The organism is Aeromicrobium sp. P5_D10 (genome assembly GCF_054049535.1).
The window spans coordinates 114,702-171,561 of the sequence record NZ_JBFUME010000008.1; the positions used below are offsets into that span (position 1 = coordinate 114,702).

General features: G+C 65.0%; 49 protein-coding genes, 2 tRNA genes and 1 other RNA gene (2 of these 52 only partly in view). 29 read left to right on the top strand and 23 right to left on the bottom strand.

The window, feature by feature from the left end; genetic code table 11:
• The 3 genes from ACXJKC_RS15950 to ACXJKC_RS15960 form a co-directional block, all read left to right on the top strand.
• Positions 1-2,512, top strand: partial view of an SdrD B-like domain-containing protein gene (locus tag ACXJKC_RS15950; protein WP_456697727.1) — the 3' portion only. 1,877 nt of this gene lie to the left of the window's left edge; only the last 2,512 of its 4,389 coding nucleotides appear in the window; its start codon lies off the left edge, out of view; its stop codon occupies positions 2,510-2,512.
• Between the two features lie 93 nt (positions 2,513-2,605).
• Positions 2,606-2,953, top strand: coding sequence for a YciI family protein (locus ACXJKC_RS15955; protein WP_456697728.1), 348 nt, complete (start codon positions 2,606-2,608; stop codon positions 2,951-2,953).
• Positions 2,950-4,176: an RNA polymerase sigma factor gene (locus ACXJKC_RS15960; protein ID WP_456697729.1), complete on the top strand. Its 1,227-nt coding sequence runs from the start codon at positions 2,950-2,952 to the stop codon at positions 4,174-4,176. The genes ACXJKC_RS15955 and ACXJKC_RS15960 overlap by 4 nt, the downstream gene beginning before the upstream one ends.
• Here ACXJKC_RS15960 and ACXJKC_RS15965 read toward each other — a convergent pair.
• Entirely contained in the window at positions 4,169-7,591 is a 3,423-nt protein-coding gene (locus ACXJKC_RS15965) for a bifunctional proline dehydrogenase/L-glutamate gamma-semialdehyde dehydrogenase (RefSeq protein ID WP_456697730.1), read from the bottom strand. The genes ACXJKC_RS15960 and ACXJKC_RS15965 overlap by 8 nt on opposite strands.
• Before the next feature lie 119 nt (positions 7,592-7,710).
• On the opposite strand from ACXJKC_RS15965, the gene ACXJKC_RS15970 reads away from it, so the two are divergent.
• Complete coding sequence (locus ACXJKC_RS15970) at positions 7,711-8,619, top strand: LysR substrate-binding domain-containing protein (protein WP_456697731.1); 909 nt, start codon at positions 7,711-7,713, stop codon at positions 8,617-8,619.
• On the opposite strand, the gene ctlX is transcribed toward ACXJKC_RS15970, so the two are convergent.
• The 3 genes from ctlX to ddaH are packed head-to-tail and all read right to left on the bottom strand — an operon-like array spanning position 8,594 to position 11,446.
• The gene (gene ctlX, locus ACXJKC_RS15975) at positions 8,594-9,574 is read right to left on the bottom strand and encodes a citrulline utilization hydrolase CtlX (RefSeq protein WP_456697732.1); all 981 of its coding nucleotides are present in this window, start codon (positions 9,572-9,574) and stop codon (positions 8,594-8,596) included. The genes ACXJKC_RS15970 and ctlX overlap by 26 nt on opposite strands.
• Positions 9,567-10,604: an ornithine cyclodeaminase gene (locus ACXJKC_RS15980; RefSeq protein WP_456697733.1), complete on the bottom strand. Its 1,038-nt coding sequence runs from the start codon at positions 10,602-10,604 to the stop codon at positions 9,567-9,569. Before ACXJKC_RS15980 ends, ctlX begins: the two co-directional genes overlap by 8 nt.
• The gene (gene ddaH, locus ACXJKC_RS15985) at positions 10,601-11,446 is read right to left on the bottom strand and encodes a dimethylargininase (RefSeq protein WP_456697734.1); all 846 of its coding nucleotides are present in this window, start codon (positions 11,444-11,446) and stop codon (positions 10,601-10,603) included. Before ddaH ends, ACXJKC_RS15980 begins: the two co-directional genes overlap by 4 nt.
• 139 nt (positions 11,447-11,585) lie before the next feature.
• Between ddaH and ACXJKC_RS15990 the strand changes: the two genes are divergently transcribed.
• Entirely contained in the window at positions 11,586-12,023 is a 438-nt protein-coding gene (locus ACXJKC_RS15990; RefSeq protein WP_456697735.1) for an Lrp/AsnC family transcriptional regulator, read from the top strand.
• Between the two features lie 30 nt (positions 12,024-12,053).
• Here the strand turns inward: ACXJKC_RS15990 and ACXJKC_RS15995 are convergent, their stop codons facing one another.
• The 3 genes from ACXJKC_RS15995 to ACXJKC_RS16005 are packed head-to-tail and all read right to left on the bottom strand — an operon-like array spanning position 12,054 to position 14,073.
• Positions 12,054-12,581, bottom strand: a complete 528-nt coding sequence (locus ACXJKC_RS15995) for a universal stress protein (RefSeq protein WP_456697736.1) — start codon at positions 12,579-12,581, stop codon at positions 12,054-12,056.
• Between the two features lie 47 nt (positions 12,582-12,628).
• Positions 12,629-13,882 carry an NAD(P)/FAD-dependent oxidoreductase gene (locus ACXJKC_RS16000; RefSeq protein WP_456697737.1) on the bottom strand — a complete coding sequence of 418 codons (1,254 nt, stop codon included), beginning with the start codon at positions 13,880-13,882 and terminating at the stop codon, positions 12,629-12,631.
• A complete protein-coding gene (locus ACXJKC_RS16005) occupies positions 13,879-14,073 on the bottom strand; it encodes a ferredoxin (protein WP_456697738.1) in 195 nt (64 codons plus the stop codon). Before ACXJKC_RS16005 ends, ACXJKC_RS16000 begins: the two co-directional genes overlap by 4 nt.
• 101 nt (positions 14,074-14,174) lie before the next feature.
• Here ACXJKC_RS16005 and ACXJKC_RS16010 point away from each other — a divergent pair, with 101 nt between their 5' ends.
• Positions 14,175-15,131, top strand: a complete 957-nt coding sequence (locus ACXJKC_RS16010; RefSeq protein WP_456697739.1) for a DMT family transporter — start codon at positions 14,175-14,177, stop codon at positions 15,129-15,131.
• On the opposite strand, the gene ACXJKC_RS16015 is transcribed toward ACXJKC_RS16010, so the two are convergent.
• Positions 15,099-15,932, bottom strand: a complete 834-nt coding sequence (locus tag ACXJKC_RS16015) for a mycofactocin-coupled SDR family oxidoreductase (RefSeq protein WP_456697740.1) — start codon at positions 15,930-15,932, stop codon at positions 15,099-15,101. The two genes, ACXJKC_RS16010 and ACXJKC_RS16015, sit on opposite strands and share 33 nt — an antisense overlap.
• 188 nt (positions 15,933-16,120) lie before the next feature.
• On the opposite strand from ACXJKC_RS16015, the gene ACXJKC_RS16020 reads away from it, so the two are divergent.
• From ACXJKC_RS16020 to ACXJKC_RS16060, 9 genes are all read left to right on the top strand, one after another.
• Positions 16,121-17,896: an NAD(P)-binding domain-containing protein gene (locus ACXJKC_RS16020; RefSeq protein WP_456697741.1), complete on the top strand. Its 1,776-nt coding sequence runs from the start codon at positions 16,121-16,123 to the stop codon at positions 17,894-17,896.
• A gap of 129 nt (positions 17,897-18,025) precedes the next feature.
• Positions 18,026-19,183 (top strand): substrate-binding domain-containing protein, encoded by a 1,158-nt coding sequence (locus tag ACXJKC_RS16025; RefSeq protein ID WP_456697742.1) that lies wholly within the window; start codon positions 18,026-18,028, stop codon positions 19,181-19,183.
• Between the two features lie 79 nt (positions 19,184-19,262).
• A complete protein-coding gene (locus tag ACXJKC_RS16030) occupies positions 19,263-20,051 on the top strand; it encodes an ATP-binding cassette domain-containing protein (RefSeq protein WP_456697743.1) in 789 nt (262 codons plus the stop codon).
• A gap of 8 nt (positions 20,052-20,059) precedes the next feature.
• Positions 20,060-21,238, top strand: a complete 1,179-nt coding sequence (locus ACXJKC_RS16035; protein WP_456697744.1) for a sugar ABC transporter permease — start codon at positions 20,060-20,062, stop codon at positions 21,236-21,238.
• Positions 21,239-21,282: 44 nt separating this feature from the next.
• Positions 21,283-23,910: an acetoacetate--CoA ligase gene (locus ACXJKC_RS16040; RefSeq protein WP_456697745.1), complete on the top strand. Its 2,628-nt coding sequence runs from the start codon at positions 21,283-21,285 to the stop codon at positions 23,908-23,910.
• 380 nt (positions 23,911-24,290) lie between these two features.
• Positions 24,291-25,241, top strand: coding sequence for a diguanylate cyclase (locus ACXJKC_RS16045; RefSeq protein ID WP_456697746.1), 951 nt, complete (start codon positions 24,291-24,293; stop codon positions 25,239-25,241).
• A gap of 62 nt (positions 25,242-25,303) precedes the next feature.
• A complete protein-coding gene (locus ACXJKC_RS16050; protein WP_456697747.1) occupies positions 25,304-25,477 on the top strand; it encodes a CsbD family protein in 174 nt (57 codons plus the stop codon).
• A gap of 143 nt (positions 25,478-25,620) precedes the next feature.
• Complete coding sequence (locus ACXJKC_RS16055) at positions 25,621-26,076, top strand: GyrI-like domain-containing protein (RefSeq protein ID WP_456697748.1); 456 nt, start codon at positions 25,621-25,623, stop codon at positions 26,074-26,076.
• Positions 26,073-26,945 carry an AraC family transcriptional regulator gene (locus ACXJKC_RS16060; RefSeq protein WP_456697749.1) on the top strand — a complete coding sequence of 291 codons (873 nt, stop codon included), beginning with the start codon at positions 26,073-26,075 and terminating at the stop codon, positions 26,943-26,945. Before ACXJKC_RS16055 ends, ACXJKC_RS16060 begins: the two co-directional genes overlap by 4 nt.
• Here the strand turns inward: ACXJKC_RS16060 and ACXJKC_RS16065 are convergent.
• Positions 26,934-27,785: an alpha/beta hydrolase family protein gene (locus tag ACXJKC_RS16065; protein ID WP_456697750.1), complete on the bottom strand. Its 852-nt coding sequence runs from the start codon at positions 27,783-27,785 to the stop codon at positions 26,934-26,936. The two genes, ACXJKC_RS16060 and ACXJKC_RS16065, sit on opposite strands and share 12 nt — an antisense overlap.
• Before the next feature lie 119 nt (positions 27,786-27,904).
• On the opposite strand from ACXJKC_RS16065, the gene ACXJKC_RS16070 reads away from it, so the two are divergent.
• Positions 27,905-29,395, top strand: a complete 1,491-nt coding sequence (locus ACXJKC_RS16070) for a potassium/proton antiporter (protein ID WP_456697751.1) — start codon at positions 27,905-27,907, stop codon at positions 29,393-29,395.
• A gap of 1 nt (position 29,396) precedes the next feature.
• Here the strand turns inward: ACXJKC_RS16070 and ACXJKC_RS16075 are convergent, their stop codons facing one another.
• Positions 29,397-29,903: a LytR C-terminal domain-containing protein gene (locus ACXJKC_RS16075; protein ID WP_456697752.1), complete on the bottom strand. Its 507-nt coding sequence runs from the start codon at positions 29,901-29,903 to the stop codon at positions 29,397-29,399.
• Positions 29,900-30,202 carry a type II toxin-antitoxin system VapB family antitoxin gene (locus tag ACXJKC_RS16080; RefSeq protein WP_456697753.1) on the bottom strand — a complete coding sequence of 101 codons (303 nt, stop codon included), beginning with the start codon at positions 30,200-30,202 and terminating at the stop codon, positions 29,900-29,902. Before ACXJKC_RS16080 ends, ACXJKC_RS16075 begins: the two co-directional genes overlap by 4 nt.
• 267 nt (positions 30,203-30,469) lie before the next feature.
• On the opposite strand from ACXJKC_RS16080, the gene ACXJKC_RS16085 reads away from it, so the two are divergent.
• Positions 30,470-31,303: a phosphatase PAP2 family protein gene (locus ACXJKC_RS16085; protein ID WP_456697754.1), complete on the top strand. Its 834-nt coding sequence runs from the start codon at positions 30,470-30,472 to the stop codon at positions 31,301-31,303.
• Here ACXJKC_RS16085 and ACXJKC_RS16090 read toward each other — a convergent pair.
• On the bottom strand, positions 31,292-32,686 hold the full coding sequence (locus ACXJKC_RS16090; RefSeq protein ID WP_456697755.1) for an acyl-CoA synthetase: 1,395 nt from the start codon (positions 32,684-32,686) through the stop codon (positions 31,292-31,294). The two genes, ACXJKC_RS16085 and ACXJKC_RS16090, sit on opposite strands and share 12 nt — an antisense overlap.
• A 91-nt stretch (positions 32,687-32,777) precedes the next feature.
• Here ACXJKC_RS16090 and ACXJKC_RS16095 point away from each other — a divergent pair, with 91 nt between their 5' ends.
• Positions 32,778-33,215, top strand: coding sequence for a nitroreductase family deazaflavin-dependent oxidoreductase (locus ACXJKC_RS16095; RefSeq protein WP_456697756.1), 438 nt, complete (start codon positions 32,778-32,780; stop codon positions 33,213-33,215).
• 4 nt (positions 33,216-33,219) lie between these two features.
• Here the strand turns inward: ACXJKC_RS16095 and ACXJKC_RS16100 are convergent, their stop codons facing one another.
• Together ACXJKC_RS16100 and ACXJKC_RS16105 are read right to left on the bottom strand one after the other, a co-directional pair.
• Complete coding sequence (locus ACXJKC_RS16100) at positions 33,220-33,591, bottom strand: glyoxalase superfamily protein (protein WP_456697757.1); 372 nt, start codon at positions 33,589-33,591, stop codon at positions 33,220-33,222.
• Between the two features lie 155 nt (positions 33,592-33,746).
• Positions 33,747-33,834 (bottom strand) — tRNA-Ser (locus tag ACXJKC_RS16105).
• Between the two features lie 84 nt (positions 33,835-33,918).
• Between ACXJKC_RS16105 and ffs the strand changes: the two genes are divergently transcribed.
• An RNA gene (gene ffs / locus ACXJKC_RS16110) (signal recognition particle sRNA small type) lies at positions 33,919-34,015 on the top strand.
• A gap of 30 nt (positions 34,016-34,045) precedes the next feature.
• Here ffs and ACXJKC_RS16115 read toward each other — a convergent pair.
• Positions 34,046-35,467 carry an MFS transporter gene (locus tag ACXJKC_RS16115; RefSeq protein ID WP_456697758.1) on the bottom strand — a complete coding sequence of 474 codons (1,422 nt, stop codon included), beginning with the start codon at positions 35,465-35,467 and terminating at the stop codon, positions 34,046-34,048.
• A 64-nt stretch (positions 35,468-35,531) separates the two neighbouring features.
• Between ACXJKC_RS16115 and ACXJKC_RS16120 the strand changes: the two genes are divergently transcribed.
• Entirely contained in the window at positions 35,532-36,197 is a 666-nt protein-coding gene (locus ACXJKC_RS16120; protein ID WP_456697759.1) for a TetR family transcriptional regulator, read from the top strand.
• Positions 36,198-36,252: 55 nt separating this feature from the next.
• On the opposite strand, the gene ACXJKC_RS16125 is transcribed toward ACXJKC_RS16120, so the two are convergent.
• The 3 genes from ACXJKC_RS16125 to ACXJKC_RS16135 all read right to left on the bottom strand — a co-directional run bounded on the left by ACXJKC_RS16125 (position 36,253) and on the right by ACXJKC_RS16135 (position 40,040).
• Entirely contained in the window at positions 36,253-37,398 is a 1,146-nt protein-coding gene (locus tag ACXJKC_RS16125) for an acyl-CoA dehydrogenase family protein (protein WP_456697760.1), read from the bottom strand.
• Between the two features lies 1 nt (position 37,399).
• The gene (locus tag ACXJKC_RS16130; protein WP_456697761.1) at positions 37,400-38,578 is read right to left on the bottom strand and encodes an acyl-CoA dehydrogenase family protein; all 1,179 of its coding nucleotides are present in this window, start codon (positions 38,576-38,578) and stop codon (positions 37,400-37,402) included.
• A 157-nt stretch (positions 38,579-38,735) separates the two neighbouring features.
• The gene (locus tag ACXJKC_RS16135; RefSeq protein ID WP_456697762.1) at positions 38,736-40,040 is read right to left on the bottom strand and encodes a threonine/serine ThrE exporter family protein; all 1,305 of its coding nucleotides are present in this window, start codon (positions 40,038-40,040) and stop codon (positions 38,736-38,738) included.
• A 98-nt stretch (positions 40,041-40,138) separates the two neighbouring features.
• On the opposite strand from ACXJKC_RS16135, the gene ACXJKC_RS16140 reads away from it, so the two are divergent.
• The 6 genes from ACXJKC_RS16140 to ACXJKC_RS16165 all read left to right on the top strand — a co-directional run bounded on the left by ACXJKC_RS16140 (position 40,139) and on the right by ACXJKC_RS16165 (position 48,921).
• Positions 40,139-41,116 (top strand): alpha/beta hydrolase, encoded by a 978-nt coding sequence (locus ACXJKC_RS16140; protein ID WP_456697763.1) that lies wholly within the window; start codon positions 40,139-40,141, stop codon positions 41,114-41,116.
• Between the two features lie 41 nt (positions 41,117-41,157).
• A complete protein-coding gene (locus ACXJKC_RS16145; protein ID WP_456697764.1) occupies positions 41,158-43,122 on the top strand; it encodes a DNA polymerase III subunit gamma and tau in 1,965 nt (654 codons plus the stop codon).
• Positions 43,100-45,754, top strand: a complete 2,655-nt coding sequence (locus ACXJKC_RS16150; RefSeq protein WP_456697765.1) for a chorismate-binding protein — start codon at positions 43,100-43,102, stop codon at positions 45,752-45,754. The genes ACXJKC_RS16145 and ACXJKC_RS16150 overlap by 23 nt, the downstream gene beginning before the upstream one ends.
• A gap of 122 nt (positions 45,755-45,876) precedes the next feature.
• Positions 45,877-46,491, top strand: a complete 615-nt coding sequence (gene recR, locus ACXJKC_RS16155) for a recombination mediator RecR (RefSeq protein WP_456697766.1) — start codon at positions 45,877-45,879, stop codon at positions 46,489-46,491.
• Positions 46,492-46,606: 115 nt separating this feature from the next.
• Positions 46,607-47,902 (top strand): aspartate kinase, encoded by a 1,296-nt coding sequence (locus ACXJKC_RS16160; protein WP_456697767.1) that lies wholly within the window; start codon positions 46,607-46,609, stop codon positions 47,900-47,902.
• Positions 47,899-48,921: an aspartate-semialdehyde dehydrogenase gene (locus tag ACXJKC_RS16165; protein ID WP_456697768.1), complete on the top strand. Its 1,023-nt coding sequence runs from the start codon at positions 47,899-47,901 to the stop codon at positions 48,919-48,921. The genes ACXJKC_RS16160 and ACXJKC_RS16165 overlap by 4 nt, the downstream gene beginning before the upstream one ends.
• A 13-nt stretch (positions 48,922-48,934) precedes the next feature.
• Here ACXJKC_RS16165 and ACXJKC_RS16170 read toward each other — a convergent pair whose 3' ends face one another.
• The 3 genes from ACXJKC_RS16170 to ACXJKC_RS16180 form a co-directional block, all read right to left on the bottom strand.
• Entirely contained in the window at positions 48,935-49,690 is a 756-nt protein-coding gene (locus ACXJKC_RS16170; protein WP_456697769.1) for a hypothetical protein, read from the bottom strand.
• A gap of 104 nt (positions 49,691-49,794) precedes the next feature.
• Positions 49,795-49,868 (bottom strand) — tRNA-Pro (locus ACXJKC_RS16175).
• Positions 49,869-49,875: 7 nt separating this feature from the next.
• The gene (locus tag ACXJKC_RS16180; RefSeq protein ID WP_456697770.1) at positions 49,876-50,790 is read right to left on the bottom strand and encodes a metallophosphoesterase; all 915 of its coding nucleotides are present in this window, start codon (positions 50,788-50,790) and stop codon (positions 49,876-49,878) included.
• 39 nt (positions 50,791-50,829) lie between these two features.
• Between ACXJKC_RS16180 and ACXJKC_RS16185 the strand changes: the two genes are divergently transcribed.
• The gene (locus ACXJKC_RS16185) at positions 50,830-51,291 is read left to right on the top strand and encodes a GatB/YqeY domain-containing protein (RefSeq protein WP_456697771.1); all 462 of its coding nucleotides are present in this window, start codon (positions 50,830-50,832) and stop codon (positions 51,289-51,291) included.
• A gap of 73 nt (positions 51,292-51,364) precedes the next feature.
• Here ACXJKC_RS16185 and ACXJKC_RS16190 read toward each other — a convergent pair whose 3' ends face one another.
• On the bottom strand, positions 51,365-53,200 hold the full coding sequence (locus tag ACXJKC_RS16190) for a phosphoenolpyruvate carboxykinase (GTP) (protein WP_456697772.1): 1,836 nt from the start codon (positions 53,198-53,200) through the stop codon (positions 51,365-51,367).
• A 136-nt stretch (positions 53,201-53,336) separates the two neighbouring features.
• On the opposite strand from ACXJKC_RS16190, the gene ACXJKC_RS16195 reads away from it, so the two are divergent.
• Together ACXJKC_RS16195 and ACXJKC_RS16200 are read left to right on the top strand one after the other, a co-directional pair.
• Positions 53,337-53,681: an ArsR/SmtB family transcription factor gene (locus ACXJKC_RS16195; protein ID WP_456697773.1), complete on the top strand. Its 345-nt coding sequence runs from the start codon at positions 53,337-53,339 to the stop codon at positions 53,679-53,681.
• A gap of 119 nt (positions 53,682-53,800) precedes the next feature.
• A complete protein-coding gene (locus ACXJKC_RS16200) occupies positions 53,801-55,471 on the top strand; it encodes a SulP family inorganic anion transporter (protein ID WP_456697774.1) in 1,671 nt (556 codons plus the stop codon).
• On the opposite strand, the gene ACXJKC_RS16205 is transcribed toward ACXJKC_RS16200, so the two are convergent.
• Positions 55,468-56,860 carry the 3' portion of a transglycosylase domain-containing protein gene (locus ACXJKC_RS16205; protein WP_456697775.1) on the bottom strand. 794 nt of this gene lie beyond the right edge of the window, so only the last 1,393 of its 2,187 coding nucleotides appear in the window; the start codon falls outside the window, past its right edge; its stop codon occupies positions 55,468-55,470. The genes ACXJKC_RS16200 and ACXJKC_RS16205 overlap by 4 nt on opposite strands.

A 56,860-nucleotide genomic window follows, 5' to 3' on the forward strand; every position in this document is an offset into this window, starting at 1 on the left:
AGCCGCCTGGATCTCCTCGTTCAACTACGCGGGAACCTGGCAGACGGACCTCGACGATCTCGAGAACCTGAAGATCGAGTACGGCTATACGCCGACACCCGGCAGCGGCGCGAACTCGTCCTGCACAACCGGTACCTGGTCGGCCACCCCGGCCGGCGTTCCGGGCGCCACCTCGCAGAATGGTCTCTGGAGCGGCGTCAACCGCGTTCGGATCTCGTTCAGCACGAAGGCCTCCACCACCGCGACGAACTTCGATGTCAACGCCTCGATCGCGCTGCAGGCTCTCGTGTCGGCCGGCCCCACCGGAACCGTGCTGCCCAACTGGGCCAGCGAGCGGACGTCCCGCGGTGTCAAGACGCTCGAAGAGATCGTGGACGACGAGACGGCTAGCCCCGGGTTGTCGACGTACACGCCAGCGGCGCACACCGGTGGATCGGGCGACCGGCTCATCCTCGGAGCAGTCACCGCGCGCATCCGCAAGTACGTCAAGAACCGGACGACGGACGATTTCACCGACACTGCGGTGCCGCAGTACTCCGCCGGCGCTGAGATCGACTACCGGCTCAACCCGTCGTTGACCGCTGACGTGAGCGCCGGGGTCAAGGCCCCGGTCATCGTCGAGGACTGCTTGCCGAAGTACCAGGCATTCGTCTCCTCACGGCGGGCCAATGGTGACGCGCTCAGCCCTGCGCTGGTGCAGGACGGTGCCCCGGCAGGTTCGGAGCTGGCGTGCCCGGCAGGTCAGACCTACATCAAGTGGGACCTCGGTGAGCAGACCGTCAACGAGACGGTCGACCCGATCATCTACACCGTCGAGATCCTGCAGACCGTCCGCAACGGCAACTACACCAACACGACGGTCGTCAGCACGCCTGGAGATCCGTCCCGGCTGTCGGCTCGCACCGACACCGCGCAGATCCAGATCGTGACCCCCACCGGAGTCAAGATCTCCAAGCAGGTCGACAAGCCGTTGATCGAGATCAACCCCGAAGCGGTCGCGACACCGCGGACTCTGAAGTGGACGGTCGACTTCGCGAACGTCGATTCCTCCGACAACGTCTCCGACGTCGACGTCATCGACGTGCTGCCGGCCAGTGGCCTGTTCGGCAGCGACTTCACCGGCACACTGCGGTTCGACACCGCGACGGTTGCTGCCGGTGACGACGTCGAGATTCAGTACACCAAGCGGGCACCGACAGACCTCAAGGTCGACCCGGACGACGCGTCCAACGGTGCAGCCGGCGCTACCACGTGGTGCTCCGCAGCGACCGGTGGAACTGTGGAGTCCGGTAACGGCACGGCCGCTGACTGCCCTGCCACGGCCGCCGAGGTGACGGGTCTGCGCTTCCTGCGCGCCGGTGACTTCGAGCCGACCGACGTCCTGACGGTCGACATCGCGATGACGCCGATCGGCAACGCCGGCGGCGACGTCTACGAGAACCGCACGGCAGGACGCGCCGCAGGCGTGACCCAGCCGGTTGGTCCGGCGATCCGGCGGGCGCAGGTCATCGAGTCCGCGGTCGGGAACTATGTCTGGGAGGACTTGGACTCCGACGGCATCCAGGACGACGACGAGCCGGGTGTTGCCGGGTTCCCGGTCAAGCTGGTGGGTGAGGATCTCGACGGCAATCCCGTCAGCCTGACCACCGCGACCAATGAGAACGGCGCCTACTCGTTCAAGGGCCTGGCTTCAGGCACCTACCGGGTGACCTTCGACCCGAACGGGCTGACGTCCAACACGACGTTCACCCAGCAGAACGCCGGTGACGACGACACCGTCGACTCCGACGGCGACGTTGCGACAGGTCAGACCGCCGAGTTCGCGCTAGCGCCCGACTCCGCCGATCCGTCGTGGGACCAGGGCCTAGTCATCGACCGCAACGTCGACATCACGGTCGACAAGCGACTCGTCAGCCAGTCTGAGCCGGACTCGGAGAACCGGGCGACGGTGACGTACGAGGTCGAGGTGGCCAATGCCGGCACGGCCGAGGGCGTCTACGACCTCTCGGACAAGTTGAAGTTCGGTGGCAGCATCGTGATCGACGAGGTGTCGGCCTCGAACACCGATCCCGGTGACATCGTCGTCAATCCCGACTTCGACGGCGTCGACGACACGAAACTCGTTGAGGCGCAGAAGCTCCCGGGCGGCAAGAGTCACGTGTACCAAGTCGTGGTCGAAGCCACCGTCAACACCGCGATCACGGCCGAGCAGCGCAACTGCACGCTCACCGAGACCGAGGAAGGCACCGGCTACCTCAACGAGGCCCAGCTGGTCGTCGACGGTGTCACCCAGACAGACGTCGCCTGCGGGACGCCCGACAAGCCCAAGGACTCCGATGTCGGCAACGGCAATGAGGACGACGGCAAGACCAAGAACGACGACGAGGGCCTGCTTCCCAACACGGGAGGTCCGGCACTGTGGTTGCTGACCCTGGGCGGCCTAGTGCTCCTCGCGGGAGTGGTCTTCGTCGCGGCCTCGCGTCGCGGAAGGGTTGCTGTGCGGCGGCACTGACAGCTGAATCAGTACCGGCGCATCGCCGACCTCCAGGGGGGATGACAGGGTGAAAGGCAGCCACCGGGCCGCCGCAGATGAGAGGACACGACCATGACTCAGTACATGATTTCGGTTAACCACACCGGTCCCTACCCAGACCCGACGACGCCTGAGTCGCAGGCGATGTTCGAAGCCACCGGCAAGTTCAACGACAAGCTCATGGAGACCGGCAAGTGGGTTTTCGGGGGCGGTCTCCAGCCTCTGGAGACGTCGACGGCCATCGACGGCCGCGGCGACGAGGCCATCGTGACGGACGGGGTCTTCGCTGAAAGCAAGGAGTACCTCGGGGGCTTTTGGGTTGTCGAGGCCGCCGATCTGGACGAGGCGCTCAAGCTCGCGGCCGAAGGATCCAAGGCCTGCGGTCAGGCAGTCGTCGTGCGTCCGTTCCAAGGCGAATGACGACGGTGCCGGAACTCTCCGCCGAGATCGAGCAGATCTATCGCGAGGAGTACGGCCAGATAGTGGCCTCGCTCGCCCGGCGCTTCGGCGATCTCGACATCGCCGAAGACGCCGCGGGCGAGGCACTTCTCATCGCGGTCCAGAAGTGGCCGAGCGATGGTGTCCCGCCCAATCCCGGCGCGTGGCTGACCAGCACTGCGGTGCATCGGGCCATCGACCGTATCCGCCGGGAGTCCCTGCGTGATTCCAAGCATCAGGCGGCGCTCATGATCACCGATGACACCCCAGCCGATCCCACGGGCCCGGTCGAGGACGACCGTCTCCGTCTGATGTTCACGTGCTGCCATCCCGCACTCGCGGCCGAAGCGCGGGTCGCGCTGACCTTGCGCCTGCTCGGCGGCCTGACGGTCGACGAGATCGCCCGGGCGTTCCTGGTCCCGGAGACCACGATGGCCCGACGCATCACCCGCGCGAAGGCCAAGATCAAGGCCGCGAACATCCCCTTCCGGGTCCCTGACCGCACCGATATCACCGACCGGCTCGGCGGAGTGCTCGCGGTCATCTACCTGGTCTTCAACGAGGGTTATCTCGCCGGCGCAGGCGATGATCCGATCCGGGCCGACCTGACCGATGAGGCCATTCGGCTCGGACGGTTGATGCGCCGGCTTCTGCCCGACGAGGGCGAAGTGGCCGGCTTGCTCGCGCTGATGCTGCTGACCGATGCCCGTCGCGATGCCCGGATCGCCGGAGGCGAGTTGGTGACGCTCGACGAGCAGGATCGCGGCTCCTGGGATCGGGAGCTCATCGCCGAGGGCCATGCTCTGGTGCGGGAGTGTCTGACGCGGGTCGCCTCCGGCGGTCCGGGCCCCGGTCGATACCAGCTCATGGCCGCGATCAGCGCGGTCCACACCGACACCCTCGACGCCCGCTACACCGACTGGGATCAGATCGTCCAACTGTACGACCAGTTGTACGAGGTCATGCCCACCCCGATCGTGACGATGAACCGCGCCATCGCGATCGCCGAGATCGACGGCCCACAGGTCGCCCTGGCGATCGTCGACAGACTCGGACTGGACGGCTATCACGCCTGGCACGCGACTCGTGCGGACCTGCTGCGCCGCTTGGGCAGGAGCGACGAAGCAGGAACCGCGTACCGAGCCGCCATCGCGGCGACGGACAATCCGGCCGAGAAGGCCTACCTGAACCGCCGGCTCAGATGATCTGGTCGGTCAGGTGGTTGAGCGTGCCGAAGCGATGGGCCGTGATGCTGATGGCTTGTTCCTTCAAGAAGGGCAACAGCTCGACTCGTCCAGACTCCGTCGGGATGTGGTCGTAGATCGCGAGATCGGGACGTCCGCCGGTCTGCTCGCACAAGACGCTCAGGCTGCCGCCCACGAGTCGCACCCGGCCTTCCGGGAGCGTCGATGCCGCAGCCTGCCACGAGGTGTCGTCCTCGATTGCGATCCGCACACCGAGTGATGCCAAAGCCTTCCGCACCGCCTCGGGCAACTCATTCGCCGACGAGAGGTGCAGATCCGATCCGGCCAGCAGGCCCGCGCCGACGACTCGCAGCGCGTCGACGAGTCGGCCATCGGGGGCGACACGCACATGCACCGGTGTCGGGACATACCGGAAGATATTGCGCTCGACGGTGAGCTGCGAGACGTCTCGCGAGGTCCCGAATTCATCACTCCACGCCGCCGCATCGCTCATGAAGGAGCGCTCCAGGAAGCCGAGCTCCGTATCGGGAAGCCGCACCTCATTGGCGACGGCGAGCAGCCTTTCCGCCGCCGAACCGAGGGACGTCTGTGAGGTCGCCTCGACGCGCTCCCAGGTACCAAGACCCAACAGGTAGTTGGGTCCGCCGGCCTTCGTGCCGGCGCCCACGGACGACTTCTTCCAGCCGCCGAACGGCTGCCTCTGCACGATGGCGCCGGTCGTCCCGCGGTTGATGTACAGGTTTCCGGCCTGGACACGGTCGAGCCAGATGTCGATCTCGTCGGCGTCCAGGGAGTGCAGACCGGCCGTCAGGCCGTAGTCGACGTCATTTTGGATGTCGATGGCCTCTTCCAGCGACGAAGCGGTCATGATGCCGAGGACGGGTCCGAAGAACTCGACCAAGTGCACGGTCGAGCCGCGCTGGACGCCCTCACGTACGCCGGGTGTCCACAACTGGCCGGCGTCGTCGAGTCGGCGTGGTTCGATCAGCCAGGACTGGCCAGGCTCGAGTGTCGTCAAGGCGTCGAGCAGCTTGCCCTGGGCCGGTTCGATCAGCGGCCCCATCTGCGTCGTGGCATCCTCAGGTGCGCCGACGGCGAGCGATGTCACGGCATCCACGAGCTGATGGCGGAAGCGGCGCGATGTGGCGACCGATCCGACCAGGATCACCAGGGATGCGGCAGAGCACTTCTGACCCGCGTGGCCGAATGCCGACTGTGCGACGTCTTTCGCGGCGAGGTCGAGGTCGGCCGACGACGTGACGATGATGGCGTTCTTGCCACTGGTCTCGGCCAGCAGCGGAAGGTCGGGCCGGAACGAGCGGAACAGTTCGGCGGTTTCGTAGCCACCGGTCAGGATGACCCGGTTGACCCGAGGATCGGAGATGAGCTCCCGTCCCAGGTCGCGCTCTTCGAGGTGCACCAAATGCAGGACGTCGCGGGGAACGCCCGCCTCCCACAGCGCCTCGACCATGACCGATCCGCAGCGCGCGGCCTGCTTGGCCGGCTTGATGATGACCGCTGATCCAGCCGCCAGGGCAGCCAGTGTGGAACCGGCCGGAATCGCGACCGGGAAGTTCCACGGCGGTGTGACGACAGTGACGGCCGACGGGACATAGCGGGCACCGTCGACGGAGTCGAGCTGCCGGGCCAGGTTGCCGTAGTAGCGCGCGAAGTCGATCGCCTCGGAGATCTCCGGATCCGACTGGTCGAGAGTCTTGCCGGCCTCGGACGCCATGACCTCGGCGAGATCTGCCCGTCGCTCTTCCAACCGCTGTGCCGCCCGGTCGAGGATGTCAGCGCGCTGTCCGCCGCTCAGCTTGCCCCACGCCAGGCCGTGCTCGGCGGCAGAGGCGATGACGGTCTCGAGCTGCTGGGAGGTCGAGATCGAGTGGTCTTCGACGGTCTTCTGCCCGAGCTCGGAGCCAGGCACCCGGCCGAGGATCTCTTTGCCCCAGCGGCGGTTGGCCGGCAGTGACGAGTCGGTGTCTGGAGTGTTGAAGAACCCAGTGCCCGGTGGCACTGGTTCCGGGGCGAGAAGTCGGTTCTGGGTTCGGCGCGGCGCCGGAACCTGGTCGTCGAGATCGGCGAGCGAGGCCAGGAAGCGGTCCTGCTCACGCTTGAACAAGGTCTCGTCGGTGTGCAGATCGAAGACCGCCGACATGAAGTTGTCGTGACTGGCGCCTTCTTCGAGGCGTCGGATCAGGTAAGCGATCGCGACGTCGAACTCACGCGGGTGCACGACGGGCGTGTACAGCAGGAGACCGCCCACCTCTTTGCGGATGACCTCGGCCTGTCCCTGTGCCATCCCGAGCAGCATCTCGATCTCCATGCCGTCTCGCACCCCTCGCCGTCCGGCCAGCAGCCAGGCGTACGCCAGATCGAACAGGTTGTGGCCGGCCACACCGATCCGCACGTTCTCGATGTGCTCGGGCTGCAGCGCGTAGTTCAGCACTCGCTTGTAGTTGGTGTCGGTCTCCTGCTTGGACGACCAGGTCGCGAGCGGCCAGCCGTGCACCGCGGCCTCGACCCGTTCCATCGGCAGATTGGCACCCTTGACGATGCGCACCTTGATCCCGGCACCGCCGCGGGCCCGTCGCTCGGCCGCCCAGTTCTGCAGCCGCATCATCGCGTCGAGAGCGTCGGGCAGATAGGCCTGCAACACGATGCCCGCCTCGAGATGTTCGAGATCGGGCCGGTCGAGGATCCGGGTGAACACCGCGATCGTCATGTCGAGATCGCGGTACTCCTCCATGTCGAGGTTGATGAAGGTCGACGAAGCGGCGGCAGCGGCCTGCTCGAACAACGGGGCGAGGTTCTCGGTGACATGCTCGACCGCCTCGTCGAAGGCCCACGGCGAATGCGGTGCGACGGTGGCCGACACCTTGATCGAGACGTAGTCGACGTCGGCGCGCGCCAAAAGCTCATGCGTGCCCTTCAGGCGTCGAGCGGCTTCGCGCTGACCGAGGACTGCTTCGCCCAGCAGGTTGATGTTGAGCTTGACGCCCCGGCGGCGGATCTTGGCGATCGCGCGACCGAGCTTGGCGTCGGTGGCATCCACGATCAGGTGGCCGACCATCGACCGCAGAGCCCGGCGGACCACGGGGATGACCAGGCCCGGAGCGACCCGTCCGGCCCAGGCGCCGAGACGGACCGCGGTCCGCAGATGCCAGGGCAGGAAGGCCGGAACGTTCTTGGCGAGCACCGCGAAGTTGCGGGCGGCGACGCGGGCGTCCTCGGGACGGATCACGCCGTCGATGAACCCCACGGTGAAGGGCAGGCCCTGCGGATCCTTGAGCACCCCGGCGAGCTGTGCCCCCGCCTTGTCGGCGGGCACCTTGGCCGATTCGTCCAACCAGTGTCGGACCAGCGCGACTGTTTCGTCTGCGAGGTCGTCGTGGGCTGGTGAGTGTGGCATGGCTGGCACCTTCGTGGAAGAAGCGAACGGGTTACTCCACCAGTTTGCGTCCGCAACTAGGTAAGGTAAAGCGATGATTACTGACCAATACCCGCCACCTTTGCTTACCGGTGGTACGCATGCTTGAAGTGCGCCGACTGCGTCTCCTGCGGGAGCTCAAGATCCGCGGGACGCTGGCCAATGTCGCGGCCGCCTTGCACCAGAGTCCCTCGTCGGTGTCGCAGCAGTTGTCCCAACTCGAGCAGGAAGTCGGCGTCGAGTTGCTGCGCAAGGTCGGCCGTACGGTCCAGCTCACGCCTCAGGCCGAGATCCTCGTCGAGCACACGACCGCGGTGCTCGAACGGCTCGAACAGGCCGAGTCCGACCTGGCCGCCTCTCTGGCCGAGGCGACCGGAACGATCCGCATGGCGGTGTTCCAGTCGGCGGCACTCGCTCTGATGCCGAGGACACTGACGATGCTGTCGGCGGAGCATCCGCTGTTGCGGGTCACGATGACGCAGCGTGAGCCGGAGTCGGCCCTCCGCGACACCTGGGCCCGCGATTTCGATCTCGTGATCGCCGAGCAGTACCCGGGTCACGCGGCGCCCTGGCACCCCGAACTCGACTCGATCGATCTGACCACCGACGAGATCAGATTGGCCGTGCCGCCGCTCGGCCAGCCGCTCGCCTCGATCCAGACAATCGCGGATGCCGCACAGGCCCCCTGGGTCATGGAACCGGGCGGAGTCGCGTCCCGGCACTTCGCCGAGCAGGCCTGCAGGCTGGCCGGCTTCGAGCCGGACGTCCGCTACGAGACCGCCGACTTGCAGGCGCAGATCCGGTTGATCGAGTCGGGCAACGCCGTCGCGCTGCTGCCCGATCTGCTCTGGCTCGGCGGCGTGCCCTCGGTGACCTTGCGAGATCTGGAAGGCGCGCCGCACCGGACGATCTTCACCTCGGCGCGGCGCGCATCGGCAAGTCAGCCCGGCGTTCTCGCCTGCCGCGAAGCACTCGGCCGAGTCGTCAGCGAGCACCGCCCGCGTCGATAGCGAGCGACTGCAGGTGGATGCCCGCAATCATGCACCGGATCGATCCGCCGGCCAGTTCGATCGTCGGTGCGGGCACCGCAAGGATCGTGGCGTGCTCGGAGATCGCATCGCGCTGCGCGTCGGTCAGGCTCGCATAGGCGCGGGCCGACATCACCAGGTAGCGACCGTCGTCGCCCTGGACTTCGATCGCATTGCCGGCGAAGTCATCGATCTGGCGGTGGGAGAGCGGCACGATGGCGTGGCCGGAGTCGCGCAGCTGCCATTCGACCGCGCGACGTTCGGCGTCGTCGGGGATCGTCTCGAGGCCTACGAGAGCCATCGATGTGCCGACCGACATCATGACATTGGTGTGATAGATCGGGATTCCGCGCTGATCCGTCGTGGTGAAGACCGACGGCCGGTAGCCCAGGTCGCGGCACACCTGGCTGACCGCCTGATCGTGCGCACGGTGCGATCGGGAGATGTACGCCGCTCGGTGGACGTGGTCGAGCACCATGGCGCCGGTGCCTTCGAGATACATCTCCTCGTCCTCGAGGACCGAGTAGTCGTGGATCGCGGTGACCCGGAACTGGCTCCGGAGCATCGCCACGACATCGGATCGTCGCTCGCCTCGCCGGTTGGGTGAGTACATCGGATAGAGCGCGACCCGCCCGTCGGCATGTGTCGAGAACCAGTTGTTCGGAAACACGCTGTCGGGCAGCTCGGCGCCGGTGTCGTCGAACAGGTGCACCGCCACGCCGACCGAGCGCAGACGTTCCGCGAGCTGCGTGACCTCGTCGTACGCCGAACGGGCGATCGATTCGGGTGTGCCTTGCGGTTCCTTGGACTGGAACGCGTTGTCGGCGATCGTGAGCGGATTGGGCTGGAATCTGTGCGGTCGCACCATGACGACCGATGAGGGGGCTTGAGGCGGAATTGCGGTGCCGTCCACGGGAGACAGCAGCGCGCTAGACACGGGCCACCTCATGCGCGGTGGCGAAACCGAACAGATCCTTCGGATCGGCCGGCTCGGCGATCAGGTCGATCAACGTGAAGTGCTCGGTGTCGCTGACTGCTTCGGCGACGTAGCGCAAGGCGCTGAAGTCCTCGATCGCGAAGCCGACCGAGTCGAAGACCGTGATGTCGTCACGGCTCTGTCGACCGGGCCGGGATCCGTCGATGACCTGCCAGAGTTCCGTGACGGCGAAGTCAGCCGACTGGTGCTGGATCTCACCTTCGATACGGGTCTGCGGGGTGTATTCGACGAAGACCCGGGCGCGCGGCAGGATGCTCGGCTCGAGTTCGGTCTTGCCGGGGCAGTCGCCGCCGATCGCGTTGACGTGCACTCCTGCGGTGATCATGGAGTCGGTCAGCACGGTCGCATTCGTCTTGTCGGCGGTGCACGTCGTGATGATGTCGGCGCCGGTGACAGCGTCGATGCCGCTCTCGGCGCGGTAGACCTCGAAGCCCAATCGCTCACCGTTGCGGACGATCTTGTCGAGCGCGAGCGGGTCGGTGTCCCACACCCGGAGCCGGTTGATGCCGAGTGCGGCGCGGAATCCCAGAGCCTGGAATTCGGCCTGCGAACCCGTCCCGATCATCGCCATGACCGACGAGTCGGGGCGCGCGAGATGGCGGGCCGCCATCGCGGAGGTCGCCGCCGTGCGCAGGGCAGTCAGCACCGTCATCTCGGCGATGAACGTCGGATAGCCGTTGTGGACGTTCGCGAGCATCCCGAATGCCGTCACGGTCTGGAAGCCGCGGGCAGGATTGCTCGGGTGGCCGTTGACGTATTTGAAACCGTACGTCTGGCCATCGCTGGTGGGCATCAGTTCGACGACACCCTCAGGCGAATGCGCCGCCACGCGCGGCGTCTTGTCGAAGTCGCCCCAACGGGCGAAGTCGCGCTCGATCGCGGTGATCAGCTCGGCGATGATGGTCTCGGCACCGGTGGCCGAGACCCAACGGACCATGTGGGGGACGTCGACGAATCGCACCGTGGTCATGCGCGGAGCTCCAATGTGCAGCACTTGGCGCTTCCGCCGGCTTTGATCAGTTCGCTCATGTCGACGCCGACGGGATTGAAGCCGTGCGCGCGGAGCTGCTCGTGCAGCCCGGTCGCCCGGTCTGACAGCATCACGTTCAGGCCGTCGGACATCGCATTGAGGCCGAATACCGCCGCATCCGCCTCGGTCGCGAGGATCGCGTCGGGGAACAGCTGCCGGAGCGCGGCATTGCTGGCGGCGCTGAACGCGCCGGGGAAGTAGGCCACGGTCTCGGCATCGAGCACTGTGAGCGCCGTGTCGAGGTGGTAGAAGCGAGAGTCGACCAGCTCCAACGTGATCACCGGGACGCCGAAGAATGCACTGATCTCGGCATGCGCCGGGCGCGAGGTGCGAAAGCCCGTGCCGGCGAGCATGACATCGCCGATCGTCAGGACATCGCCCTCACCCTCGTTCTGAAGGGTCGCTTGGACGGTAGGTGCGAAGCCGGCCGACTCGAACCACGTGCGGTAGGCCGCGCCCTCGGGGCGTCGCTGCTCATGGGTGAAATTCGGTGCCATGGCCCGTCCATCGAACACGATGCCGCCATTTGCCGCGAAGACCATGTCGGGCAGTCCCTCGACGGGCTCGATCAGGTCGACTCGGTGGCCGAGACTCAGATAGGTCTCCCGCAGGATCGACCATTGGTCGTGCGCACGGGCGATGTCGACGCCGGTGGTGGGGTCCATCCACGGATTGATCGAGTACGACACCTCGAAGTACTCCGGAGGGCACATTAAGAGGTGTTTTGTGCTCGCGGTCCGGTCGAGGATCCGGCTTGGGGAAGGGGACAATGTTGTCGTCATGCGAGCTCCTTGGGTTTCGAAACCAACGTATGACGCGATACATTCGCAAACAATCGCGATCTGTTGCTTAGAATGCGATCATTCGTTGCACACAACCGGCACGTATTAACGAATGACGAAATATCGACTGGAGGGCCATATGGACCGGGTCAATCGCGAGATCATCGGGCATCTGCTGGCCGACGGTCGGGCGACCTATCAGCAGATCGGCGCACAGGTGGGACTCTCCGCCCCGGCGGTCAAACGACGAGTCGACCAGATGCTCGCCCGCAAGCAGATTTCGGGATTCACAGTGCTGATCGATCCGGCGTCGCTGGGGTGGGACACCGAGGCCTACGTCGAGCTGTCGTACCGCGGCAATGTCTCGACCGACCGTCTGAAGCGTGACCTGGAAGCGATCCCCGAAGTTGTCGGCGTGTGGACGATAACCGGCGACGCCGACGCATTGGTGCACGTCATGGCGTCGAACATGGCCGAGATCGAACGGACGGTCGAGCGCATGCGCGAGTTCGACAACGTCGATCGCACCCGCAGCGTCATCGTGATGTCGCGGGTGCTCGACCGGCCTCGCGCATGACGCCCGACCTCTAGGCAGCCGGGCGCAGCTTCACTGGGGTGTGAGGATCTCCCGGCGTGCGCGTGCGCGTGCGACGTCGGTCGACGGGATGACCAATGTCGGACGGCTCGCATGGTGCAGGACATTGGCCGCAGTGCTGCCCATGATGGTCGCGCGCAGACCGCGCCGCCCGCGTGAGCCGATCACGATGAGCGAGGCATTGAGGTCGTCGGCCACCGCCACGATGGCCTCCGACGCGGTGCCCATGATGGACGAGACGCGTGGCTCGGCCGCGAGACCGGCCTCGACGGCGATCTTGGCTCCGACGGCCGCTATCTGGGCAGATGCGTCGTGGGTCGCTGCATCGAGGCTCTTCAGCTCTTCCAGCGCGGGGTGCCCTTCCAGGTGGGCTGCGACGCTCTCAAGCGGCTGGCGCGCGTAGAGAATGACGGTCGCAGCGCCCGGAAAGAGACGAGCTGCCTGGTCGATGGCGGCCCGCGAATCAGCGGATCCGTCGTACGCGATCAGGATGGGCGACTGGTTGTCGAGGTCTGGGTTGTTCAATGACGTGTTGGTCATATCGATGTCCTTTGTTTCGATGGTGAATTGGTGGTGGTCTGGTTGGATCATTCGGGCGGTGGCCAGGCGCCGCGAGCAGCGATGTGGCGGCGGTAACCGGCAAGGCGTCGGGCTTCGTCGACCCCCACGGCGCCGACCATGACGCCACCGCGACCGAAGCCGACCACGAACTTGCCTTCGCTCGGCTTCCCGGCGAGAACCGCCGACTCAGTGCCCAGATGGGGCAGACCGATCGACAGGATCTTCACGTCGTACTGGTCGGACCAGAATGACGGCACTCCTGCGTAAGGATCTGGTTCGGCATCGGTCCTGGCGCCGAGGTGGTGCAGCAGCGTCTTGCCCGCGGCACGTGCCTGGTCGACGGCATTGCTCCAGTGCTCGATGCGCATGAGCCGGTCGTCGAACAGTCCGTGCGGCCAGCGGACGACATCGCCGGCTGCGACGACACCGGGGATGACGCTGCCGTGATCGTCGAGGACGCGAAGTGAGGCATCGGCCCTCACCCCGGCATCGAGCATGACTCCGGAACCGGCCAGCCAACTGATGTGGGGGATCGTGCCGAGACCGACGACCGCGAGATCTGCCGGCAACTCGGTCCCGTCTGCCAGGCCGACGGCTTCGAGGGCGCCGTTGACGGTGAGGAGCCTTTCCACGGCGACTCCCATCTGCAGTTCGACGCCGCGTTCACGATGCAGATCGGCACAGAATCGGCCGACGTCGCGGCCGGTGGCGTTGAGCAAGGGCAATGCGGCCGCATCCGTCAGAGTGACCTCCAGGCCGGCGGCCCGGGCGGACGCGGCGACTTCGGTGCCGATGAATCCGGCGCCGATCACCACGACCCGATCCGGTCGACGTTCCAGCGCGTGGCACAGTGCCGTGGCGTCATCGAGGGTGCGCAGCGTATGCGCACCCCGAGGATTCGGTTCGGTGCTGGTTCGCAGTTCACGGGCCCTGGCGCCGGTCGCGATGACGAGACCGTCGAACGTCAGCTCGAGACCGCTGTCGAGGGTCACGTGTCGTTCGACCAGGTCGACTCCGACAGCACGTCGGCCCAGCAGCCAGCGAGCCTTGAGGTCATCGGAGAACGGCAGCCGATTCTCGGCGGGTTGGAGCAGACCTTTCAATGCCGCCTTCGACAGAGGGGGACGGTCGTAGGGCGGGTGTACTTCGTCGCCGACGATGACGATCTCGCCGCTGAACCCTCCGTTCCGCAGAGTCTCGGCTGTGCGCAGGCCGGCCAGCGACGCGCCGACCACGACGACCCGACCGCGGGACAGTTGCGCCGTCTGTTCAAGGGTCATGGCCGCGAGGTCAACGTGATGGCGCTGACCGGGCAGCTGGCCACGGCGTCCTCGACGGCCGGACGCAACGACTCGTCGGGATTCGCATCGAACTGCAAGTACCCGTTGTCGTCGAGATCGAATACCTCCGGTGCCATCAGGACGCATAGCCCATTGCTCTGGCACCTGTTGAAATCGACGTCGACCTGCATGGAACACTCCTGACCTTCGGGGCGGAAAAGCCACCGACTTAGCTTGTTAGATACCCTACAGGGGTATAGTATGTTGTCAACATGATGTCGGGGTGCCAGGGATGAAGAACACGGAGACGACCCCGTTCAGATTGATCGGCGCGCTGCTGCTGCTCGGCGGCCTGTGGGGGAGTTCATTCCCGCTGGTCAAGATCGCCGCCCCGGCCCTCGGCCCGGTCGGCGTCACGCATGTGCGGCTCGCGATCGGAGCTGTCGTCTTGGGTCTTCTGGCCGTGACCAGTCACGGAGCGTGGCGCCTGATTCGTCGTCGTTTCGGTGCATTTCTCGTCTTGGCGGCGCTCAATGTCGCGGGTCCGCTGACATTGGTGGCGGTGGCGATCGTCGGGCTCAATGCGTCGATGGCCGCGATCCTCAACGCCACGACGCCGATGTTCACCGTCGCGGTCATGGCCATCTGGTTCGGCCGGCGCATCACTTGGCGTCACGTCGCAGGTGTGGCGGTGGGCATCTTGGGTGTTGCCGCCTTGTTCGGAGGCGCTCCGATAGCTCTCGACGGGCGCGGATTGGGATCGGCCGCGGCCTCCGTCGCAGCTGCCGTGCTCTACGCGCTGGGCGGCGTCTATGCGCGGCAGGGCTTTCCCGACGATCCGCCTCTGTCGGTGGCACTCGGCCAGCAGATCGCTGCGACGGTCCTGATGCTCCCTGCCTCGATCGCCGCTCTCGTGCTGTCGCCGCCGACGGCGCCGATCACCACGGACGTCGTCTTGGCGGTGCTGGTCGTCGGCGCAGGTGCAACGGCAGGGGGATATCTGCTCCATTTCTGGATCATTCGGGCTGCCGGACCGTTGGCAGCATCGACCGTGACATTCATCGTTCCCTTGGCAGGCACGACTTTGGGTGTGGTGTGGCTGGGCGAGCCGATGAGCGGCGGACTCGTGCTCGGCCTCGTGGCGATACTGGCCGGAGTCGGTTTCCTGACCGGGCAAGGCCCGCGAGCACGCAAAAGCGAGTCCGCCCGCCCCCGGTCACACGAGCAGTCCTCCGCCATCGATCGGTAGCGCGACGCCGGTGATGTACCGCGCCTCCTCGGAGGCCAGGAACAAGACCGCATTGCTGATGTCGATCGACTCGATCCACGGAATCGGCAGCGCGATGGTATCTCCCGACGCCCGGGCGAAATCCTCCTTCGTGGGGTGCTCGAGATGGGGGTTGAACAGGTCGTACATGCCCTGGTGCTGAACCATCGGGGTGTCGACCTGTGACGGGTTGACGGCGTTGACTCGGATGTTGTGTTCGGCGAGTTCCACGGCGAGCGTCTTCATGAGTCCCACGACCCCGTGCTTGGCCGACACGTAGTGCCCGATCCCGGCATTGGCCTGCAGGCCGGCAAGCGATGAGGTCAGGATGATCGATCCGCCCTCACCCTGACGGATCAGGTGTGGAATTGCTGCCTTGGCGGTGCGCCACACGCCGCTGAGGTTGATGTCGATCATCTCGCCCCAGGTGTCTTCGGACATTTCGTGGCCGGATCCGAACGACAGGATTCCGGCGTTGGCCGACACGATGTCGACCCGGCCAAACTTGTCGACGCCGTCGTCCAGAGCGGCTTTGAGCGAGTCGAAATTACGCACATCCGCGTGAGCGAAATGGATCCTCCGTCCGGTGGCTTCGACCAGGCGAACCGTCTCGGCCATGTCATCGGCCGAAGCCATCGGATAGTCCGCCGTTGCAATGGTTTTCAGGGTGTCGATCGCGATGATGTCGGCCCCTTCCTCGGCCAGGCGCACCGCGTGACTGCGCCCTTGCCCGCGGGCCGCTCCGGTGATGAATGCGACCTTGCCTGCTACTCGTCCGGCCATGGTGACTCTCCTCGTGATGGGGGTTAGCCGGGGAGGTTACCTCACGAGGCGGGGCCGAAATCAAGCCCGGGGGAGGACTCGGGATCGGATCCATGAATGGCTATTTACAACTCGGTGAGACGTGTGCCACACTCCTACTGCACGACCGAGCGATCGCTCGGTCGGAGGTGAAGTGAAGGAGACTGGCCGTGACTTTGGACGTGGCGACTGAAGGTTCCGTCGACAATGCGGAGGCCGTTTTCGGTCAGTGGCTCGACGCGTTTTCCAGTGCGATGGAGTCGCGGTCCGTCGATCGTGTGCTCAGCGCCGTCACGGACGACTGCTACTGGCGCGATCTGCTGGCGCTGACGTGGGACCTGGGAACATTCCACGGACGCGATGCGATCGCCGGGCTGCTGCAGGGGTCGTTGGACGCCGCAGCGACCACGAGCTTCAGCCTCGACGAAGGACACGCTCCCCGCGCCGTGCTGGGTGACGGCAGCGTCACGATCGAGGGGTTCTTCCTCTTCGAGACTCCCACGGCCTGGTGCCGTGGAGTGGCCAAGCTCGTCGACATCAACGGAGTCTGGCTCGCGGCCTCGGTCATGACCGGTGTCGAAGACGTCAAGGGCCACGAACGTGCCATCGGCGCGCGCCGTCCCACCGGACCGCGGCATCTGGCCGACGCGAGCTCGAAGCGCAACTGGAAAGACCGCCGCAACGAGAGCATCACATACGCAGATCGCGAACCCGATGTCGTCATCATCGGCGCCGGCCAGGGCGGCCTCGCGGTCGCCGCGAACCTGGGCCTGATGGGCGTCGACGCGCTGATCCTGGAAAAGAGCGGGCGAGTCGGAGACGGTTGGCGCAAGCGCTACCACTCGCTGGTCCTGCACGACCCGGTCTGGGCCGATCACCTGCCGTACCTGCCGTTCCCGAGCTCGTGGCCGATCTTCTCGGCCAAGGACAAGATCGCCGACTGGTTCGAGTTCTATGCCGAAATCATGGAACTCAACGTGTGGACCAACGCCGAGATGTACGACAGCTCGTACGACGAGCAGTCCGGTGTCTGGACGCTGAAAGTCCATACCGCCGAGGGCCTGCGGACCCTCCACCCCAAGGACGTCATCTTGGCGACCGGCGCTGCTGCCGAGGTCAATCTGCCTGAGATCGCCGGACGGGACTCATTCGGCGGGATCTCCTATCACTCGAGCGCCCACGTGTCGGGCGCCGACTGGACCGGCAAGAAGGCCATCGTGGTCGGGGCGGGCAACAGCGCGCACGACATCGTCCAGGATCTTTACGAGGCCGGCGCCGACGTCACGATGGTGCAGCGTTCCTCGACCCACATCATCAGCCAGGAGCACGGGATCCCGGCGATCTTCGGAGCGAACTTCACCGAGACCGGACCGCCGACCGAGTACGCCGATCTGTTGGCCTGCTCGACTCCCTGGCCGCAGGTTCTGGAATTCGCGGTCGAGGGTACCCGTCAGACCGCGATCAAAGATGCCGAGCTGCTCGCATCGCTGGAAGCTGTCGGCTTCCAGCTCAACGACGGCCCGGATGGCACGGGCCTGTTGGGCTTCGCGCTGCAGAAGGGCGGCGGCTACTACATCGACGTCGGCTGTTCCCGACTCATCGCCGAGCAGAAGGTCAAGCTTGCCGCAGGTGCCGGCCTGGCCGAGTTCACCGCGACGGGCATCAAGCTCGACGACGGCCGTGAACTCGAAGCCGACGTCGTGGTGCTCGCGACCGGCTACAAGAACATGCGCGAAACCAGCCGCCGGCTGTTCGGCGATGGTGTCGCCGACCGTTGCCCCGACGTCTTGGGGATCGGGGAGGACGGCGAGATCGGTGGCCTCTACCGGCGCACCGGTGTGCCGGGCTTCTGGTTCATGGCCGGTCCCCTGGCCTGGGTCCGCATCTATTCCAAGCATCTCGCGCTGCAAATCGTGGCGTTGCAGAAGGGAGTCATTGCCCGCTGAATCTGACGGCGAAGCACTGCCACCGGATCTCGGCCGTCACCGGCAGGGACTTGTCCGTCATCCCGTGAGAGCCCGAGCTCTCACTCCCAGTTCGCGCCACCTGGCCGGACAGTTGACAAAGGAGAAGTGATGTCACGCAACACCAACAAGCTGCGCACGATGCTGAAGGTCGTGGCGCTGGGCTGCACCGCCAGTGTGGCGTTGTCTGCCTGCGGGGGAAGTAGTTCAGACGGCGGCAACGGCGACAAGGGCAATGACTCAGGCAAGAAGCTGGTCTACTTCATGGCCCCCAACACGACACCGACTCGCTACATCCAGCAGGACGGCCCGGATTTCAAGAAGGCCATCCAGAAGCTCGACAGCAATATCGAGGTCAAGTTCGTCAACGCCGGCGGCGATTCGGCGACCCAGCTGTCGCAGGCCAATGCGGCGATCGCGGCCGGGGCCAAGGCACTCGTCGTCGTGGCGGCCGATCCCAACACCAGCGCGAGCCTGCTGACGGCCGCGGCTCAGGCCAAGGTCCCGGTCATCGGCTACGAGAACTCCCCGCTCAACGGCCCGATGTTCTCCCAGGTCATCTTCGACCCGGTCATCGTCGGCAAGCTGCAGGCCGACTACTTCGTCTCGCAGCTCGATGCCGGGGCATTCGGACCCAAGCCGGTCAAGTTGGCCCGCCAGTACGGCAACAAGGGCGACGTCTACACGACCGACATGCTGAAGGGACAAGACGGCGTTCTCAAGCCGTTGATCGATGACGGCTCGATCGATGTCGTATGCGAGGACTACATCAAGAACTGGGATCCGGCCAACGCCCAGACCGCAGCCGACCAGTGCCTGACCAAGACGCAGAACAAGGTCGGCGCCTTCCTCGGCTTCTATGACGGCAACGCCTCGGGCATCATCGCCGCGCTGAAGAGCAAGAACGCCAAGGTGCCCGTCTACGGTGGCCAGAACCCCGAGCTCAGCGGTCTGCAGTACATGCTGACCGGCGACCAGCAGGACAACGTCCTCAAGGCATTCTCGGTCGAGGCAGAAGCCGCCGCCAAGATCACGCTGGCGGCCATCAACGGCGAGGAGCCGCCGGCCGACCTGGTCAAGGACGTCGTCGACAACGGCGGCGCGAAGGTGCCCACCGCCAAGCTGGCGTCCGAGCACATCCACCTGGAAGAGGGCAAGGATCCGGGCGAGGCGGTTCAGAAGGCGGTCGATCTCGGCATGTTCACCTGGGCCCAGATCTGCACCGGCCCGGCCAAGGGCACGGCCACCTGTAAAGAGAAGGTCGGCTGACCTTCCGCGTCATCGATCTACCCGTGATCTGGGGGCGGTGGCCACACCGGCCGCCGCCCCCACCAACGAAGGAATCACCATGCCAGAAAGCCGGAATGCCGTAGGCGCCGCGACGCAGGTCGCGACGATGCCGCCATTGCTCGAACTGACTTCCGTCTCCAAGTACTTCGGAGGCGTCCGCGCCCTCAACGAGGTCGACCTCACGCTGCACGCCGGTGAGGTCGTCGCGTTGGTCGGCGACAATGGCGCCGGCAAGTCGACCCTGGTCAAGATCATGGCCGGCGTCGAGCGGCCCGACGAAGGAACTGTCCACGTCGACGGCCAAGCGGTGAAGCTCGACAGCCCCCGTGCAGCCGCGAGTGCCGGCATCCACACGGTTTACCAAGACCTCTCCCTGTGCGACAACCTCGACGCGGTCAAGAACCTGTACCTGGGTCAGGAAGTCACGACAGGTCTGTGGCGGGGACGCGCGTTGCGCCGTTCCGTCATGGAGAAGCACGCCCGCGAGCTGCTGGAAGGTATGTCGGTCAAACTGCGTTCATACACGACGCCGGTCGGCGGCATGTCCGGCGGACAGCGCCAGGGCATCGCGATCTGTCGTGCGCTGGTGTCCGATCCCCGCCTGGTCATGCTGGACGAACCGACCGCCGCCTTGGGAATCACCCAGCGCTCCGAGGTTCTCGACCTGATCTTGCGGCTCAAGGAGCAGCAGCGCGGGGTCCTGGTCATCTCGCACGACTTGAAGGACGTCCAGCACGTCGCCGACCGTGTGGTCGTGCTGCGGCTCGGCACCAAGGTCGCCGAATTCGAGCGAGGCAAGTACACCGCGACGGATCTCGTCTCGGCCATCACGGGTGCACACGAATGAGGGGCACGATGAGCAAGACACCACCTGCGGACAAAGCAGAACGGTCGACTCCTTGGGGAGCCCGGCTGATCGGCGGCTTCGACGAGCGGTTCCGCAGCGTCCCGGTGCTGGGTGTCCTGGCATTGATCTGGCTGTTCTTCTACACCCAGAACTCGGCCTTCCTCAGCTCGCAGAACATCACGAACCTCGCCCTGCAGATCGTGACGACCGCGATCCTGGCGCTCGGCATCGTGTTCGTCCTGCTGGTCGGCGAGATCGACCTGTCTTCCGCAGTCCTGTCGGGAGTCGCCGCGACGATCGCGGCGAACCTCGCGGTCAACCACGGGTGGAACCTGTATGCGGCCCTTGCCCTCGCCCTTCTGGTCGGTGTCCTCGCGATGCTGATCCAGGCGGCGATCGTGGTCTTCGGGGTGCCCTCGCTGATCGTGACCCTCGGCGGCATGGTGGTCTTCCAAGGACTGCTGCTCGTCGTGCTGCCCCCGGAGTTCACCGTGAGCGTCGGCGGCACGGAGTACGCCAAGATCGCCAGCTCGCACCTGCCGACCAGCATCAGCTTCATCCTCACATTCGCCCTGTGGGCGGCGTTCGCGATCACTCGCTGGCGCAACGGCGGTTCGGCTCGTCCGGCCGCAACTCTCGCTCCGATCGTGCTGTGCGGGGTCGCGCTGTTCGGCGGTGTCGCAGTATTGACTCAGGCCAACGGGCTGCCGTTGCCGGTGCTGATCCTCGCGGTGATGCTCGTCGGTGCCTCCTATCTGACGACGCGGACCCAGTACGGTGTCCGGCTGTACGCGGTCGGCGGTAACCGTGAAGCTGCCCAGCGCGCGGGCATCCCGGTCGCCAGAATGGTGATCTACTCCTTCCTCATTCTGGGTGCCTGCGCTGTCATCGCCGGCGTCATCGACGCTTCGCGGCTGCTGGGTGTGTCGAACTCTTCGGGCGGCGGTCCGCTGATGCTCAACGCGATCGCAGCAGCAGTCGTCGGCGGAACGAGTCTCTTCGGTGGCCGGGGCAGCGTGTGGTCCGCGCTGTTGGGCGCATTGGTGATCGGATCGATCACCAATGGGGTCCAGCTCCTGGGCTTCTCCCCTGAGGTGCAAAACTTCGCCACAGGTGGCGTACTGATAATTGCAGTGGCAATGGACGTGGTCATCACGCGCGGTTCCTTGTGGCCGCGACGAGTGTGACCGCCCAACAGTCCGCACCAACAGATCAGAGGAGACCGTCAGACATGATGCGGTCGGTTGAGGTCACACCGGACGATGGGCAGCCTGCCTGGATTCCCACACGCGAGCAGGTCCTTGGCTCACGGATCGTGGAGTTCGCGCAGTGGCTGGAGAAGCACGAGATCGTCCGATTCGCCGACGTGACGGACTTCCAGGAGATCCATTCATGGGCAGCGGCGAATCCGGAAGGGTTCTGGGGGGCGGTTGCCGACTTCTTCGATGTCGAGTTCCACACGCCTCCGAGTGCCGTCTGGGAGGGTCCCCAGATGCCGGGAACCAAGTGGTTCCCGGGCGCGACGCTCAATATCGCCGAGCACCTTCTCCGGTCGCCCGACTCCGATCGCGATGCCGTCATCATGCTTCGCGAGGACGAGATGGCCTCATCGATCACCCACGGTGAACTGCGCCGTCAGGTGCAGGCCCTTGCCGGCTACCTGAGGTCATTGGGGGTCGACAGTGGCGATCGCGTCGTTGCGTACCTGCCCAATTCGATCGAGGGTGTTGTCGGTTTCCTGGCGACGGCCTGGATCGGCGCGACCTGGGCTCAGGCCGGACTCGACCTGGCTGCACCTTCTGCCGCAGACCGACTGGCCCAACTGGAACCCAAGGTCCTGATCGGCGGCGGTGGCTACTTCTTCAAAGGTGTCGTCCAAGATCGGCGCAATGAGGTCCGGCAGCTCAAGAACCTCCTTCCGACGCTGACGCACACGATTGCGGTCAACACTGCGGGCCTCGAACTCGACGCGGAGAGCGATGATGTCCTCGGATGGGAGAGCGCTCTGAGCGAGGCCGATCCGGTCGACGCCGTGCCGGTGCCGTTCGATCACCCTCTGTGGGTGCTGTTCACCTCGGGCACCAGTGGTCTGCCTAAGGGCATCGTGCACGGACATGGCGGTGCCTTGCTGGAACAGTTCGCCTCGCCGGGATTCCATCTGGATCTGCGGTCCGACGACGTCTTCTTCTGGTACACCAGCCCGAACTGGATGATGTGGAACGCCCAGGTCTGCGGTCTGCTGCACGGCGCCACGATCATCTTGTACGACGGGAGTCCGGTCGAGCCCAATATCGACCGCATGTGGCAGATCGTCGATGAGCACCGAGTCACGGTCTTCGGCACCAGCCCAGGGTTCTTGAAGACCTGTGAGCGCGCGAAGAGCGAACCGGGTCGCGATTTCGATCTCGGGCACCTGCGGACAATCGGGGTGACCGGGTCGATCCTGCCCGCCAGCGCCAACACCTGGGTGCGCCAGCACGTCAGCCCCACGGTTCAACTGGGCTCGACCAGCGGCGGAACCGATGTTGTGGGGATCTTCGTCTCCAGCAATCCGATGCTTCCGGTCTACGACGGAGAGATCAGCGGCGTCGCGCTCGGCATCTCGCTCGAGGTGTGGGACGACAGCGGCCGTCCCGTCCCGCCGGGAGCATCCGGCGAGATGGTCATCACTCAACCGATGCCGTCGATGCCGATCGGGTTCTGGAACGATCCGGACGGCGAGGCGTATCGGTCGACGTACTTCGAGGAGTTCCCCGGAGTATGGCGCCAAGGCGATGCGATCACGTTGACCGACCGGGGGACCGTCGTCATCCACGGTCGATCCGATGCGACGCTGAACCGCAACGGAATCAGGATCGGCAGCGCCGAGATCTACGATGCCGTGGAGTCTCTGCCCGAGGTGACGGACTCCTTGGTGGTAGGTGTCGAGCGTGAGGACGGCGGCTATTGGATGCCGTTGTTCGTCGTGAGCGACGACACCGCAGGCGATCGCGAACTCGTCGAGCGGCGGATACGTGATCGACTGCGGGAACGCACGTCACCGCGACACGTCCCCGATGAAGTCGTGTTCGCTCCAGCCCTGCCGCGCACCAAGTCGGGAAAGAAGCTCGAAGTCCCGATCAAGCGGCTCCTGGCCGGGCGTTCGCCCTCGGACGTTGTGAGTCGCGGGGCCGTCGACAATCTCGACGCACTGCAGTGGCTCGTCGACTTCGCCGAGGAGCGAGCCGCGATGGCCGGCGAGGAGGCGGTCGAGCCCACCGACGACTACAGCAACTGGCGGACGTATTCGACCCAGCGCATCTCTCGCATCCTGGCCGCGGCGCTGGACGCGTTCGCCGAGAAGGGCTATCACGGGACGAGTACTCGCCAGCTGGCCGAGCGGGCCGGTCTGTCGGTGCCGGGGATCTATCACCACTATCGCTCGAAGCAGGACATCCTGATCGATCTGATGATGGTCGTGATCGATGAGCTGATCGAGCGGAGCAGGTACGCGTTGGAAGAGGCAGGGGATGATCCCCGCGCCCAGTTCGACGCATTGGTGGATTCGTTGCTGCTGTTCCATATGAACCGGCAAGAAGGCGCGGTGCTGTCGGCCAACGAGATGCGAAGCCTGACGCCGGAAAATCGCACCCGATATGTGTCACGGCGCGATGAACAGCAGCGGATGCTGGACATCGTGGTCTCCGACGGCGTCGAGAGCGGCGAGTTCAAGACGCCGCATCCCGGTGATGCGAGCCGGGCCATCACCTCGCTGTGCTTGGGTGTCGCGAGCTGGTATCGCGCGGACGGCGAACTGCCCGAGGACGAATTCTTGAGCCGATATCGGGACATCGCGCGATCGATCGCGGGAGTGGTCTGAGCCAGGGCCTGGCGGCCGAAGGGACCTGGGCAGGTCTCGGTCGTCAGGCCTTGTGCTTGCGCGAGCGATTGCGGAAGCGGTCGACGCCGAGCAGCAATGCGAGTACCAGGAGTCCGCCCAAGAGCGTCAATACTGCAGTCATGTCAGTGAGACGGATGAAGTCTGCACACATGACGTGATTCGACCCACGACTTTTCGGCGCGGGCCGCAGAGCGCGTGGTCACAGCCCTTTAGAACTATGCGAAGTACCAACGAAAAACCAATAGGACCATTCCGGCGTGCTGGATGAGTACGTTGGAGTAGCCCGAGAGAACTATTCTGTCCGTACTGGTAAGTGTCAGCCTGTCTTCGCTCGTAGACTCATCCTGAGGGAGAGTGACATGAGGGCTGGTTCCATCGGTGCGCTCCGAGCGCTGCCGCCGCTGACGTCCGCGTCGGCGTTGATATACGGGGCTGGAACAGTGCTGCTCATCCTGGGACTCATCACCTGGGAGCCTCAACGGAATCCGCGCTCGGTCTTGGCAGTCTTGGCGGTCGCGGCTCTCGGGGCCTTGATCTGGACATTGGCCCGCGGCGACCGGTTCACGATGTCCGAGGCGTTTGTCTTCATGGCTCTGCAGTTGGGCACGATAGCCGCCCTGACCTGGAACACCAACCAGGATCTCGGGGCGTTGGCCAATGGAACCGCACTGCCGATCCTCGGCGCGTATGCGGTGTGGTTCCTGCGATGGCCCGCCGGCCGGTACACCCTCTATTCGGGGGCAGCGTTGTGGTTCATCGCGATCTTGCACCGTGACAATTCAGTGCTCACCGGATTCGCGCTGAGCGTGGTGTTCCAGACCGCGCTGGCGACGGAAGTGTTCTGGAAGATCAAAGCCCGCATGGACAGGCTGGTCCGTACCGACCCGCTGACCGGCGTGCTCAATCTGCGCGGAGTCACAGAGTCCTTGCAACGCGAGATGTCACGCTCGTCTCGCCGCGACGTCCCCCTGTCAGTTGTGTCGATAGACCTCGATGGTCTGCGTGCCCTCAACAACACCTTGGGTCACCGTGCGGGCGATGATCTGCTGCAGGCAGTCACCGAGCACTGGCGGCAAGAGGTCCGCAGATTCGATGTCATCGGTCGTACCGGCGGCGATGAGTTCCTTCTGGTTCTGCCCGAGACTTCGATGGACGTGGCAGTTCAAGTTGTCGAACGACTGGCCGAGTCATCGCCGGGTGAATGGTCAGCTGGAGTGGCCGAGGCGAAGTCTGGGGATTCGGTCGACTCGGTCCTCGAACGTGCGGACCGTCGTATGTACCTGGAGAAGGCCGCCCGTCAGACGAATTGACTGCGGATGATTGATACTCCCGCGATCGGGTAATGGGAGGTCAGTCAACGAAAGGATCGACCATGGGTCTCGAAGACAAGATCAGCAATGCAGCCGAGGACGCCAAGGGCAAGATCAAGGAGGCCACGGGCAAGGCGACTGATGACGAGTCGCTGGAAGCCGAAGGCAAGGGAGATCAGGCCAAGTCGGACCTCAAGAATGCCGGCGAGAAGGTCAAGGACGCTTTCAAGCACTGACCGTCGTCGTACTTCGATCGTTCTCACGATCCCGGGCGCACAGGCCATACGCTGGCCGGTGCGCCCGTCTGCATTTCCCCGGGCCGGCCGGACTGTCGAAAGACAGCAAGTATTGTCAGGTCGACCCTCGCTAACGTGGCGGCATGAACGCACACGAGCTCACCGAAGACCTGACTATTGCCGGAGTTCCGTTGCGGACGAACAATGACGTCGCGATGCGTACGATCCCCGGTCATTGGGAGGCGTTCTCTGCGAACGGCGGCATATCGCAGATCGCAGACCGGATCAGCGACGACGTATTCGCTGTCTACACCGACTTCGAACACGAAGGCGTCGACAACACCGGTGACTACACCTTGGTGATCGGCTGCCGCATCGCAGCGGATGAACCGGTGCCTCCCGGCTTGGTGGCGACAACCGTTCGGGCATCGTCACGAATCGTGTTCCCGGTCGAGCGGGAGCGGTCGGACCTGGTCGCTGTGGTGTGGCAGGAGATCTGGTCGCGCAGTGATCTACCCAAGACCTTCGTCGCCGACTACGAGCAATATGCTCCGAACGGAGATATCGAGATCTCGATCGGAGTGCGATCGCCGCAGTGAACCGTGCCGACTATGTACGTCAGGTCGTCGAGGTGACCGACTACATCTACGACCACCTGGACTCCGAGTTGGATCTGTTCCGGTTGGCCGAGGTCGCACATCTGTCGCCATTCCACTGGCATCGTGTCTACCAGGCGATGTGTGGTGAATCGGCTGCCGTGACGGTTCGAAGGCTCCGTCTGCATCGTGCCGCGGGCTATCTGGCCGCAACTGGCATGTCGGTACGGGAGGTCGCAGCCCGGAGCGGATTCGGCAGCGCAGAGGCGTTCTCGCGGAGCTTCCGGGGCGCCTACGGGATGCCGCCGGCAAGTTATCGAGAATCCGGTCAGCATGCCGATTTCCGGGTAGCCGGTCCGGATCCGACATTGGGGCCCCATCCGGTCGAGCTCCGATCTGTCGGCGAGCGGGTCGTGGCTGCCTCGATGCACACCGGCTCATTCATGGACATCGGTAGAGCGTTCGCGCGAGCCCGGCACGGGTTGACGAGCGCTGGGATCGAAACCGGCGCGCTGGTCGCGGTCTACTACGACGATCCCGAAGCGGTGCCCGAGCAGCAGCTGCGTTCGGCTGCAGGAATCGAGATCGGAACCGGTGACGTGACGGTGCCCGACGGTCTCGAGCGCATGACTCTTCCGGCAGGCGAGTACGCGGTGCTCACTTATCGCGGCCCCTATGCATCGATGCACGCGGCGTATTCGTGGCTGTACGGTCAATGGCTTCCTGCCAGTGGCCGTGCGCCCGGAGACCACCCGGTCGTCGAGGTATATCTCAACGACCCAGTCGATACTCCGCCCCACGAACTGGTCACCGAGATACTGCTCTTGTTGGAGCCACTGGGTGCGGAGCCACTTGGCCGTTCAGCGAGTTGACTTCGCCGTAGGACCGACAAGATCGTCGAGGATCTGCAGAGTCGTGGACCACGCCGATGAGCTGGGGTCGATCAGCACGAAGTGGTCCCCGTCGACCTCGGTGACAGTAGCGTCCGCGCCGAGTGCGCTCGCCCGCTCGACGTAGTCGGTCGACTGACTCAGCGGCACGACGTCGTCCGACGTCCCGTGTATGCATCGCACCGGGACCGCCAGCGGGATCTGCTCTGTGGGATCGGCAACTGCATAGCGCTGATCGACCGTTCCGCCCATGAACCGCTGGACGGCGCCTCCGCCGAGCTGGTCGGCCGTTGCCGATGTGAAGTCGAGGACTCCGGCCTGGGAGACGGCCGCCGTCACCGGCACGCGAGGATCCGCCCCCACCCCGGTCGGAAGTCGGACGCGCGATGCGGCCCAGACGGCCAGATGGCCGCCCGCCGAGTGTCCCAAGGTGATAACCTGCGAGGTGTCGAGACGCTCGATGTCGGCCAGGGCGTCGATCGCGGCGGCGATATCGTCGAACGTCCTCGGCCACCCGCCGCCGTTGCCGACGCGGCGATACTCGACGTTGTACGCCGTCCAGCCCGCCGCAACGAGGGACGCCGCGAGTGGCCGACCGAGCGACAGGTCGTAGTCGGCCAGCCAGAATCCGCCGTGGATCACCACGACGACACCCTTCGAACTGCCGGACGGGCGGGACAGTTCAGCGAACTGCTGGGGGTCGGTGCCGTACGAGATCTTTTCGATGGGATTTCTCCTTGTCGGCCGTTCGCGGGTGGTGCGCGGTGAGCAGGCCGCCAAAGATCCGGCAGCCAGCAAGTAGAGAGCGCTTCGACGATCCACGGGTCCATCCCAGCCCAGGTCAGCCGTGCGCGCCAGATGAACGGGATGAACGCAGTGTCGGGAGGACATGCAAAGACCGATAGAATTGCCATCCATCGAGTCCGTAGGAGGAGCCCTTCGTGGACGTCCATGACCTCGATCGCTATCTGCTGGTCGGGTCTGGCGTGCTCATCCTCGCGATTCTCGCGGTCCGCCTCTCGGTCACCATCGGGCTGCCGTCGCTGCTGGTCTACCTCGGTCTCGGTCTGCTGTTGGGCAGCTCGGGTTTCGGAATCGACTTCAGCGATGTCGGATTGGCCCATGCCTTGGGCTTCGGCGGACTGGTCCTGATCCTTGCCGAGGGCGGTCTGACCACCAAGTGGGAACATGTCAGACCCAATCTGGGGTACGGCATGCTGTTGGCCACTTTGGGCTCGGCGATCAGCGTCATCGTGGTCGCTTCCGGCGCGCACTTCCTCCTGGGCTTCGAGTGGGAACTGGCGGTGCTGCTGGCGGCGGTGTTGACCCCGACCGACGCTGCGGCGGTCTTCTCAGTACTGCGGACCGTGCCGCTCAAGTCATCGGTCAAGGGAACGCTGGAGGCCGAATCGGGTCTCAATGACGCCCCGATCGTGGTCCTCGTAGTCGCCATCAGCGCCGGCGAGGTCGCCGACAAGGGCATCGCCTATCTGGTCGGCCTGATCGTGTTCGAGCTGGTCATCGGTGTCGCGATCGGCGCGGCCGTCGGCTGGTTGGGGGCCTATCTGCTGCGGCAGGTCGCATTGCCGGCATCGGGTCTCTATCCCTTGGTCGTCTTCGCCTTCACGGTGCTGGCCTACGGTTCGGCAGCGGCGATCCACGCGAGTGGTTTCGCCGCGGTCTACGTCGCCGCGCTCGTGCTGGGTCATGCCGAGTTGCCACACCGCACCGCGACCCGCTCATTCGTCGAGGGCATCGGCTGGCTCGCTCAGATCGGCCTGTTCGTGATGCTGGGTCTGCTGGCCAGCCCCGATGAGTTGCGCTGGTGGCACATCGGTCAGGGCATTGCGATCGGTGCCATCTTGACGTTCATCGCCAGACCGTTGACGGTCATGGCGTGCGCTGTGTGGTTCGGCCGCAGCCCCCGCGAACAGATATTCGTGGGCTGGGCCGGGCTGCGGGGAGCGGTGCCGATCGTCCTGGCCACGATTCCGTTGTCGGCGGGAGTGGCCGGTTCCCGGGATCTGTTCAACGTCGTGTTCGTCGCGGTGGTGATCTACACATTGCTGCAGGCAGCCCCGCTGGCCCGCCTCGCCGCCTTGTGCGGAGTGCTGACCGACGATGCCCGCGATGTCGAAGTCGAAGCGGCCCCACTCGAGCGGGTCAGTGCCGATCTGCTGCAGATCCATGTGCCAAAGGGATCCAAGCTCGCGGGAGTCGAGATGGGCGAGCTGCGTCTGCCCAATGGGGCGTCGGTCTCTCTTGTCGTGCGCGACGACACCACATTCGTGCCGCACCGCACCGACCGCATCGCGATCAATGACGATCTGCTCATCGTCGCCGAACGATCTGTGCGCGAGGCGACCGAGACCAGGCTGCACCTGGTCGGTCGCTACGGCCGGTTGGCCGGCTGGGGGCGCGAGCCCGCCTGAGTCAGACCGCCGGTGTCGCGGGCGTGCAGATCTTGATGTCGCGGTCAGTGCGCAGCGACGTCTTCGGAGACTTCTTCAAGCCGCGGTACTTCTGGCCGACGATCACGATGATGCCGTCCTCGACCGTCAGGTCGGGCTTGGCGTACTGCACTTTGTCGCGGAACTGCGCTGCCAGCAGTTTGACCTGCGGATCGGCAGGATCATTCGTGAGGATCGCGACGCGACTGGGCTTGGTGGCGCTGGTGCTGTTGCCGATCTGCCCGCCCCGGAATCCATTCTTCTGTAGGTCGATGATGGCCCGGTTGGCCAGGCCGGCACGAGATGACGCGTTGAACACGTTGACCACGACGACGTTGCTGTCGAGAGCCGTCCCGGAAGCGACGACCGAGGGCTGACAGGACGTATCGACTGCGACGGTGTCGGTGCCGGCGGTGAGTAGCCGGACTCCCGTGAAGCCGCACACCACGAACACGACGACTGAGATCAGCAGAGTCGTGAGCTTGCTCATGCGTGCCGACCGATCGAGTGGACCCGGGCATGGAGCATATTTCGCTGCTGGAGCGCCGCGCGCAGTGCACGGTGCAATCCGTCTTCGAGGTAGAGCTCACCGCGCCAGCTCACGACATGGGCGAACAGATCGCCGAAGTATGTCGAGTCGTCATCGAGCAGGTGTTCCAGGTCGAGCTGGGTCTTGGTCGTCGTCAGATCGTCGAGCCGTACCTGGGAAGGGGATATCTCGGCCCAGGCGCTTTGAGTCAGCCTGTGCTCGGGATAGGGGCGCCCCTCGCTCACCCTCCGGAAGATCACCCCGCCAGTCTAGACAGACGGGTGGGAGCCGGGTCGGAGCCCGTGCCGATGTCCAGGACTATTGTTCAGGCTGTCTCGAATCGGTCTGGGAGACGGAAACTGTTAAGGAGCCGTTCAGAAAGCGTCGGTAACATCCGTTACGCTGGGAATGGATCTTCATCCGGGGCGGTTGCCCTTTGTGTCTGATCTAGCGAAGATGATTATCGAGAAGGCGCACTGCGGCGCCTTTCGTCAGGTAAGGGCCTGATGAGGAAGCAGGTGGAAGTGATGGCCCGAACATCACAACAAGCTCGTCGCACCGTCGCCGAGCGCGCTTCCGATGTCCTGCCTGTTGTGCGCCGTGCCGGCGTCGAGATCGCGCTGATCGGCATCCTCTACATCGCTTACTGCATCACCCGCACCTTCGCGTCGACGGCCTTCGCGCCTGCCCGTGGCCGCGCGCTCGACATCCTGACCTTCGAGAAGTCCTGGCGCTTCGATATCGAGTCATGGCTCAACGGTCAATTCCTGCACCACGACTGGCTGGCGGTCAGCAGTAGCTATTGGTACGCCACGACGCACTACCTCATCACGCTGTTGGCACTGATCTGGATCTTCCGCCGCAATGCCATCGAGTATCTGACGGCGCGACGCGCATTGGTGTTCGCCTCGCTGATCGGTCTGACGTTCTATCTCCTGATGCCGACGGCGCCGCCACGGCTCGTCGGCGGCTATCACGACATCTTGAGCCTCAATTCGGGGATCGGGTGGTGGAGTCAGAACGGGTCCGCGCCCAAGGGCATGGGCAATATCACCAATGAGCTCGCGGCGTTCCCGTCGCTGCACGCAGGTTGGTCGCTGTGGGTTGCCCTGGTCGTCATCCGGGCCGGTGCCCCGCGCATCATCCAGATCCTCGGACTGCTTTACGCCGCGATCATGGCGTTCGTCATCGTCGGAACCGGCAATCACTGGGTGCTCGACGCTGTCGTCGGTTGGGCCGTCGTCCTGTTCGCGTTCGCGGTGATGGTGGTGTGGGAGCGTCGTGGTCCGGTGGGGGCGCAAGACGATCACGATATTGCGGAGCCGGCGCTTGCCGGCAATGTCTCTGCCTCAGCTCAATAGCTTCTTCTGCACCTTTCCCATCGCATTGCGAGGGAGCGCATCGACGAAGACGACATCGCGCGGCCGTTTGTGCCAGGAGAGCTGCGAGGCCACCAGAGCGATGAGCTCTTCGCCGAGGCCGCCCCGGGGGGATTCGTCCGGCACGACGAACGCGACGATGCGTTGGCCGAGGTCGTCGTCCAGAACGCCCACGACGGCGACCTCGGCCACGGCAGGGTGATCGAGCAAGACGGCTTCGATTTCACCGGTGCCGATGCGGAATCCGCCGGACTTGATGAGGTCGGTGGATTCACGCCCGACGATTCGGTGGAATCCACCGGAATCGTGGGATGCGATATCGCCCGTGACGAACCAGCCGTCCTCGGTCCAGGCAGCGGCAGTGCTCTCGGGCTGACCGAGATATCCGTCGAAGAGCATCGGTCCGCGTACTTCGAGACGGCCGATGCTCTCGCCGTCGGCCGGAACTTCGAGTCCGCTGTCATCGGCTCGGATCCGGGTCTCGGCACCTGCGACGGGCAGGCCGACCCAGCCGGGACGGCGTTCCCCGTCGGCGCGGGTGCTGAGGGTGATCATCGTCTCGGTCATCCCGTAGCGCTCGATGGGAGCCAGTCCGGTTCCCGCGGCGAGTCGGTCGAATACGGAGACCGGAAGTGGCGCGCTGCCGGACACGAGAAGTCGCGCGTGGCTCAGGGCCCGCATGGCTTGCTCATCGGCCGCGATACGGGACCACACGGTCGGGACCCCGAAGTACATCGTGCCCGTTGCGGCGGCGTACCTCTCGGGCTGAGCTTTGACGGTGTGGATGAGGCGAGATCCGACCCGCAGGGATCCCAGCACGCCGAGGATCAGGCCATGAGTATGGAACAGCGGAAGTCCGTGGACGACGGTGTCGTCCGGCGTCCATTGCCAGGCCTCGGCCAGACCGTCGAGGCCTGCGGCGATAGCACCGCCGCTCAGCTCGACGCCCTTGGGCGATCCCGTGGTGCCCGACGTGTAGAGGATCAGTGCAACCCGTGAGGGGTCGATTGATGCAGGAATCTTGCCAGATCCGGCTGATCGCAGGTCGACGCGCGGCAGCGCGGTCTGCAGACCGTCTGGGCCGACCCACGCGGTCGCACCGGAGTCGTTCAAGATGTGTCGAAGCTCCGCTGGCCCCGAGTCCGGCGGGACCGGTACGACCGGCACGCCTGCGAGCAGACAGCCCGTGATGGCGGTGAGCGTCTCGATCGATGTGCCCGCGTGCACGGCGATCGGACCGTCGTCAGGCAGCGATGTCGCGAAGCGAAGCGATGCCTCCATGAATTCGGCGCGCGACAGACTCGTGTCGCCGATCGTGATGGCGCGTTCGAGGTCGTCGGACTGGTGCAGAGAAGTCAGCAGCATAGGTGCGTCCCATTGTGTCCTAGCCTGCGGTAACGCCGACTCCAGGCAGCTTGGCCTTGTGCCGGGGCCGGCACAGGATCAACATGGATGCATGCCATTGACTGGAGAGTACGCACCGAGCACGTCCGAATGGGCCCGCAAGCAGGCCGAGCTCTTTGAGAGCACCAACGGTGCGGAGGGCAATCTGATGTTGGGTCGCCCGATCATCGTGCTGACAACACTGGGCGCTAAAACCGGGAAGCTGCGCAAGACGCCCCTCATGCGGGTCGAACACGAGGGTCAATACCTTGTTGTCGCCTCCAAAGGAGGTGCTCCGGAGAATCCGTCCTGGTACAACAACATCGTCGACGCCCCGCTGGTCGAACTGCAGGACGGTGCGGTCAAGAAGGACTACACGCCGCGCCTGCTCACAGGGACCGAGCGTGCGACGTGGTGGGCCCGCGCGGTCGAAGCCTTCCCGCAATACGCGGACTATGAGGCCAAGACCGATCGGGAGATCCCGATCTTCTTGCTGACCGCCAAGGAATAGCCGGCTACTGTCTGGCCGGCAGCTCCTGGATCGTCCAGCGGTTGCCGTCGGGATCGGCGAATCCGGTGAATCGTCCCCAGGCGAGGGTCTCGACCTCGGGAGCGTCGACACCTGCGGCAACCAGTTCCGCTCGCGCCGCGTCGGCATCGGCGACGACGACCTGGATGCTGTTCTGGGTGCCCGGCGCTGCTTCTGTGATGCCTTCGCCGAACGCGATCGAGCAAGCTGAACCGACCGGCGTCAGCTGGACGAATCGCAGATCGTCGCTGACCCGGACGTCGTGGTCGAGGTGGAAGCCGATCTGATCGACGTAGAAGTCACGAGCCCGGTCGACGTCGGTGACCGGGACAAAGATGAGTTCGATCTTGCAGTCCATGACATGCCTCGTGTGCTGGGCCGCAGAACCGGCTGTCCCGCAGCGGTCTCCTCATTGTGACGACGAGCGCGGACAGTTTGAAGACGTCTGCGGCAACATGCACAGATCGGCCCGGATCTCCAAGAGGTCCGGGCCGATCTGTGTGCAGCTCCATGTGGCGGAGGATAGGGGATTCGAACCCCTGAGAGCTTTCACTCAACCCGCTTTCCAAGCGAGCGCACTAGGCCACTATGCGAATCCTCCGTGGACGAGGCTACCGGTTGATCCATGGGACTAGACAATCGGGACTCCCGGTGGAGGGCTTTGTGGCCTGTTCCGTATGATGAGGGCAGCCCCTCGCGTGGCGATATATCTCCTAACTCCCCCAGGGCCGGAAGGCAGCAAGGGTCGGCGGTCTCTGTCGGGTACGCGGGGGGTCCTTGCGTTCCCCGACGCCCTGCCCGCGGTCAGGCAGTCATGCGGCGAGGACGACGTCGTCGTTGACGATGGGCTCGGCTTCGACCTTCCGCAATGCCGCCCACGAGGCGACGGCGCCGGCCATCACGAGCACTCCGGCGACGACCAGGCCCAGACGGTAGCCGCTCAAGAAGGCGTCCAGCGGCGGCCCGCCGTCGCCCAGCACGGAGTCCTGTCGGCTCGTCAGGATCACGCCGATGACCGTGATGCCGAGCAATCCGGCGAGCTCGCGCGAGGTGTTGAAGATGCCTGATGCGACGCCGGCCTGGTCCTGGGGCATGATGCCGAGAACTGTCGCGGTCAACGGGATCGTGAGTCCGCCGCCGATGCCGATCGCGATGAACGATGGCATCAGGTCGAGTGCCGTGGCGTCTTGGCCGAAGAAGGCCACCGACCCGATCGCGACGCCCATCAGTCCCATGCCGAAGCTGACCGAGCGGTGTGCTCCGAAGCGTCGGGCAATGCCATCCGAAGTCGCCGCGGCGACAGCCATGCACAGCGCCATCGGCACGAACGTCAGGCCGGCCTTGGTGGGGGAGAAGCCCAGCACCCCCTGCAGGTACAACGAGGTGAAGAAGTAGATGCCGAACAGGCCGAACGCCCACAGCATGAGTGAGACGAGCGCACCGGAGAAGACCCGGTCACGGAACAGTCCGAGGTCGACCATGGGGTGCTCGACGCGACGTTCGACCGTCACGAACCAGGCGGCGGTCACGGCGGCGATGGCGAGCGTCGTGACGATCGGTGCGGACGTCCAGCCGCGTCCGGTGCCTTCGATCAGGGCGAAGGTCAGCGTCGACAGGGAGATCGTCGAGGCGACCAATCCCCAGAGGTCCAAGCGGCGGTCGACCGGATCGCGTGACTCCGTGATGGCCCACACGGCCAGCCCCGCAGTGATGGCGCCGAGGGGCACATTGATGAAGAAGATCCACTCCCAAGCGACGTGTTCGCTCAGGACGCCGCCCAGTAACGGGCCGGCGGCCAGGGCGAGCGCACCGACCGCACCCCAGATACCGACCGCGATATTGCGCTCGCGCTTGTCGCTGAACGTCGCCGAGATGATCGCCAGCGTCGTGGGAGTCAGGAGTGCGGCGCCGACGCCCTGGATCGCCCGGCTCGCGATCAGCGTCTCGACGTTCCCGGACAGCCCGGCCGCGAACGAGGCTGCCGTGAAGATGCCGAGCCCGATCAGGAAGATACGCCGACGTCCGATCAGATCGGCGAGTCGTCCCCCCAGAAGCATCAGCCCGGCGAAGGTCAGGATGTACGAACTGACGATCCACTCCATGCCTGCGGTCGTCAGTCCGAGGTCCTGCTCGATGACCGGCAGGGCCACATTGATGATGTTGTTGTCGAGATAGGTCATGAACGTCGCGAGTGCGACGGCCACGAGAGCCCAGATGTTCCTGCGGTCGTCCATGACCACTCCTTTACGTTGTAAATGTACAACGTAAAGGAAACATATATGGCGTATAGTTGTCAACGTGAAGGCGAAGAATTCTCTGAATCCCGACGCGGTGGTGGCCAGCGCCCTGCGAATCGTCGATGAGCAGGGTCTCGACGCGCTGACCGTCCGCAAGGTCGCCGATGAATTCGGCGTGACGCCGATGGCCCTGTATTGGCACTTCTCGAACAAAGAGGCGCTGCTCGATGCCGTGGGGGATGCCGTCGTCGCCTCGCTGGTGCTGCCAGACGCGACTCTCGACCTGGAGACGTACCTCAGCGAGGCGATGACGTCGCTCGTCGACGTCCTGCGGGCTCACCCGAATGCGACGCCGTTGGTGCCGACACGGCTACTTCTGACCGAGGCCGGTCGAGAGATCACCGAGCGTACTCTCGACAAGCTCGTCGCGGCCGGTTTCACGATCGAGAAGGCTGCGGCGGTGGATCACTACGCGCTGACGATCGCGCTGACCCTGGTGGCAGGGGAGCCGGGCGCCGAGACCTCGGTCCGGCCCGATGAGCGCGATCAGGCCCGCGTGGCCAAGCTCGCACTGCTGAAGTCACTGTCGCAGGATCGGTATCCGTACCTGATGGCCGCTGCGCCGTCGATGGTCGTCTGCGGAGACTCCGACGACTACTACGAAACCGCGATCGAGATCTTCGTCAAAGGTGTCATGACGCAAGTGAGCCCAGATTCGGCGGGTTGATCCGCCAAACCTGGGCTCAGGAGCGATGTGGCGGAATCAATCCGCCCCGACTGAGTCAGCCGAGGGGCTCCACGACGGTGTGGTCTCCAACGGTTTCGGCCAGCTTCTTCAGATGGTGACGCCCGTCGCCGAGCAGGTGATCGATCGCGGTGAGTCGGCTCATGTAGTGGCCCACGCTGTACTCGGCGGTCATGCCGATTCCGCCGTGCAACTGGATCGCTTCCTGACCGATGTGACGGCCGGCCTTGCTGACCTGCAGCTTGGCCCGTGAAGCGGCCTCGAGGACTTCGTCGTCGGACTGACCGTCGAGCAGGACGAGGGTCGCCCAGGTGACGGTGCTGCGAGCCAACTCGAGCGACACGTACATGTCGGCCGCCCGGAACGTCAGAGCCTGGAATGTCATCAGCGGGACGCCGAACTGCTTGCGGGTCTTGAGATATTCGGTCGTCGTGTCCAGAGCTGTGGCCATGGCGCCCAATGACTCGTGGCCGTACGCGATCTGGGCCGCGGCGATCGCCCGGGCGATGACGGGGGACTGATCGGCGCCGTCCTCACCCAGCGGCATGGCCGGAGTGCCGTCGAACGCAATGTGGGCCGCCCGTCCGCCGTCGAATGTCGTGTAGGACGTGCGAGTCAGGCCGGCGGCATCCGGCTGGACCAGGAACAGGCCGGTGCCGCCGTTGACCGTCGCGCTGACGATCAGCAGATCAGCGCGTGCGCCACCCAGGACAGGCTCCTTGACGCCGGTCAGGGTCCAACCTGCGCCCGACGTCGACGCCGAGACGCCCGACGCCGTCTCGTCGTAGTGCGCATTGGGTTCGGTGTGCGCGAAGACGGGCACGAGCGAGCCTTCTGCGAGAGCGCCGATGATCTCGGCCCGCTGCTCGGCGGTGCCGGCCGCCGCGACGAGACCGCCCGCGAGCACGACCGCCTCGACGTACGGCTCGGGCGCGATGACCCGCCCGATCTCCTCGGCGACGATCGACACCTCGACAGGGCCGGCGCCGAAGCCGCCGTCCTCTTCGGCGAACGGAAGTCCCAGAGCGCCCATTTCGGCCAGGCGCTGCCAGGTTTTGTCGTCCCAGCCCGGATCGGTCTTGGTGACCTCGCGTCGAGTCTCCGAGGAGTCGTAGGCCTTCGACAGGAGTCCGCGAACCGCATCGCGCAGTGCTGTCTGCTCAGCATCAAGTGTGAAATCCATGTCAGCCCCTCAGTCCCAGGATCGTTCCTGCGATGATTTGTTGTTGCACTTCGTTGGACCCGCCGTAGATCGATGCCTTGCGGAAGTTCAGGTAGTTCGGTGTCGCGACCCGCGCGAGATCCGGGACATCGGATCCCTCACCGGCGCCGGTGGCCAGCGCGTTCGGCCCGGCCAGGTCGACCCACAACTCGGTGACGGCCTGCTGCAGGACCGTGCCCTGCAGCTTCAGGACCGATGAGGCGGGGTGTGGCTTCCCATCCGCGGAGTTGGCCACGACGCGCAGCGCGGTGAGTTCGAGCGCCAGCAGATCGTTCTCCAGTTCGACGAACTTGGTCGCGATCAGTGGGTCGTCGAGCAGCGAGGTGCCGCCGGGGCCGGCCGTTTTGGCGAACTCCTTGGCCGAGGCGAGCGTGCGCTTGGTCGAACCGACCGGAGCAACGCCGACGCGCTCGTTGCCGAGCAGGAACTTGGCGTAGTCCCAGCCCTTGTTCTCCTCGCCGACCAGATTCTCGACCGGGACGCGGACGTTGTCGAAGAAGACTTCGTTGACCTCGTGGCCGCCGTCGATCAACTCGATGGGACGCACGGTCAGGCCCGGCGACGTCATATCGATCAACAGGAACGAGATGCCGGCCTGCTTCTTGGCTTCGGGATCCGTACGAACCAGCGTGAAGATCCAGTCGCCGTACTGGCCGAGTGTGGTCCACGTCTTCTGGCCGTTGACGACGTACTCGTCGCCTTCGCGGACCGCGGTTGTGCGCAACGAGGCGAGATCGGAGCCGGCGTCGGGCTCGGAGAATCCCTGCGACCACCAGATGTCGATATTGGCCGTCTTGGGCAGGAAGCGTTCCTTGATCTCCTGCGAGCCGAAAGCCGCGATGACCGGCCCGACCATCGAGGCGTTGAATGCCAGCGGCGGCGTGACACCGGCCAGCTGCATCTCCTCATGCCAGATGTGACGCTGCAGCGGAGTCCAGTCCTTGCCGCCCCATTCGACCGGCCAGTTCGGCACTGCGATGCCGGCAGCGTTCATGATCTGCATCGACTCGACCAGCTGCTCCTTGGAGAGCTCACGTCGGGCCGTCGCGGTGTCGCGGATGTGCTGGGGGATCTTGGTGGTGAAGAATTCACGCATTTCCGCGCGGAAAGCGACATCCTCATCTGACAGCTGCAGTTTCATGGGTCTCCTCGGGGTACCTACTGGCGCGTAACTTGTCTATCACTTGAGCTGTCACGGAGCTAGACGCCCCACCCCCTGGGGCGGTGCGCTGGCGTCCAGACAGCCGGCCGAAGTGGACGCTGTCGCACCGCCCAGGGGCGAGGGCTTCGGCCTGGGGTCATCGGCGTCGGGCGCGCGCCCGTAACGGACCGACCAGACGAGGTCCGGCCAGGCGCTGCTCAAGGCGTTGGGCTTCGCGGCGGACGGGCTGGGCGATGAACTCTCCGAGGATCACCCCGGCTGCCAAGGAGATCGCGATCGCTGCGGCGGTGATCATCGCGAGAATCCCGGCGTAGTCGTTCTCGGCGAGCAATGACAGTCCGCGATAGATCGAAAGGCCCGGCAGTAGCGGCACGATCCCGGGGACCACGAGAACCAGCGGCGGAACCCGGCACCAGGTCGCGGCGGTGAAACTCACCAGACCGATGAAGATCGCGGCGACCGCTGCCGACCACGCCCGGCCGACGTCGTGCTCGTTGAGCACCAGGTAGATCGTCGACGCGAGACCCGAGATGACCGCGATCGGCAGCAATGTCCGGCCCGGCGCGTACGAGGCATAGGCGAATGCCGCCGCGGCGACCGCGGCACCCGTGATCATCAGCGGGAGACGGGCCAGCTCGATGACGCCGGGGTCGAGGGCGATATCGACTCCGAGCAGACGACCGATCGTCAGGCCGCCACTGACGCCGACGATGATGCCTGCCGTTGAGATCATGACCTCGAGGATGCGTGCTGTCGCGGTGACATAGAAGCCTGTCAGGGCGTCCTGGATCGCGCCGATGAAACCGAGCCCGGCCAACAGCATCACGATGCTCGCGGTGATGACCTGCGACGGATCGACGTCGAGGTCGGCCGCCTGGGTCGCGACGGCCAACAGCGTCGCGAACATCCCTCCGGCGGTCTGGGCATAGAAGAACGGCAGCCGTCTGCGGGTCAGACGGCGTTGGATGACCTCGATGCCGAACGCCGCGAACGCCGCGATCAGCGCGACGACCCAGCCGCCACCGACCAACACCGCGACGCCGGCGCCCATGGCGGCCCAGGCGATCGTGACGGCCCACCGGGGAGTGTGGTGACCCGTCGAGACGATGTGAGCCACACGGCTTCGAGCCTCGTCGATGTCGATCCGGTCGGACAACAGGTCCGTGACGATCTGGTCGACCTTGGTGAGGTCCTCGAAATCAGTGTCGCGGTGTGTGACGTGACGGATCAGCGAATGCCCCGGCTCGTCGTACGCCGATTGATAGGAGATCTCCAGCTTCGTGAACGTGACGTCGACCATCGCCTGCCGCAGTCCTAGGTGGTACGCGATCGACGACATGGTTGCCGTGACGTCGGCGGCACCGGCGCCATTGGAAAGCAGCATCTCGCCCACGCGGAGGGCGAGGTCGAGGGTGCGGTGAACTTCGCGGCTGTCGGTCACCCCTCCACTATGGAGGCGTCCTGGTGAGAAGCAATCACCTCGGTATGCGTGTGGGCGTACGCTCGCCATGGGGCGTTTGAGATAACGGAGGAATGTGGATGACCGACTGGGTACCCGACGAGCTGGGTGACGGCTACGAGCAGCACACGATCGCGCTCGGAGATGACCCGGACGGTGAGGGGACGATCGAGGCGACCCTGGTGCGTCGCGCCCCGCCCGCCGACGTCTCCGCGGCCGTTCTGTACGTCCACGGTTTCAGCGACTACTTCTTCCAGACCGAGATGGCCGACTTCTTCACCGACCGCGGATTCGCGTTCTATGCGCTCGATCTGCGCAAATGCGGACGCTCACGGCGTCCCGGTCAGACCGGCCACTACGTGTCTGATCTGGCGCTGTACGACCAGGAGCTGGCCGAATCGCTGTCGATCATCCGTGCGGAGACGGGGGGCAAGCCCGTCCTGCTGTCGGGGCACTCGACCGGAGGACTGATCGTGCCGCTGTGGCTCGACCGACTCAACCGGCGTCCGGGTGGTTCGAAGGGCGCCGGGATCGCCGGGCTCGTGCTCAACAGCCCGTGGTTCGATCTGCAGGGCAAGGCCTGGATGCGAACGATCGGCACCAAGGTGATCGAGGCGTACGCCAAGATCAAGCCCAAGGACATCATCAAGCTGCCGCCCACCAATGCGTACGGCACGAGCCTTCACATCAGCGCCCATGGTGAGTGGGAGTTCAACACCGACTACAAGCCGCTCGACGGCTTCCGCGTCTCGTACGGCTGGTTGACCGCTGTGCGTCGGGGGCAGGCCACACTGCACCGCGGTCTCGATATCGGAGTGCCGTCGCTGGTTCTTCGTTCGACCAAAAGCAGATTCGCCAGCAAGTACTCACCGGCCGTCGACGAGGCCGATGCGGTTCTCGACGTCAAGCAGATCGCCCGCTGGTCCGGATGCCTCGGCGATGCGATCACGGTCGTCCCGATCGAAGGCGCCCGCCACGATGTCTTCATCTCCAAAGATGAGCCCCGCAAGGCCGCGTACGAAGCCGTCGACACCTGGCTCAAGTCACGTTCGTGGTGACTGGGGTGACCATGTCGTGACGGGTCTATAGAGTTCAGGGCGTGGATGCTCCCCTCGCTCTTTATCGCCGCTACCGGCCGGAGACCTTTGCTGAGGTGATCGGGCAGGAGCACGTCACCGACCCTTTGCGTCATGCTTTGGCCGGTAACAAGGTCAATCACGCCTATTTGTTCTCCGGCCCCCGTGGCTGTGGCAAGACCACCAGCGCGCGCATCCTGGCCCGAGCGCTCAACTGTGAGAAGGCGCCGATCGCCGATCCGTGCGGCGAGTGCCAGAGCTGCCGTGACCTGGCGCGCGGCGGGCCAGGCAGTATCGACGTCATCGAGATCGATGCGGCGAGCCACGGCGGCGTCGACGATGCGCGTGATCTGCGCGAGCGGGCGTTCTTCGCGCCGGTCAGCAGTCGCTACAAGGTCTACATCATCGATGAGGCCCACATGGTCTCCCCGCAGGGATTCAACGCCCTGCTGAAACTCGTCGAAGAGCCGCCGCCGCACCTGAAGTTCATCTTCGCGACGACCGAGCCCGATAAGGTCATCGGCACGATCCGGTCACGTACGCACCACTATCCGTTCCGGCTGGTTCCGCCGAAGGCCCTGGGCGACTATCTGCTGCAGCTGTGCACCGCCGAGGGAGTCGCGCTCGAACCCACGGCTCTGCCGCTCGTCGTGCGGGCCGGCCAGGGCTCGGTGCGAGACACGCTCAGCGTCCTCGACCAGCTGCTCGGCGGCGCCGGTCCCGACGGCGTGACGTACCAGCTCGCGGTGCAATTGCTGGGCTACACGCCTGATTCGCTGCTCGACGAGGCGATCGACGCATTCGCTGCCAGTGACGGGTCGACGGTCTTCGGCGTGGTCGACAAGGTCATCGAATCCGGTCAGGATCCTCGCCGGTTCGCCGAAGACCTGTTGCAGCGGCTACGTGATCTGGTCATCGTCGCGGCGGTGCCCGATGCGCTCGACAAGGGGTTGCTCGACGTTCCCGGAGATCGGGCCGAGCGGCTCGTGACCCAGGCCAATGGTTTCGGCCCGTCAGAGCTGACCCGTGCCGCAGACATCGTCAATGCCGCGCTGATGGAATTTCGTGGTGCGACGGCTCCGCGGCTGCTGCTGGAGCTGATGTGCGCGCGGATCCTGGTGCCGGGGGCCGATAACTCCACGCAGGGCTTCCAGGCCCGCCTCGACCGGGTCGAACGTCGGCTGGCGATGGGCGGTGTCGAACCGGTGCCTGCTCCGGTGGTTGAGACTCCTGTCAACCACGATGCCGGTGTTGAGACGGCGCCTTCGTCGCCTCCTCAACCAGCAGAGCCGGCTCCAGTGGCCGAGGCGCCCCCGGTGGTTGAGGTGCGGAGGCCGCCCGCGGTGGTTCCTGAGGAGGGAGCGCAGCGAGCGTCTCGAAGGGCCGAAGCCTCGAAACCACCTGTTGACGATGCTGGTTTCGAGACGGCGCCTTTGTCGCCTCCTCAACCAGCAGCAGCTCCTGCGCCTCCCGGCACCCTGACGATCGCCGATGTGCGTCGCCTGTGGCCCGAGATCCTCGAGAAGATCCGCGATATGCGACGGTTCGCATGGATCATGCTGAGCCAGAATGCCCAAGTCATGGGCCTTGACGGCAACACCTTGACGATCGCTCTGGTCAACGCCGGCGCACGTGACTCGTTCATGAACAGCGGCTCCGACGACTACGTCAAGAAGGCGCTGCAGGAGGTCTTGGGCGTCAACTGGCGGATCGAGGCGATCGTCGACCCGAGCGCACGCCCCGGCGTCCCCGATGTCGATGAGCCTTCCGCCGCCCCAGAGCCGCCTCAACCTCAATCGGCGGCCGTCGCAGTCCCCGATTCGGTTCGGCAGGCCATGCGCGAGCAGCACTCGCCGCAGACCCGCGAGGACCCTGACGCATCGGCGGACCGCAATGACCCGGTTGTCGATTTCGAGGTGGTCGACCCGGAACTCCTGCTGAGTCGCGAGCTGGGAGCGCAAGTCATTGACGAGACACCATTCGACTGAGCTGATCCGGCAGCGGATCGACTTCGATGCCGACCCGCTGGAGGTTCTGCGGCGCTTTCGGGGCCGGTCACGTCTGGTCGCCCTCATGGGTGCGTGGCATCACGGCGAAGCGCTGATCGCCTTCGATCCGGTCGAGGTACTCGACGGTGACCCGTTCAACGGAATCGACCTCGATCCCTTGCCGGCGGAGGTGGCGGGATTCGGCGGTGGCTGGATCGGTGCGTGGGGCTATCAACTCGGACGGCTCGTCGAACAGCTGCCCGCAGCGCCACGGCGACTCGAGCCGCAACCCGATCATCGCCTGGCGTTCTACGATCATGTGCTCCGGTTGAGCGACGGGGTCTGGTGGTTCGAGTCGTTGACCCGCGACGACGAGCGTGACGCCCGGGTGTTGGCGATGCTGACAGGTCCGTTCGAGTCGGCTCGGTCGTACGACGTCGGCACGTTCGAGATGACGCCCTCGCCCGATCGACATCGAGCCGCCCTCGCCACGGTCCTCGAGCACATCGCAGCAGGCGATATCTTCCAGGCCAATCTCTGCGTCCGACTGGAGGCGCCGTTCGCCGGTGATCCGCTCGACGTGTTCTGTGCGGGGGTGCAAGAGCTCCGGCCGGCCTATGCGGCGTATGTGTCGAGCCCTGAGGGTGCCTTGGTGAGCTTTTCGCCCGAGCTGTTCCTGCGCCGGACGGGCGATGAGGTGTTGAGCTCGCCGATCAAGGGCACAGCCGCGCTCGACACCGACCCGGACGAACTGGTCGCCTCTGCCAAGAACCGCGCAGAGAACGTCATGATCGTCGATCTCATGCGCAATGATCTGGGGCGGGTCAGCGTGCCGGGATCGGTACGGGTTCCGGCGATGACCCGTGCCGAACGCCACTCGGTCTGGCACCTGGTCTCTGATGTCGTGAGTCATGTGGGCCGAGGTGTACGTGACTCCGACTTGCTGCGGGCGACCTTCCCACCAGGATCGGTGACCGGCGCGCCGAAGGTCCGGGCGATGGAGATCATCAACGAGTTGGAGACGACCGCGCGCGAGGCCTACACCGGCGCGATCGGGCATGTCAGTCCGGCCGCCGGGCTGGAGCTCAATGTCGTGATCCGGACGTTCGAGTTCTCCGGCGACAGGGTTTGGCTCGGCGTCGGCGGGGGTGTGGTGGCCGACTCGACGCCCGAGGGCGAGTACGCCGAGTGTCTGGTCAAGGCGCGGCCGTTGATCGAGGCGATCGGCGGTCGGCTCGATCTGATCGCCGAGGCGCCGCCCGTCGAACAGAGCAGGACCGGCGCGGGACCGTCTCACTCGGCAACGGTCGACGAGTCGCTTGGCATCTTCGACACGATGCTTGTGGTCGACGGGGTCGTAACCGATCTCGAAGCGCACCTGGCCCGCCTTGATGCGAGCGTTCGCGCGGTCTACGGAACCACGATCAGGGCCGGTCTCGATGAGGCGGTCAAGCGTCGGGCCGCGGGGTTGATGGGGCGTCACCGCTTGCGGGCCGATGCCGTCCCCTCAGGCGCCGATGTCGACGTCACGATGACGACCTGGCCGATCGGCGACGATGCGGAGAGCTGGAATCTCACTCCACGCGTGCTGTCTGCGGGTCTCGGGCAACACAAATGGGTCGACCGGCGGAGCATCGCGCGCGAGGGCCCGTCCGACGATGAGCTGCTGCTGATCGCCGATGACGGCTCTCTGCTGGAGACGGGGCGTGCCAGTCTCTTCGTCGTTCACGATGACGGGGTGCACACGCCGCCGGTCGACGGCCGAATCCTCCCGGGCGTGACCAGAGCGCGGGTCATCGAGATACTGCGTGACGCTGGCGTGCCGGTGTTCCAGCGCAGAATCACCGCGGCCGATCTGTCGTCGGCGACAGAGGTGTTCGTGACAAATTCGCTGCGTGGAGTCGTCCCGATCACTTCGTGCGGAGGAATCGGCCAATGGCCCACAGGCCGCACCACGACCTGGCTCCGCACCCTCCTCAGGGGCGGTGCGCCAGCGTCCACGAACTCGGCCGCAATGGACGCCAACGCACCGGCCAAGGGGGTGGGTGCCCGGGCCAGAGTCCTGTTCATCGACAACTACGACTCATTCGTCTACAACCTCGTGCAGTACGTCGGCGAACTCGGCGCCTCGGCCGAAGTCGTGCGCAATGACGCCGTGAGGGTCGATGAGCTCGTCGCGGCACGCCGACGCGGTGACTTCACCCATTTAATCGTGTCCCCCGGACCAGGGACGCCGGCCGAGGCGGGAATCAGCATGGAAGCGATCCGCAGGCTCGGAGCCACGACTCCGATCTTGGGGGTGTGCCTCGGACATCAGGCGATCGGCGAGGTCTACGGTGCGACCGTCGTCCGGGCCGATGAGGTCGTCCACGGCAAACCGTCCCTCGTGCACCATGACGGTCACGGCGTCTTCGCCAGGCTGCCGACGCCCATGGTGTGCGCCCGCTATCACTCGCTCGTGATCGACCCCGCCACCTTGCCGCCCGAGCTGGAGGCCACGGCGCACACCGCGTCGGGCGTCGTGATGGGAGTCCGTCACCGCACCCACCCCGTCGAGGGCGTGCAGATGCATCCCGAATCGATCCTGACCGCTCGCGGGCACGACATACTGCAGAACTTCCTGACCCAGTGACGCCGAGCGGTGCGTTCTGGTCAGAATGAGACGGCGTGTCTGTCCACGCCGCACCGCTCGGGGCCGGTTTTGCGCCAGTCGAGGGTGTTCTGTGGGGAGCCGCAACCTAGACTGAGCCACCTATGTATGACGGTGTGATTCAGGATCTGATCGATGAGCTCGGGCAATTGCCCGGCATCGGTCCCAAGAGCGCGCAACGTATCGCGTTCCACCTGCTAGACGCCGATCCCGAGGACGTCCGGCGATTCGCTGCGACGCTGCTCGAAGTCAAGGCCAAGGTCCATTTCTGCTCGATCTGCGGAAATGTCACGGTCGACACCGAATGCCGCATCTGCGCCGATCCACGCCGCGATCCGAGCGTGCTGTGCGTCGTCGAGGAGTCCAAGGACGTCGTCGCGATCGAGCGCACCCGTGAATTCCGCGGTCGCTATCACGTGCTCGGCGGTGCGATCTCGCCGATCGCAGGGGTCGGCCCCGATCAGCTGCGCATCAAAGAGCTGCTCCAACGGTTGCAGGACGGCGCCGTCACCGAGGTCATCATCGCGACCGATCCCAACCTTGAGGGTGAGGCCACCGCGACATACCTGATCCGGATGCTGTCGCCGTACGGTCTGCGGGTCAGCAAGCTCGCCAGCGGCCTGCCGGTCGGCGGCGACCTGGAGTACGCCGACGAGCTCACCCTCGGCCGCGCCTTCGAAGGACGCACGACGATCGGCTCGGCCACCAGCAACGGTTGACCGCATCTCGATGTCCATCGGCAGGATCGCCGATGCGCTCGCCCCTGAGCAACCGCTAGACTCAAGGGCGCGCAGCGTCGCGCATCCGTACGTCACCACCAGGTAGGACAGAACCGTGGGCATTGTCGTCCAGAAGTACGGTGGCTCCTCGGTCGCCGACGCAACAAGCGTCAAGAGGGTCGCCCAACGCATCGTCGCCACCAAAAAGGCCGGCCACGATGTTGTCGTCGTGGTCTCAGCCATGGGCGATACGACCGATGAACTCATCGATCTCGCCAATCAGGTCTCGCCGCTGCCCGCAGCGCGTGAACTCGACATGCTGTTGACCGCCGGAGAGCGGATCAGCATGGCCGTGCTCGCGATGGCGATCGGCAACCTCGGCCAAGAAGCGCGCTCGTTCACGGGCTCGCAGGCCGGAGTCATCACCGACGCCGAACATGGCCGGGCCAAGATCATCGACGTCACTCCAGGCCGCATCGAGGTCGCGCTCGCTGAAGGTGCCGTCGCGATCGTTGCCGGCTTCCAGGGTGTCTCGCAAACCACCAAGGACATCACGACGCTCGGCCGCGGCGGCTCCGACACGACTGCCGTAGCTCTAGCCGCGGCATTGAACGCCGACGTGTGCGAGATCTACACCGATGTCGACGGAATCTTCACCGCCGACCCGCGGATCGTGCCGAACGCCCGCCAGATCCCGCGCATCTCGTACGAAGAGATGCTCGAGATGGCGGCCAACGGCGCCAAGATCCTGCATCTGCGGTGCGTCGAGTACGCCCGCCGCAACGACATGCCGATCCACGTTCGGTCGTCGTTCTCCGACAAGACAGGCACCTGGGTCGTCAAGGCTGAGGACGTCATCCCGGCCGACGGCGCCACTGAAGGGGTAACCATGGAACAAGCCATCATTTCCGGTGTCGCGCACGATCGCAGCGAATCGAAGATCACGGTCGTCGGCGTGCCCGACAAGATCGGTTTCGCGGCGGCGATTCTGCAGGCCCTCGCGGATGCACAGATCAATATCGACATGGTCGTCCAGAACGTGTCGGCGGCCGCCACGGCGCTGACCGATATCTCGTTCACCTTGCCGCAGGCCGATGGCCAGACCGCCATGACGGCGCTGGCACGTCTCCAGGAGGAGGTCGGCTATGAGCGACTCCAGTACGACGACAGCGTCGGCAAAGTGTCGATCGTCGGCGCCGGCATGCGTTCGGAGCCCGGTATCACCGCCAAGTTCTTCCGCGCGCTGGCAGATGTCGGAGTCAACATCGAGATGATCTCCACGTCGGAGATCCGCATCTCGGTCGTCGTGGCCGAGGCGCACGTCGATGCCGCCGTCAACGCCGCCCACGCGGCTTTCGATCTGGGCACCGACGAAGTCGAGGCCGTGGTCTACGGAGGTACCGGACGATGACAACACTTGCCGTAGTCGGCGCGACCGGTCAGGTCGGCGTCGCGATGCGCAGCATCCTGGAGGAGCGGAACTTCCCCGCCGATCGGGTGCGCTTCTTCGCGTCGCCGCGCTCCGCCGGCAAGACCTTGCCGTTCCGTGGTGAGGAGATCGTCATCGAGGACGCCGATGTCGCCGATCTCTCCGGAATCGATATCGCGCTGTTCTCCGCGGGTGCCACGACGTCGCGCGCCCAGGTGCCGCGTTTCGCCGAGGCCGGCGCGATGGTCGTCGACAATTCATCGGCATTCCGCAAGGATCCCGAGATTCCGCTGATCGTTAGCGAGGTCAACCCCGAAGACATCGCGCTCGCACACCGTCGCATCATCGCGAACCCCAACTGCACCACGATGGCCGCGATGCCGGTGCTCAAGCCCCTGCACGACGAGGCCGGCCTCGTACGGCTGATCGTCAGCACCTACCAAGCGGTCTCCGGCTCCGGCATCGCCGGTGTCCGTGAGCTGCATGGCCAGGCGTCCGCGGTCATCGACAAGGCTGACGCGCTGGCTTATGACGGCAGCGCCGTGGCGTTCCCCGATCCGGCCGTCTACGTCGCACCGATCGCGTTCAACGTCCTGCCGATGGCCGGATCGGTCGTCGACGACGGCTCTTTCGAGACCGACGAGGAGCAGAAGCTCCGCAACGAGTCGCGCAAGATCCTGCACATCCCGGAACTTCGGGTCTCGGGCACCTGCGTGCGCGTCCCGGTGTTCACCGGACACTCGCTGTCGATCAACGTCGAGTTCGCCAGGGAGCTGACCGTTGCGCGCGCGACCGAGCTACTGGCGGCTGCGCCCGGCGTGCAGCTCGTCGACGTCCCGACGCCGTTGCAGGCCGCCGGCTCCGATCCGAGCCTCGTCGGGCGGATCCGTCAGGACTCGAGCGTTGACGGTAACCGTGGTCTGACGCTGTTCGTTAGTGGCGACAACCTCCGCAAGGGTGCTGCGCTCAACACGATCCAGATCGCAGAACTGCTCGTCTGACGTCCCGGAAGGTTCAGTCGATCTCGACAGGTGCGTGCTCGGCCAGGTCGATCAGCCAGTGGGCGAGCGCGTACGACGCGATAGCCAGGACTGGGATGACGACAAGGGCCGCAGCCGTCTGGACCTGATCGAGGAACAGGCCGAGGATCGCGACAATCGTCAAGATGATGCCGAGGAAGCTCGTCAGACGGGCCGAGTGCGATCCAAATCCGGCCAGAAGGGCTCGTCCGAGCCAGGCGACAAGAAGACTGATCGCAATGAAGGTGATGCCGCCCCACAGGCCGCCGCCGGTCGACACGCCACGGACCTGGTCGAACACGTGCAGCGCTGCGAAGCCGAGGCCGACTGACGTCACGCCTACGATCGCGCCGGTGATGGCCGAGGCGAGGTATGGGTTGATGTGCGGCAGACGCCAACTCGCGACTTGGCGGGCGCGGGCTGAGGAGAACTTCCAAGCCGACCGTGAACCGTCTCGGACGCCGTCAGCGACGACCCACCAGGCGTCGCTGAGGCGATGACCGGCAGCACTGAGCTTCGCGCCGATATCGACGCTGGGGCGCTGTGGCTTGGTCTTGGGCGCTGCGGCAGTTCGGGCAGCAGGCTTGCTCGGCGCCAGCTTGGCCTGGGGTTTGGCGGACTTGGTCGCCGTCGCCACAGGGCGTCCGTAGCGGACGGTCGGTGGCGTCTCGTTCTGCGCAGCCGGGCGTACGACCGTCTTCTTGACCACCCGCTTGACCACGCGCTTGGTGGGCTCCTGCTTGTCGACCATGGCTCCAGTTTGACACAGCGTGCGGTAGGTCACACAACGGTCTGAGGGAAGCATAAATGAGAAACTCCCGGACCTGCTTTCGCAGATCCGGGAGTTTCGATGTGTCGGGCTGACAGGATTTGAACCTGCGGCCTCGTCGTCCCGAACGACGCGCGCTACCAAGCTGCGCCACAGCCCGACGCTCCCTACGAGAGGGAACTGGAAGAGTCTATCCCAGTCAGGTTGAGCAGCGTTGCCTCGGGGCGGCATGCAAAGCGGACGGGCGTGAACGGCGACGTCCCGAGGCCGGCCGAGACGTGTAGCCACGAGGGGTCGTGACCGCTGGTCTGGTGGTTGTGAAGCCCTCGGGCGCGGGCACGGTCGAGATCGCAATTGGTCACGAGCGCGCCGTAGAACGGCAGGCGGAGCTGCCCGCCGTGGGTGTGTCCGGCCATGATCAGCGGATAGCCGAGGGAGTTCCAGCGATCTAGTACGCGCAGGTAGGGAGCGTGGGCGACGCCGATCGCCAGGTCTGCGGTCGCATCGGCCGGCTCGTCGTCGAGGACGTCGTACTCCAGATGCGGATCGTCGACTCCGACGAACGACAGGCGTCTCCCCGCGATGGTCAAGGCGTCGTGACGATTGCTCAGGTCGGTCCAACCGCGTTGCGTGAAGGCCGAACGGAGTTCTTCGAACGGCAGGTCCTTGGTACGTTGCCAGTCGCCGTGTGAGCTGACGCCCGTGCCGCCCTTGAGATAGTTGACGGGGTTCTTGCGCACGGGCGAGAAGTAGTCATTCGAGCCGAACACGAAGACGCCCGGCAGGTCGAGCAGATCGCCATAGGCCCGCAGCACCGACGGGACCGCGTCGAGGTGGGCCAGATTGTCGCCGGTGTTGACGACGAGGTCGGGGGCGAGGTCGGCGAGACCGCGCAGCCACTGTTGTTTGCGATGCTGCCCAGGGGTCATGTGAGTGTCTGAGAGATGCAGGACACGTAGCGGCGCCGATCCGGGTGCCAGGACGGGGACCGTCACGTGGCGCAGCGTGAAGGCGTGTGCCTCGATCGTCGCGTAGGCCAGTCCGGCTGCCGCCGCTGCGGCGGACCACATGAGAGGGCGCATGGGTCCAGCATGTCATCCGGCTGGTGGGACACTGGTGACATGTCAGCTCTCAAGGATCAACTCCACTCAGATCTCACGACGTCGATGAAGGCACGCGATGCGTTGCGGACGTCGGTCCTGCGCATGGTCCTCACCGCGATCACCAACGCCGAGGTCTCAGGCAAGGAGGCGCATGAGCTCACTGACGACGATGTGCTGACGGTGCTCGGTGCCGAGGCCAAGAAGCGCCGGGAGGCGGCCCAAGCGTTCGCCGACGGCAATCGTCCCGAGCTTGCTGAGAAGGAGACCGCCGAGGCAGCGATCCTCGCCGAGTATCTCCCGGCGCAGATGAGTGCCGACGAGATCGCGGCGGTCGTCACAGCGGCGGTGGAGTCCACAGGAGCTGCGGGTCAGGGTATGAAGGCGATGGGCAAGGTCATGGGGATCGTGTCGCCGCAGGTCAAGGGCAAGGCCGACGGCGGTGCCGTGGCCGCGGAGGTCAAGCGCCAGCTCGGCGCCTAGTCCTGCGAGCTGCAGCTTTCGGCTGGATGTGAGAATCGGGTTCTGTCTGCGTTATCGCTTTGGTCAAACGTGGTTAGTCGTTGAGTGCTGCTGCTACTCGGCGGTGGGCTTCCCAGATCGCTTCGGGCAGGTCGCGGAACTGCTTGAGGTGTTCCTCGCGGTAGCCCATTTCCTGCTGCCAGCGTGGGATGTCGATCGACAAGATGGTTTCGAGGTCTTTGTCGCTGATCTCGACGCCCTCGAGGTTGAGTTCGTCGGCTGTGGGGATGATGCCGACCGGGGTCTGGCGACCGGTGACTTCACCGTTCTTGAGCTGCAGCAGCCACAGCAGCGGGCGCAGGTTGTCGCGGTAGCCGTGCCATAGGAAGTGGCCGTCTTCGGGATCGCGCTGGAACCAGTTGACGTGAGCGAAGATCGGCGGCTGGGACGCGGCACCGACGATGTCGAGGTAGTGCTGGGCGTAGTCGCCCTCGCCGTAGGCCATGAATGGACGGTTCGACATGGGGTCGTAGCGCAGGACGCCTTCTTTGCCCTCGGCCGCCGACGTTGCCTCAGCGCCCAGGGTCAGACCGTCGTAGACGCCTTCGGCCAGGTTGTGGATCGCGCGGATCAACGGCTCGCGGTCACGGGTACGTCCACCGAAGATGATCGCGTCGATCGGCACACCGGCAGGCGCGTCGTAGTCGGGGGCGATATTGGGAACGTTGTCCAGCGTCGTGGTGAAGCGGCTGTTGGGGTGTGCCCACGGTTCACCGGCCTGCTCGGGGGTCCGATCCGTGATCGGATTGCCCTTCCAGTCCAACCAGTTCGTCGGATCGGCCGGCGGTGCTGGTGTACGTCCTTCCCACCACACCTGACCGGTGACGGGGTTGTAGGCGATATTGGTGAAGATCGCCTGCGTGCCCGGTGCGATCGAGCCCAGTGCTGTCGGGTTCGTTGTTTCGTTGGTGTCTTTAGCCACACCGAACACGCCGTACTCGGGATTCATGCCATACAGCTTGCCGGTGGCCTCATCGACCCACAGCCAGGCGATGTCGTCGCCGTAGAACGACACGTGATACCGGTCGCCCAGCGCGTCGGGGGCCAGCATCATGGCCAGGTTCGTCTTGCCCGAAGCGCTCGGGAAACCACCGCAGACGTGGTACGTCTTGCCGGTCTGCTTGTCGTGGATGCCGATCAGCATGTACTGCTCGGCCAGGAACTTCTTGGACGCCCAACCGTCGTAGGCGGCCTGACGCAGGCCGTGGGCGATCTTGCCCAACAACGCGTTCCCACCATAGGACGAGCCGTAGTGCAAGATCGTGCGCTCGTCGGCGACCGTGACGAAATAGCGCTGGTCATCAGGTGTGCCCTGACCGAGGTTCTCCAGGTCACCGGTCACGTGCACCGCACGCACGAACTGATTCGGGTCGTCGAGGTCCTCAAGATACTGCGCACCGACCCGCGACATCCGGATCATGTGCAGAACCACCGTGCGCGCATCCGTCAGCTCAACGCCCGTCGCATACGGTGCAAGCGCATTACCGGCAGGAGCCATCAGATAGGGGATGACGTACATCGTCTTGCCCTTCGAGGCTCCCCGCATGCGGTCCTCGAGCAGGGGCTTCATCTCCGACGACGGACGCCAATTGTTATACACACCCTTGTCGGACTCACTGCTCGTCGCGACGATCGTGCGCTCCTCAGAACGAGCAGTGTCCTTGTGATAACTGCGCGAGTAATACAAACCGTCACCAGCCGGCTCCAGCTCCCCCGCAGCCAACGCCTCCTGAATCAGCCGCGCATCATCAGCCGCACTGACAACCTCAACCGCCTCCGCACCCGTGAGCTCGGCCCAGTAGCGCACGTAATCGCGCACGCCCTGATTCTTCAAGCCGGCCTTGTCCAGTGCCAATTCAACGTCTGTCATGGTTGCGCGATCCTCTCGACTGACCTGCCACGCTCGGCAGACCTTGGAATATCCGGAACGCTACAGCAATTGAAGAATTCTTCAAGTGTTGTATCCTGCAAGTGACGTATCCGACACTCCTTATCGAGGTCCACACATGACGGCGAACGTGCCCCTGTACCAGGCGAAGGCCGAACTGTTCCGAACCTTGGGCCATCCCGTCCGGATCAGGGTGCTTGAACTCCTCCAGGATGGTCCACGACCTGTGCGAGATCTGCTCGCAGACATCGAGGTCGAATCGTCCAACTTGTCGCAACAACTCGCCGTGCTCCGACGAGCCGGGCTCGTCAGCTCCTCACGCGACGGGGCGACGGTCCTCTACACGCTCGCAACATCCGACGTCGCCCAACTTCTGTTGTACGGGCGTCGTATCCTCGCGTCAATGTGGGTCGGCCAGGAAGGTCTCCTGGCGGACCTACGCGATTCGGCCGAACCAGTGTGAACGTCACTCCGTTGCTCCGGGCAACCACCGAACTCATGCGAAGGTCTCGGTCCAGAGCCAGCGAGCTTCTTCCAACCCGCGCGGATTTGGCGGCGGTACAGAGAAACCCTCGGCAGGACTTGATCGCGGGATTGACGGTCGCCGTCGTGGCGTTGCCGCTCGCACTGGCTTTCGGGGTTGCCTCCGGTCTCGGCGCGCAGGCAGGACTTGCCACAGCCGTGGTCGCTGGAATAGTCGCCGCGGTGTTCGGCGGCTCCAACGTGCAGGTTTCGGGCCCAACGGGTGCGATGACGGTGGTGCTGGTGCCTGTCGTCCACCACTTCGGTGTCTCAGGTGTCCTGATGGTCGGGGTCATGGCGGGACTGTTGCTCATGGCCATGGCGGCGGCTCGGCTGGGTCGCTATGTGCACTTTCTGCCGATATCGGTCATTGAGGGCTTTACGGCAGGTATTGCCGTGGTCATCGCCCTCCAGCAGGTGCCCTCTGCGTTGGGGATAGCGCATGTCTCGGGCGACAGAGTGTGGGCGAGTGCCGCAGATGCGGTGCGTCAGTACATCCACGACCCCCACGTCGCACCCTTAGTGGTTGCCGTGGCCGTCGCCGCGCTCATGATCGGCGGTGGCAGATGGCGTCCCGGTGTGCCGTTCTCACTGATCGGCATCCTGCTTGTCACGGTGCTGGCTCGAACCTTCGACCTGGGGCTGATCTCGCTCGGTCACCTCCCATCGAGCCTGCCAGTGCCGTCGCTGAGGTTCGTCGACCTCGGCGACGTCGGTCCGCTGGTCACGTCTGCGCTGGCAGTCGCTGCACTTGCGGCGCTGGAGAGCCTGTTGTGCGCGACCGTCGCTGACGGTATGACCATCAACGAACAGCACGATCCTGATCGGGAGCTGTTCGGCCAAGGACTCGCGAACGTGGTGGCGCCGTTGTTCGGTGGGGTGCCGGCCACGGCTGCGATCGCCCGGACTGCAGTTAATGTCCGTGCGGGAGCAAGCTCGCGTCTTGCGGCTGTCACCCATTCGGTGGTTCTGCTCATCGTCGTCTTCGCAGCTGCACCTTTGGTATCGCACATTCCGTTGGCGGCACTTGCCGGCGTCCTGTTCGCTACGTGCATCAAGATGGTCGAGGCCGGGTCGATACGCACGTTGATGCGGTCCACCAGATCTGACGCGACCATAGTCGCCTTGACCTTCGCTGTCACCGTGATGGTCGACCTCGTCACGGCAGTCGGCGTCGGCGTCGCCATTGCGGCGATCCTGGCGCTGCGTGCTGTCGCCAGAAGCGCTCGCCTGGACAAGATGCCGCTGGAAGCAGCTGACCACAGTGTTGAGGAACATGCCCTGCTAAGCGAGCACATCGTCGCCTACCGGCTTGATGGCCCGCTCTTCTTCGCCGCGGCCCACCGCCTACTGCTCGAACTGCCAGAGATCGCCGATGTGAAGGTCGTCATCCTGCGCATGTCCAGAATCACTGCTATCGACTCAACTGGGGCACGCGTCTTGGGTGACGCCATCGCCAAGCTCGAGCACCGCGGCATCACGGTGATGCTGTCCGGGATCGCGCCTGGTCACGAAGATGTCCTGAGTTCTTTGGGCGTGGCCGAGGAGCTCCGTCTTCGAGGACTGGTCTATCCGGATACTCCCATGGCGATCATGGCTGCCAAAGAATTGCTCGCTCCGCCAGACGGCGACATCGAACGCCTACGACCGATCAACGTTCCGGCGGTGCCTGACGCGGATCGATCGCCCGCCGATGCTGGATCTGGACAGGAGGGTGGTCTCGGTTCCTAGTCACGGCCTCTACCGCGACCGCGGTTGCCGCGGTCGTTGTCGCTCTTCTTTTTGGGATCCTTCTTGACTGCGACCGGCTGACGCTTCGGCGGGGTGTCGAAGTTCACTGGCGCCAAGGAGTCCTGAATCTTCTTCATTGCCTTGGCCCACATGGGTCCGGCGAGGGAGGAGCCACCGACGGCCTGGAAGTTCAGGAAGGCGCCCTTGACCTTGACGCCGGCCAATGAGCGTGGGCTGCCGTTCTTCTTGACGCCGGCGATCATCGAGGCGGTCGACAACTCCGGCGTGTAGCCGGTGTACCAGACCGATTGGTTGTCTTGAGCGGTTCCGGTCTTAGCTGCAGACGGGATCTTCAGGCCGGTGCCATTGTTGTAGCCGAAGCCGCCAGGCTGCTGGAGGCCCCGCAGAATGTCATTGATCTGGGCGGCCTGGTCCTTGGTCAGGACGCGTTCGCAGTTGGCGCGGTACTTCTTCAGTACCTTGCCCGAAGAATCGAGGATCTCTGAGACCGGGCGAGGCTTGCAGAACAAGCCGCCGGAAGCGAAGGTCGCGTAGGCGTTGGCCATATCCAAGGGGCTGACGTTGGTCACGCCGAGGGTGAATGACGGGACCTGATTGTTGGCATTCGAATTTTCATTGGGGAACGGAACCGTGATGCCCATCGACTCGGCGGCTTTCACGGCGTTGCAGAGACCGGCGTCCCTCTCCAGTTGGGCGAAGTAGGTGTTTACCGACAGGCGCGTCCCGGTGTACATATTCATCGTGCCTGAACTCGTCGAGTTGTCGACCTTCCACGGACCGGTGCCCCCACCCTCGCAATCGAAGTAGGTGCCCGCGGGAATCGTCATGCTGCGCGGAGAATTGTAGGTCTTGCTAACGTCGATGCCCTTTTTGAGCGCGGCCGCCACCGTGAAGAGCTTGAACGTCGAGCCGGCCGGGAATCCACCGGACTGGCCGTACGCGGTCGGCACCGTGAAATTGATGTACGACTCACCCTTTTTCTTGTCGCGGCCCATCGTGCGCGACTGCGACAGCGCGCGGACCTTGCCGGTCTTGGGCTCGATCGAGGCCAAGGCGGCGATCGCCTGGAGGTCGGTCGTCTTGGCGGTGTCGTAGACGGCGTTGTCGGTCGCCTTCTGCATGCTGACGTCGATATTCGACTTGATTGTCAGACCGCCGCGTTCGAGTACTGCTTGGCGTTCTACCGCGGTCTTGCCGAGAGCTGGCTGGGCCAACAGCCACTGCCGGACGTAGTCGCATGAGTATTCGGCGCTGGAGTCGACGCAGCCGTTCGGGAACTCCGTGGTCTTCAGCTTGAGCGGCTCGGCCGAGAACTTGTCGGCGTCGGCCTGGGTGATCTTGCCGAGCTTGGCCATGACGGCCAGAACC

What these genes read in the sequence shown, in the direction of transcription:
- ACXJKC_RS16165 (WP_456697768.1), top strand. Translation starts at nt 47,899, where the DNA reads ATGACAACACTTGCCGTAGTCGGCGCGACCGGTCAGGTCGGCGTCGCG.
- ACXJKC_RS16015 (WP_456697740.1), bottom strand. Translation starts at nt 15,932, where the DNA reads ATGGCCGGACGAGTAGCAGGCAAGGTCGCATTCATCACCGGAGCGGCC.
- ACXJKC_RS16035 (WP_456697744.1), top strand. Translation starts at nt 20,060, where the DNA reads ATGAGCAAGACACCACCTGCGGACAAAGCAGAACGGTCGACTCCTTGG.
- ACXJKC_RS16130 (WP_456697761.1), bottom strand. Translation starts at nt 38,578, where the DNA reads ATGAAACTGCAGCTGTCAGATGAGGATGTCGCTTTCCGCGCGGAAATG.
- ACXJKC_RS15990 (WP_456697735.1), top strand. Translation starts at nt 11,586, where the DNA reads ATGGACCGGGTCAATCGCGAGATCATCGGGCATCTGCTGGCCGACGGT.
- ACXJKC_RS16010 (WP_456697739.1), top strand. Translation starts at nt 14,175, where the DNA reads ATGAAGAACACGGAGACGACCCCGTTCAGATTGATCGGCGCGCTGCTG.
- ACXJKC_RS16045 (WP_456697746.1), top strand. Translation starts at nt 24,291, where the DNA reads ATGAGGGCTGGTTCCATCGGTGCGCTCCGAGCGCTGCCGCCGCTGACG.
- ACXJKC_RS16190 (WP_456697772.1), bottom strand. Translation starts at nt 53,200, where the DNA reads ATGACAGACGTTGAATTGGCACTGGACAAGGCCGGCTTGAAGAATCAG.
- ACXJKC_RS15960 (WP_456697729.1), top strand. Translation starts at nt 2,950, where the DNA reads ATGACGACGGTGCCGGAACTCTCCGCCGAGATCGAGCAGATCTATCGC.
- ACXJKC_RS16050 (WP_456697747.1), top strand. Translation starts at nt 25,304, where the DNA reads ATGGGTCTCGAAGACAAGATCAGCAATGCAGCCGAGGACGCCAAGGGC.
- recR (WP_456697766.1), top strand. Translation starts at nt 45,877, where the DNA reads ATGTATGACGGTGTGATTCAGGATCTGATCGATGAGCTCGGGCAATTG.
- ACXJKC_RS16055 (WP_456697748.1), top strand. Translation starts at nt 25,621, where the DNA reads ATGAACGCACACGAGCTCACCGAAGACCTGACTATTGCCGGAGTTCCG.
- ACXJKC_RS16075 (WP_456697752.1), bottom strand. Translation starts at nt 29,903, where the DNA reads ATGAGCAAGCTCACGACTCTGCTGATCTCAGTCGTCGTGTTCGTGGTG.
- ACXJKC_RS16140 (WP_456697763.1), top strand. Translation starts at nt 40,139, where the DNA reads ATGACCGACTGGGTACCCGACGAGCTGGGTGACGGCTACGAGCAGCAC.
- ACXJKC_RS16000 (WP_456697737.1), bottom strand. Translation starts at nt 13,882, where the DNA reads ATGACCCTTGAACAGACGGCGCAACTGTCCCGCGGTCGGGTCGTCGTG.
- ACXJKC_RS15995 (WP_456697736.1), bottom strand. Translation starts at nt 12,581, where the DNA reads ATGACCAACACGTCATTGAACAACCCAGACCTCGACAACCAGTCGCCC.
- ACXJKC_RS16180 (WP_456697770.1), bottom strand. Translation starts at nt 50,790, where the DNA reads ATGCGCCCTCTCATGTGGTCCGCCGCAGCGGCGGCAGCCGGACTGGCC.
- ACXJKC_RS16005 (WP_456697738.1), bottom strand. Translation starts at nt 14,073, where the DNA reads ATGCAGGTCGACGTCGATTTCAACAGGTGCCAGAGCAATGGGCTATGC.
- ACXJKC_RS16030 (WP_456697743.1), top strand. Translation starts at nt 19,263, where the DNA reads ATGCCAGAAAGCCGGAATGCCGTAGGCGCCGCGACGCAGGTCGCGACG.
- ACXJKC_RS16095 (WP_456697756.1), top strand. Translation starts at nt 32,778, where the DNA reads ATGCCATTGACTGGAGAGTACGCACCGAGCACGTCCGAATGGGCCCGC.
- ACXJKC_RS16185 (WP_456697771.1), top strand. Translation starts at nt 50,830, where the DNA reads ATGTCAGCTCTCAAGGATCAACTCCACTCAGATCTCACGACGTCGATG.
- ACXJKC_RS16025 (WP_456697742.1), top strand. Translation starts at nt 18,026, where the DNA reads ATGTCACGCAACACCAACAAGCTGCGCACGATGCTGAAGGTCGTGGCG.
- ACXJKC_RS16085 (WP_456697754.1), top strand. Translation starts at nt 30,470, where the DNA reads ATGGCCCGAACATCACAACAAGCTCGTCGCACCGTCGCCGAGCGCGCT.
- ACXJKC_RS15980 (WP_456697733.1), bottom strand. Translation starts at nt 10,604, where the DNA reads ATGACCACGGTGCGATTCGTCGACGTCCCCCACATGGTCCGTTGGGTC.
- ACXJKC_RS16040 (WP_456697745.1), top strand. Translation starts at nt 21,283, where the DNA reads ATGATGCGGTCGGTTGAGGTCACACCGGACGATGGGCAGCCTGCCTGG.
- ACXJKC_RS15965 (WP_456697730.1), bottom strand. Translation starts at nt 7,591, where the DNA reads ATGCCACACTCACCAGCCCACGACGACCTCGCAGACGAAACAGTCGCG.
- ACXJKC_RS16125 (WP_456697760.1), bottom strand. Translation starts at nt 37,398, where the DNA reads ATGGATTTCACACTTGATGCTGAGCAGACAGCACTGCGCGATGCGGTT.
- ACXJKC_RS16170 (WP_456697769.1), bottom strand. Translation starts at nt 49,690, where the DNA reads ATGGTCGACAAGCAGGAGCCCACCAAGCGCGTGGTCAAGCGGGTGGTC.
- ACXJKC_RS16195 (WP_456697773.1), top strand. Translation starts at nt 53,337, where the DNA reads ATGACGGCGAACGTGCCCCTGTACCAGGCGAAGGCCGAACTGTTCCGA.
- ACXJKC_RS15955 (WP_456697728.1), top strand. Translation starts at nt 2,606, where the DNA reads ATGACTCAGTACATGATTTCGGTTAACCACACCGGTCCCTACCCAGAC.
- ddaH (WP_456697734.1), bottom strand. Translation starts at nt 11,446, where the DNA reads ATGACGACAACATTGTCCCCTTCCCCAAGCCGGATCCTCGACCGGACC.
- ACXJKC_RS15970 (WP_456697731.1), top strand. Translation starts at nt 7,711, where the DNA reads ATGCTTGAAGTGCGCCGACTGCGTCTCCTGCGGGAGCTCAAGATCCGC.
- ACXJKC_RS16115 (WP_456697758.1), bottom strand. Translation starts at nt 35,467, where the DNA reads ATGGACGACCGCAGGAACATCTGGGCTCTCGTGGCCGTCGCACTCGCG.
- ACXJKC_RS16090 (WP_456697755.1), bottom strand. Translation starts at nt 32,686, where the DNA reads ATGCTGCTGACTTCTCTGCACCAGTCCGACGACCTCGAACGCGCCATC.
- ACXJKC_RS16100 (WP_456697757.1), bottom strand. Translation starts at nt 33,591, where the DNA reads ATGGACTGCAAGATCGAACTCATCTTTGTCCCGGTCACCGACGTCGAC.